The following is a 57671-nucleotide window of genomic DNA, read 5'->3' as shown; positions in this document are numbered from 1 at the left end:
GATCTGGACGGCGCTGCGAAGAAGCTTCCTGAGCCGCATCGATGGCGGAACCTCGGCGAACTGGAATCGGGCCAGGTTGAAGCCCAGGATTCCGAGCAGCAGATGAGCTCCGCCCTGCATGTGGAAGAGGTTGGCGTGCGTCCCCGTGACCAGCACGATGGCGACAGCCCGGAGTACGACGGATGTCTCCATGCGCGCCAGCGTGCGTCGGGGTCGCCCCCCGACCGGTGCGGTTCCGTGGCTGGCGAGCTCCCGGGCCGAGGTCGCGGGCCAGTCCCTGGGGAGCGTGCCGAGCATCTGCTCGAGCCGCACCGAGACCTCGACGTAACTCAGTGAGTCGCCGTGCAGCGCAACGAAGCTGTCATCCTCGACCGCGTCCGGGCGGTCGAGGAGGGTTGCATAGAGAGCCCGGATATTTTCCGCCGTCACCGTTTCTGAGCGGTCCACCAGCAGGACTTTTCGCTCGAGGAGCGCCGCCTGCCGAAGCAGGCTCGCGGTGTCTGGCTTGCCGCTGGACGTCAGGGGGAACTCCTCGACCAGGTGCGCCCGGACGATGTGACCGGGCAGGCCGAGCGCCTTCGCTGCAATCGGCGCGACAAGCCCGAGAGCCCACCGTTGCCGCACGAACACCACCAGGCGTTCCTCGAGGTTGACCACCCGAACTTCGACGCCGTCGTCGGCGAGGATCCGCTCGACCCGGTCGAGGTCGATCCGCAGGCCGTATATCTTGACGAAGCGACTGCTCCGCCCGACGATCTCGAAGAGTCCGTCGTCGTGCCGGCGGGCTAGATCGCCGGTGCGCAGATCCCCCACTGTCGATCCAGCGGCGAGCTCCGCCGGGCTCTCCGCGTATCCCATCATGACGTTCGGGCCGGTGTACACGAGGTTTCCGACCGAGTCCTCATCGGCGTCGTCGATGCGGAACTGCCCGCCCGGTATTGGGATTCCAATGGATTCGGGCCGGGTCTCCGCCAGCTCAGGCGGCAGGTAGGCCATCCGTGCGGTCGCCTCTGTCTGGCCGTACATGACGACGAAATCGAAGCCGCGTTCCTGGCCCAGTCGGGCGTAACCGCGCACTCGGTCGGGGCCGAGTCGACCGCCGGCCTGGGTGACGTAGCGCAGGCTCGCATGCTCGCGCCCGGCGAAACCGGTCGAATCGAGAAGGTCGAAGGTGTAAGGAACGCCGGCGAAGGAGGTGGCCTCTGCCTCTTCGAACTCATTCCAGAATTCAGGGTCGACCACCGAACGCTCGGTGAGCAGCAGGCTCGCGCCGGAGATCAGGTGACTGTTCACGACTGAGAGCCCGTAGCAGTAATGCATCGGCAGCGTTGTGGCCGCCCGGTCCTGCGGGGTCAGGGCGAGGTAGTCGGCGATGCTCCTCGCGTTGCTGCACACATTCTCACGGGACAGCCGGACAAGCTTCGGTGATCCTGTCGAGCCCGAGGTGCTGAGGAGCAGTGCCAGCTCAGGGTGCAACGAATGCCGGCTTCCCTCGCGTCGCTCGTCCAGACGCCACTCGTTGCCAACGGGTGTCAAAACCACGTCGGGGTCGTAACGTTCGAGGAGCCCGTTTCTGTTTCGCTCCTGGCTCGGCTCGTCCCCATCGCCGGCGACCAGGAGGACCGGATGCCCCGCCGCGAGCGCGGCGAGATAGGTCACCAGGGGCTCCAGGGCGTTCGCGCACGACACCATGACAAGACGGCGCCCCGATCCCAGCATTTTCCGCCGGTCTCGGATCAGTTCGTCCAGTTCGGCATAGCTGATGCTTCCATTCGCGGTCACAAGGGCAGTCGCGGACGGATCTCCTGCGAGGAGCCGGAGGGCCTCGAACCCGGCCGCCGGGTCGCGTTGATTGCTCGTCACGGGGTCTACCGCGCACGGCTTTGCGGGAAAGGATGCGTCGTTCGTTTTTTCGGTGCGCACGGCTATCTCTGGTTCAGGGTCTCGCCCCCCGTAAATTTGAGGCAAGGCTTACCTTACTTCATGCGTGCCGCGTCCACCGCGAACACGCAACTCGACGTCGGAACGGTGCTCCCCTCGCCCTTCTGATGCCGACGCGTCAGAAAATCCCTCCATCGACCTTGAACAAGTGACCAAACCTCATTGCCGTCCGCTCCGAATCACCGACTATCAACGGGAACTCCTCGTTGACCACTGACCAAGGAGAAATCGTGAAACGACATTCCATCGGCATTCTCGGGGTTTCGACTGTTGCGCTACTCGCCGCAGGCGTACTCGGATCCGGCGCGGCTCACGCGCAGACCCCGCAATCCGAAGGCGCCTCCAAAACGGTGACGCTGACCGCAAACCTCACGGAACTCAACGGCTCCGGGGCATCCGGAACTGCAACCGCGGCAGTTCGCAACCAGAAGATCAAGCACATAGAAGTGCACGCCTCCGGACTGACGCCCAACGCTCCACACGCTCAACATATTCACTACGGCAACCAAGCGCAGAACGAGTGCCCCACCCTTGCGCTGGACAGCAACGATGACGGCCGCCTGAACACCGTGGAAGGAATTCCGGCCTACGGACCCGTTGTCGTCTCGCTGACTACGACGGGCGACACCTCACCGGCCAGCTTCCTGGACGTCACCCGGTTCCCGGTTTCCGCGGACGGCGGTTACCACTACAGCCGCGACAATCTCCACATCACCAAGGTGGCGGGAACCGGATACCCCGGCCCCGCCGGCACAGGTACGGCCAAAGAAATCGCAGAGTCCATCCGCGAGGGCGAAGGCGTCGTCGTGATCCATGGCGTCGACTACAACGGCAACGGCTCCTACGATTTCAGCGCGGGAGCGAGCGAACTCGACCCGAACCTGCCAGCAGAAGCGACCGACCCGGCCGCCTGCGGCGTCCTGCGATAGACAACACCCAAGGCCCTTCTTGGGGGTTGAACACACGATGGCCCATCCTCCTGGATGGGCCATCGGCGTGCTGGAATGACCGTCGCGACCAGAGGGTTCCACAATTCGTCTGTTCTCGCCTGCTCAGGGCTTTTCCTTGCCGCGGCACCCACCGGGCGCATACTCTGAATCATGCCTCACCTCACCGTTCCAGGCGCCTCGCTCTACTACGAGACGGCGGGCCACGTATCGTCACCGGCGCTCCTGCTGCTGCACGCCGGCATCGCCAATCTGCGGATGTGGGACCCGCAGGTCGACGCGCTGGCTGCCGACCACTTCGTCATCCGTTTCGATAGCCGCGGATGCGGCCAGACGACCAGCGATAACGTGGATTTCTCCGCGCGCGCGGACGCCCGCGCGGTTCTCGACCACCTCGGGGTGGCGTCGGCCACGCTGGTCGGGTGCTCCCGCGGCGGCGGGACCGCCATCGATCTGGCCGTGGAGAGCCCCGACCGCGTGAAGGGCCTGGTGACCGTGGGAGCCGGGCCCAGCGGGTTCCCCGAAATCGAACTGACCGATGTCGAGGACGCCCGGTTCGACGAGATGGATGACGCATTCGACGCCCAGGACTGGCACCGGCTGGCGCGCCTCGAGGTGGCGCTCTGGGCGTTCGGCCCTCTCCGCAACGAGGCCGACCTCGACCCCGAATTCGTGGCCACGGCCTACGCGCTGGGCCGCGTCAACGCCGCGCATGCGGAGGAGGACCCGACACCGATTCCGCTCGAGCCGCCCGCCGTCAACCAGGTCAGCGACATCGAGGTGCCCGCACTCGTCACGGTCGGCGAGTTCGACATCACCCCGCACCTCGCCGAATACGAGTACCTCCTGTCGACACTTCCTGACGTCAGCGGCTGCACGTTCCGCGACACCGCACACCTGCCGAACGTCGAACGGCCGGCGGATTTCCAGCGCGTACTCGTGGACTGGCTGGCGGAGCACCGGCTCTAGAAGCGGCTCGGCCGCGGGGACTGGAGGCACGCACCGGCCGGTTTTCCCCCGGTTTTCCGTGCGCGCGCCGCAGGGAACCGCCACCCAGTACCCTTGGGGTCGTTCACATCCAGCGAGGGGCCACGATGTCACGGACCGATTCAGACGACTCCTATACGGAGTTCGCCGGCACCGTCGTCTGGCCGCGAAGCGCCGCCGAGCTCACCGACACCACCCGGTGCCCGGCCTGCCGCACCCTGCTGCGTTCCCCCGTCTGCTCGACCTGCGGGCTCGACCTAGGTCACCCCGCATCGTCGCTGCTGTTGACCGCGTCAACGGATGCCGCCGCCGCCCTCGACCGCCGTCGCGAGCTGATCGGGCGCATCCGTTTCGATGTCGCCGAAGCGCAGCTGGCTGCGCGGTTCGCTGCCGACCACGCGCCGGTCGCCACCGCTCCCGCACCGGTCCCTCCCAGCGCTCCCGCAACAGCACCGCGACAAGCGTTCGCGCCCCCAGCGACCGCGAGCGCCCTACCCGCGGTGCCGCTCGCGCCGCCCCGTGCCACCGCGGCCACCGCCCCTCCCACACCTGCTTTCCTGCCTCCCCGCCCGCCGGACGCTGCCCGCCGGCCCACCCCCGCATTCGTACCGGACGTTCCCCGGCGTTCGAGCGTGCAGATCCTGCTGCTGCTCGTCGGTGTGACGCTGGTGGCGGTGGCTGCCATCTTCTTCCTCACGGTGGCCTGGATCTTCGCCGGGCTCGCGGTGCGGTCGGCGATCATCGCGCTGTTCACCATCGCCGCGCTCATCACGGCCGGCGTTCTGCGGCGCAGACGACTCGTCGCCACGGCCGAGGGAATCGGCGTGCTGGCCGTGGTGCTCGTTCTCCTCGACGCCTGGGCGCTGCGTGCGAACGACCTGTTCGGCCTCGCATCCGCGGACGGCCCGGCCTACTGGGGTGTCACCCTGTCGGCCTGCGCCGCGCTGTTCCTCGGCTGGCACGCTTTCTCCGGCCTCCGGATCGCCAGCGTGGCCGGATTCGCCGTCGCCGCGCCGGGAGTCGGCCTTCTCACCGCCGGTCTCGCCGCCGGCCAACCGGATGAAACCCGCCTCTACCTCGGGTTCCTCGGCGCCGCGGTGGGCGCGCTCCTCCATCGGTTCACCCTGCCGACCCCGCCGACCATGCCGGCGTCTCCGGCCGCCGTCCCCCGGGACGCCTCCGTCGCCAGCGCCGCGGGGACCGCCGGCGTGCGGCATCACCACTGGCCATCGGTCGACCGCGTTCCGGAGCGCCTGGCCCTACTCACCCTGGCGGCGCTCGCGCTGATCGGCGCCGGCACCACCGCCCCGTTCGTCGACGAGGCCACCGTCCTCGCCCCGCTCTGGACCCTGGGCGCCGTGGCGGTCGTCGCCCTGCTGCACCTGCTCGTTATCCTGCCCCGGGCGGATGCCGCGGTCGCCTACCGCCTGTTCGGCTACGGCTCGGCGGCCCTCGCCGCGCTGTCTGTCACCAGCATCGCCCCGATCGTGGCCAACCGCGCCGAGAGCCTGACGCTGGCACTGACCCTGCCGCTCCTGATCGCCGTGGCGCTCTCCCTCGCCGCCGAACTCTCCGCGGGGCGCCGCACCGCCGGGCCGGTCCGTACGGCCGTCATCGTGGCCGGCGCGACAGCGGCCGTGGTCGCGGTGAACGCCGCGATCCTCGTCATCGCCTCCGCGGCGTGGCCGCTCGGCGTCGCCCTGCTCAGCGGGCTGGCCGCCAGCGACGAGCCGATGGCGGACACCGTGGCGGACAACGCCTGGGCGCTCGGCACGCTGGCCGCCGTCGGCGTGCTCGTCGGCCTCGCCTGGGCGCTGGGCGGCATCCTGAAACCGCGCCGTCGTGTCGTCGCCTCGCTGTTCATGGGCGTCGCGGTGCTGCTGGTTCCCTTTACCGGCCCGCTCGCCGTGATGACCGTGCTCTACGTCGTCCTCGGCGCCCTTGCGCTGGCCGTGCTGCTGCTGGACCGACGGGGCCGGCTGCCGCTCGGCGCGTTCCTGCCCGTGACCGTGACCTTCCTGATCCTGGCCGAGACGTTCGGCTACATCATCGGCTGGCACAGCAGCACCACCTGGTGGATCGGCTCGGTCTCGGCGATCCTGGCGCTCTTCCTTGCCCGGCTGCTGCTCGATCGCACCGCCGCCGTCGGCCGGGGCATCCTCCTGGCCGGGGCCGTGGCGCTCACCGTCGTCGCGGCCGTCGTCACGCCGTGGGCCCTGACGCTGGCCGAATCGCCGTCTGACCCGGTCCTGCTCGTCGACGGACTGCGCGCCGTCGCCCTCGCGACCGCGCTGTTGCAGCTCGCGGTCGCGTTCCCCGCAGGCCGAATTCTCACCGACACCGAGCGCCGGTGGGCGTTCTGGACGCTGCTGGCCCCCACCGTGATGGCCGTCGCCCTGCCGGCCGCGGGGCTTGCGGAGAGCCTGCAGACCGGTGAGGCTGCCGCACTGCTCCTGGGCGCACCCGCCCTGTCGATCGTGCCCACGGCGCTCCTGCTCGCCGCCATCGGAGTGTGGCTGGGCCTGCGCGGCAACCCCGGCACCGCCCGGATCGAGCGTTTCGTGGCCCTGGGCGCCGCCGCACCCACGCTGCTCGCGCTGTTCTGGTCCGTGCGGGTGGCGGCGGATGTCCCGGCCACGGTCGACGGCATCGCCATGGCGACGTCGGCACTCCTGGTGTGCGCCCTCGGCCTCGCGCTCGGCACGTTGGCGGCCGGGGACACGGCCCGCGGCGCCCGCGCGCGAACGGACCGACTCGCCCTCGAGGCCGGCGCGGCCATCATCCTGATTCTCGGCACGCTGATCGTGCTCGCCGGCCGGAGCCCCTTCGCCTGGCTCGTGCTGCTCCTGGCCGGCGTGACCGCCCTCGTCACGGCGATCGCCCCGGACGGGCTCTTCGGTTCCCGTTCGCCGCGACGCCATCTCGGCTGGCCCGCCCTGCTGCTCGGCACGGCCGGCCTGTGGGTCGGGCTGAACCGCGGCGGAGCCGAGACCCTCGAGCCGTATGTGCTCCCGGTCGCCGGTGTGCTGCTGATCCTGGCCGTCCTGATCCGGCGGTTCGGCCGGGTCCCGCGCACCGAAGCGGCGAGTCCGGCGGCCGCGCTGCTCTCCCTGGCCGGCCTGTTCGTGGCGATCGTGCCCCTGGCGCTCGCCTCGGCCTCCGGCTCGCCCGTGCGTCCGATCGTCCTCGCCCTGGCCTCCGCGGTGCTGCTGCTCGGCGCCGGTGCCGGGCGCTGGGCCCCGCCCCGCTCGGCCTACCTGGCCGCCGCCTGGGTGAGCGGGGCGCTCGGACTCCTCGTGACGAGCATCGTGCAGCTGCTCCGCGTGCTTGGCGAACCCGGCGCGCCCGACGTGCGTCTCGAATACTGGTTCCTCCCCTTCGCCGCCGCCGCGGCGGGGGCGTTCCTGCTCGTCAGGCGTACGGACCCGTCGACCCGCCGACCGCGCAGCATCGCGGGCATCACCCTGCTCATTCTGGTGCTCGTGACCGTGACGATGGCCGAGATCGCCGCGTTCGCCTGGGTCGGAGCAGCCGATGACGCCATCGTGATCGCGGTGCGCGCATCCGTTCTCGTGCTCGCACTCGGGGTCGTGCACGTGCTCGCCGTCTGGCGGCCGCGCGCACCGCTGACCACGGCCACCGGTTGGGTCGCCGCGGGGCTGGCCGGGCTCGCCCTGGTGGCCGCCGTGTGGACGGATGCCACCGAACCGTTCGAACTCGTGACCGTGACCCTCGGCCTCGCGATCGTCGTCGGCCAGGTGCTCGCCGGGCGCACTCGACCGGTCGATGCCGAGGTGCCTGTCCCCGATTTGTCGGTCGCCGTTGCGCCGGTCGCCGTGGGGGCCGGCTGGATTGCGGCCGGATTGGCCCTGGCCCTGTTGCCGAGTGCCACCGTCGGCGGCACGGGCGGTCTCCTCCGTCCCGTGCTGACGCTGACCGTCGGCGGCGCGTTCGCCATCGTCGGGGCGCTCCTGCTGGCCCGGCCGCGCTGGGCCTTCCTCGCCTGGCCTGCCCTCGGCGTCGGCACGCTCACGGTCCTGCTCACGGCGGCCACGCGCATCCAACCGCTGCTCGGCCTCGCCCCGGACGGCCCCGACACCCGGCTCGAAGCGTGGCTGCTGCCCTCCGCGCTGATCCTCGCGGCCGTCGGCACGAGCCTCGTGGTCGTCCCCCGGCGCACTGCTGAGAGCGCCGGCCTGGGCGGCGGCGAGGCGACGGATGCCCCCGCGCTGCGCCTCGGTTACGGTCTGGTGGTTGTGGTGATCGTCGGGGTACTCACGGCCGAGGTTTTCGCCCTCGGCTACGCGCCACTGGCGACAATCCGGGTGATCCTCCTCGTCTGGGCCTTCTCCGCGCTGCACGTCGCGGCGTTCTGGTACGACGACAGCCGACTGGCGCGGATGGTCGCCTGGGTGGCCATCGGGGCCGGCAGCGTCGCGGTGGCCGCCGGTTATGCGCACTCCGCGCCGGACACGGTCGAGATCGTGAGCGTGCCTCTGGCCATCGCCCTGCTCGCGACCGGCTGGCTGCACCTCGACGTCACGCCCGCCGCGCGCAGCTGGCGCTGGCTCGCGCCCGGACTACTCGTGCTGTTGGTGCCGCCACTGCTGCTCGACCTCACCGAGAGTCCGCTCTGGCGGGTGGTGGGCCTCGGCCTCGTCGCCACCGTGGTGATCGTGCTCGGCCTGGTGCGCAGGCTGCAGGCACCATTCGTGATCGGCGCGGTCGTGCTGCTGGTGCACGCGGTCGCGCAACTCTGGCCCTGGATCTCGCTGGCCTACGGTGCGGTGCAGTGGTGGCTGTGGCTCGGCGTGGGCGGCCTCATCCTGATCGGGCTCGCGGCCCGCTACGAGCGGCGGATCGCGAGCTTCAAGGCGATCGCGTTGACGATCTCCGCCCTGCGCTGACGGCTCGGCTCAGGACTGCGCCGCGTGGCTGATCGCCAACTGCACGAAGTCCGAGTTGATCAGGGCCTTCGAGAGGTAGAACGGGCGCCCGTCGTGATCGAGCGTCTGGGTGAGGATCAGCACCGGGCTGCCGGCGGGCAGCCCGAGCAGCTTGCCGCGGGTGGCACCGGGAACGCCGAGCGTGATGTCGGTTTCGCCGGGTCCGAAGGTCGGGCCCAGCACCGAGATGAGGGCGGCAAGCGCACTGCGCCCCGCGTCCTGGGACACGGCTGCCACCGCCGCCTCACCGAGCTGGCCGAGGCGGTCTCCGGGCAGGTGCTCCTGGATCAGAGCGATGGGGGCGCCCTCCCGGGTGACGACGCTCTCGATGAACCAAGACGCCTCGTCGGTGCGAATCCCGATAGCATCGGCCGTGAACGCGGGCGACGCGGACTGCAGGGCAGCCTGAGTGCGGCGCACCTGTGCGGGCGGTCCGGTCTCGCTGAGCAGTTCCTCGATCGGGCGGATCTTCTGCAAGCCGAGGTGTGGCATCCGGTCGGCGACGAAGCGCCCGATGCCCCGGCGCGAGCGCACGAAGCGGTCTTCCTCCAGCAGCATGAGGGCTTCCCGAACGACCGTGCGGCTCACCCCCATCGCCGTGCCGAGCTCCGACTCCGACGGGAGCAGGGATGCGACCGGCAGGGATCCGTTCCGGATCGCCTCGGTGATCCGCGAGTACACCGCCACCCGCAACGGCAGGCTTCCATTGGTCTCGAGCGGACCCGCCAGGGCCGCCTCCGTGCGTCGATCCATTGATGCTCCCCAGGTCGGTGAGTCGAGCCTAGCGTGCGTTCCTTGGTACTTGTATAACAAGCATGTATGCTGAGCGTGTCGACCTCGTGGTTGCTCCAATGAAGGAGTCTTGTCATGCTCGTGCTTCCCCTCGCAACAGCTCCCGTCGTGGAGCGCGCGCGGACTCCCCGCGCCGGCGTGTTGATCGGCACGCTGGTCCTGGCGATCCTGACCTTTCAGCTGAACGCCACCCTCCTCTCCGCCGCCCTGCCGGCCGTGGGCGCTCAACTGGGCGAGAGCATGCAGGACGTCGCCCGGATTCAGTCGGTGTTCTTCCTCTCCGGCGCGGTCTTCGGCATGGTCTTCTCCCGCTGGAGCGATTTCCTCGGCCGCAAACGCAGCCTCGTGATCGTGCTGACGGTGCTGCTGATCGGCACCGTCATCTGCGCCCTCGCGCCGAGCCTCCCCCTGCTGCTGCTCGGCCGGGTGCTGCAGGGTGCCTCCAACGCCACCTTCACGATCTCCTTCCTCCTTCTGTCGGAGCGTCTGAACAACCGCCTGTTCGGCATCTCGGTCGGCATCATCACCTCGGTCAACGGCGGCCTGTTCGGCGTCGACGGCTTCCTCGGCGGTTACGTCACCGACACCATCGGCTGGCGCTTCCTGTTCGTGATCACCCTCTGCCTTGGTCTGGTCGCGATCAGTTGCGTCGCCCTCTTCGTGCCGAAGGACGAGCCGCCCACCCAGGACGGGTCGATGGACTGGTGGGGTGCCGGCATCCTGTCCCTGTTCCTGGTACTGCTCACGAGCCTGATCTCGCAGGCGTCCTCCGCAGGCTGGGCCGACCCGCTGACGATGGGCTACCTCGTCGGGGCGACCGTCAGCGCGGTGGCCTTCGTTTTGGTCGAGAGCCGCACCCGCCGGCCGCTCATCCCCATCCACGCGCTGCGTTCCCGGCAGGTGTGGCCGCTCTTGCTCTCCACCGTGCTCACCCTGGCCGGTGTGTTCTCCGCACTCAACTTCACCGTGGTGATGCTCAGCCAGAACGATCAGGTGGGCTACGGGCTCACCGCGTCGATGTCGGCGCTGCTCTACCTCACCCCGACCGCCCTCGTCGGCGTGACCGCGGCGATCTTCTCCGGCTGGATAGCCGTGCGGATCGGCTGGATCACGTCACTGCGGCTGAGCAGCGGCGTGATCGCCCTGATCACGGCAGGACTGGCCGTGTTCGCGATGGACCGCTGGATGGTCTTCGGCCTGCTCATCGTGATGGGTGTCTTCTACCTCGGCCTGTTCCAGAGTTCGGTCAACGGCGTCTCCGTGCTCAACTCGCCGCCCGAGGCCCGTGGGGCCCTGCCCGGCCTGAACGGCGCCTGCTTCGGCATCGGCATCGGCACCGGCATCGCCCTGGTCGCGCCGGTCGTGGCCGCAGGAACGGTCGCCGGTTTCCAGACGGCCCTGTGGATCTCGGTGGGCCTCACTCTGGCATCGTTCCTGGCCTCCCTGATTCTGCGCCCCGCCGCATGAACTCCCGCACCACTTCTGAACCCCTGAACCAGCACGATGAGAACGGATGGTCAACGATGACACTCAGGATGGCTCCCCACCCCCGCCCGATCTACCTCGACTGCGATACCGGGATCGACGATGCGATGGCGCTCGCGTTCTTGCTGGCGACGCCGGGCATCCGTCTGGTCGGCATCGGCACGGTGAGCGGATGCGTCAACCCGGCCGTCGCGGCGGCGAACACCCTGAGCCTGCTGGCGACCGCCGGTCGTGACGACATCCCGGTCGCGGTCGGCGCCTGGGAGCCCGTCAGCGGCACCTCCCGGCGCGGGGCCGCCCACATGCACGGCCGCAACGGGATCGGGGATGTGCTGCTGCCCCGCTCGCCCCGCCGCCCGGTCGACGACAGCGCCACAGAACTGCTGATCCGGCTGGCGCACGAGTACCCCGGCGAACTGGAGATCATCGCGGTCGGTCCTCTGACGAACCTGGCCGAAGCGCTCTGTACCGACCCGGAACTGCCCCGGCTCGTGCGCCGGGTCACCATCATGGGCGGCGCCGTCTTCGCGCCCGGCAACGCCGGCAAATTCGCCGAGGGCAACATCGCCGCCGACCCGACCGCCGCCGCGGACGTGTTCGCGGCCAGCTGGCCGGTGACCCTGGTCCCGCTCGACGCGACGGCGCCGCACACCTTCGACGAGACCCATCGGCGGGCACTCACCGCGGCCCCGGGGCTGACCCAGCATGCACTCGCCGCCATGCTCGGCACCTGCCTGACGCAGTGCGGCAAGCAGTTCAGCACCCGGCGCTTCGCCCTGCACAATTCCATCGCCGCGGCCTTCGCAACCGGAAGCCTCGAGGCCGAGCGGGCGCCCACCCTGCACGTCTGCGTGGACACGAGCGCCGGCCCGCGCCGCGGCCAGACCCATTTCACCAAGGTGGAGGGAGCTCCGGCCGGAGGACCAGGCACCGCGAGGCCGGGCGGGCTGCCTGCCGGCGGGCTGCCTGCCGGCGGGCTGCCTGCCACAGCGGGTCCTGCCGGGCAGAATCCGCACGAGGCCCGGGTGGTGCTGTCCCTGCGACGCAATGCCGCGGCACTGCTCCTGGAACGGATCCTCACTCTCGCGCCCGCCCCGGTTCACGTGCCCGCAGCGGAGCCGGCTAGCGCTCTGGCTACGGCCGGAGCCCGCGCACTCGCGCCCGCTCGGGCCCGGAGGCAGGCGGAACCGGTACCCGTCTGAGTCGACAACGGGCAGTCCGTCGCTCTCGCTGGCGGCCAGCACCACATCCAAAATCTTGTCCAGGATGTCGTCGGGATCGGCCACCGCGGGCGTCTCGATCAACGCGCCGAGGGTGATCGTCGCGCTGTCGTCGTCGTTGCCCAGTGAGTCAAAGACGGCAGCGACTGTCACGATTCCGATGAACTCACCCCCGCGATGACCGGCAGGGCGCGCCTGCCTGACCCGAGCAATATCCGGGCCCCTTCAGCCGGAGTGAGCCGGGAGCTCACCACGTCGGGTGCCTCGGTCATGACCTCCCGCACAAGCGTCGCCCAGGATCGACCGGCCGACGATGGAGGCGGTGACCGAGGACAGCACAAGGATGCCGAACGAACGAGCCGCGAAATCGCGCAATAGGAGCTCGAGGGCGAAGAAGACGGCGGCTATGGGAGCGTTGACGGTTGCGGCGATCGCCCCGGCAGCACCGCAGGCGACCGGTGCGAAGTTGACGAACGTACCGCCGATCCAGGGAAGCCACGAGGCTCCTTCATGTGTAGACTCAGCGTGCGCAATCGCAACTATTGCTTTTATGCAATAAAAGCTTTATCACTTGGACCGAACAAGGGAGCCCCGCATGGATGCGCTCACTACGGCTGCGGCCGACGCCACCCTCGCCGCCTCTCGCGCCTTACTCGGCGTGGTTGCCCGGTCTGTCACGGCGGCCCTGGACGTCGTGACGCTGCCACAGTTCCGTGTGCTGGTCGTGCTCAGCTCGGCCGGGCCCACGCGCATGAGCACCCTGGCGGAGCGGATGGGGGCCAACCCGTCCACCTTCAGCCGGTCGATTGACCGCATGATTGCCGGAGGCTGGGTTGAACGGGGGCCAAGCCCCGAGAGCCGCCGCGAAGTGCTGATCACGCTCACCTCGGGCGGCCGAGAACTCGTCGACGATGTCACGGAGCGTCGCCGGCAGGGCATCGCCGCGATCCTCTCGACCCTGACTGCGGAGCAGCAGAAGGCCGTCCGCGACGCATTGCAGCTCTTCGCCGACGCCGCCGGCGAAACCTCGGCGTCGGATCTTCTCACCCTGGGCACCTGACTGCCCCCGTACGGCACTACCCCTGGCCCTGGACTGCACGGCCACGAGTTCGACCCGGAGCGATCACATCTTCTCTACGACCACCATCTCTTCCCACCCCCGTACGTTTGGCGGGGTGCTTGGAGGGCTTCTCGGCTTTGTCGCAACCAGCGCCCTCGCCGGCATTCTCGCCGCGGCCGCCGTCACACCGGTGCTGGCCCTGTCCAGCGTGGCGGCCACGAACGCGATAACCGTTTTTGAGAATCTGCCCAGCTACCTCGCGATTGACCAGCTCTCGCAGAAGAGCAACATCTACGCCACTCAGACCGACGGCACCAACGTGCTGTTGGCCTCCTTTTACGACCAGAACCGGGTCGAGGTGGAGTGGGATGCGATCAGCCAATTCGTCAAGGACGCCGCCGTCGCCGGCGAGGACCCGCGCTTTTACGACCATGGCGGAGTCGACCTTCAGGGCACCGTCCGTGCCGTGCTGAGAACGGCCAGCGGCAGCGCCACCCAGGGCGGGTCGTCGATCACCCAGCAGTACGTCAAGAATGTACTCGTTCAGAAGTGCGAGGTCCTCCAGGACAAGACCGATCAGAGCGTCTGCTACCTGGCCGCAACCGAAACCACACCGGATCGCAAGCTCAAGGAAATGCGAATGGCGATCGGCCTGGAGAAGAAGTACACCAAGAACGACATTCTCCGCCAGTACCTCAATATCACCGGCTTCGGCGGCACGGTGTACGGCATCGAAGCGGCCGCGAACTACTACTACGCCACGACCGCCGCGACGCTGACCCTTCCGGAGTCGGCGAGCCTGGTGGCGATCGTGAACAACCCCGGCAAGTTCCAGCTCGACCACCCGGCCAGCGACACGAACGGAGGGGCGAATGGCTATGCCGCCAACAAGAGCCGGAGAGACTACATCCTCGGCGAGATGCTCACCCACGGCAAGATCAGCCAGGAACAGCACGACTCGGCCGTCGCCACTCCCATTGAGCCGACCATTACGCAGCCCAGCACCGGCTGCAAGACGGCCGGCTCCAACGCCTTCTTCTGTGACTACGTCACCAAACAGCTTCTGCACGACCCGGCCTTCGGGAAGAGCCAGGACAGCCGTCAGCTCAATTTCCGCCGCGGCGGCTACAGCGTCTACACCTCCCTCGACCTCGACCTGCAAAACGCGGCCGTGGCCACTCTGGCCGCGAACGTCCCCGCCACCTATCCCGGCTGGGACGTCGGCGGAGTGGTCACCAGTGTGGAGGTCGGCACCGGGCGGGTGCTCGCAATGGCCCAGAACAAGGACTACAGCCAGGATCCGGCCGTGCAATCGACCGGCGCCAACTACACCGCCATCAACTACAACACCGATTTCGGCCAGGGTGGGTCCAGCGGCTTCCAGCCGGGCTCAACCTACAAGGTGTTCACGCTGGGCGAGTGGCTGGCGGAGGGGCACTCGCTCAACGAGCGGGTCGACTCCCGGCGCAAATCCGACTGGGGCGTCTTCAAGGACAGCTGCAACGGCAACGCGAGCTACGTCTTCAACCCGAAGAACGATGACAACGAGTCCGGCAGCAACTACAGCGCCCTCCAGTCGACGATCGGCTCCATCAACACCGGTTACATCGGCATGGCAAAGAAACTCGACCTGTGCGGCATCCGTAAAACCGCCGAAGCCTTCGGGGTGCATCGCGCCACCCTCGACCCGCTGGCACAGGGACCGTCCTCCGTGCTCGGCACGAACGAGATCGCACCCCTCACGATGGCCGCCGCCTTCGCCGGAATCGCCAACGACGGCACGACCTGCACCCCCGTCGGCATCGACAGCGTTACCGGCCCGGGAGGCGCCGAGATCCCGATTTCCCAGTCCGATTGCACCCAATCGGTTTCGTCGGCGGTGGCCGCGGGGATGACACACGCGATGCACCGGGTCATGACCGAGGGCACCGCCAACCAGTCCTATCGGAACACCTCCCCGCGCGTTCCTATGATCGGCAAGACCGGAACCACCGACGGTAACAAGGACACCTGGATGAGCGGGGCCAGCTCCCGGGTCGCGACCGTCGCGGGCGTGGTCACCGTCACCGGGTCAGACAACCAACGCCGGATCTACTTCGACAGCGGGCAGGCCGCGACCGCCCGTCATCGGATGTGGCCTGACGTCATGTCGGTCGCCAACGCCAAATATGGGGGGGAAGCCTTCACCGAAGCATCAGCCAGGACGGTCCACGGTGAGCCGGTCGCCGTACCGGACGTGCGTGGCCAATCGCTCGCGAAGGCGCAGGCCGCCCTCGAGTCTGCCGGATTCACCGTCGTGGACGGCGGTGCCACAGCCTCCGAATTGCCCTCGGGCACGGTGGCCCGTTCGGCTCCGGCCGGCGGCACAACGGCCAGCCCCGATTCGACGGTCACCGTCTACACCAGCGACGCCACCCTGAAACTTCTGCCCGATGTCATCGGACTCAGTGAAAGCGTTGCTCGGGCCAGGCTCACCGGCTACTCCGTGGTCACGGTCGCCGAGATCGTGACCGACCCGGAACAGGTCGGGAGGGTCAACGCAATGACGCCCCGTTCGGGATCCCTCGCGCGGGCTGGGGACACCGTCACCCTTACCGTGGGCGCACTCGGCTGATGCCCCGACGCGGTTGCAACAATGAGAAAATAGACGGATGAGCGCAACACTCGTGGCCAAGGGCCTGGCCGGCGGGTACGCACACCGCACCCTCTTCGACTCGCTCGACCTCACCGTCGCGCCCGGCGACGTCGTGGGCGTCGTCGGCGTGAACGGATCGGGCAAGTCCACCCTGCTGAACCTGCTCGCCGGCCTCGCCGAACCCCAGTCCGGCACCGTCAGCCTCGCCCCGGCCGACGCCTTCGTCGGCTGGCTGCCGCAGGAGCACGAGCGCCTGTCCGGTGAGACCGTCGCCGGCTACATCGCCCGGCGCACCGGCTGCGCCCAGGCGACCCTCGAGATGGACGACGCGGCATCCGCTCTGGGCGATGCCTCACCGAGCCCGCGACCCGACGGCCTCGACCCGGCCGACGCGTACTCGGCCGCCCTCGAGCGCTGGCTGGCCAGCGGCGCCGCCGACCTCGATGAACGGATGCCCGCGGTGCTCGCCGACCTCGGCCTCAACCTCGGTACCGAGCGCGCCGAGCACACCCTGATGACGTCCCTTTCCGGCGGCCAGGCAGCCCGGGTCGGACTCGGCGCCCTGCTGCTGTCGCGCTTCGACATCGTGCTGCTCGACGAGCCCACCAACGACCTCGACCTCGACGGTCTGGAACGCCTGGAGGCCTTCGTCACGGGCCTCCGCGGCGGGGTCGTGCTCGTCAGCCACGACCGTGAGTTCCTGGCGCGCTGCGTGACGCGCGTGCTCGAACTGGACCTCGCCCAGGGCGCCAACCGGGTGTTCGGCGGCGGCTACGACTCCTATCTGGAGGAGCGCGAAACGTCCCGTCGGCAGAAGCGCGAGCACTACGACGAGTTCGCCGAGAAGAAGGCCGACCTCGTGGGACGGGCCCGCACCCAGCGCGAATGGTCGAGCCAGGGAGTGCGGAACGCCCTGAAGAAGGCTCCCGACAACGACAAGATCCGGCGCAAGGCATCCGCCGAGTCCAGCGAGAAGCAGGCGCAGAAGGTGCGGCAGATGGAGAGCCGCATCGCGCGCCTCGAGGAGGTCGACGAGCCGCGCAAGGAGTGGCAGCTCGACTTCACGATCGGTTCCGCGCCCCGGTCCAGCTCGGTGGTGTCCACGCTGAGCAACGCGGTTCTCCGCCAGGGCGATTTCACCCTCGGGCCGGTGTCGCTGCAGATCAACGCGGGCGAACGCATCGGCATCACCGGGCCCAACGGGGCCGGCAAGTCCACGCTGCTACGGGCGCTGCTGGGGAGACAGGTTCCGGATGCCGGCACGGCCAGCCTCGGCGCCCGCGTGAGCATCGGGGAGATCGACCAGGCCCGGGCCCAGCTCGATGGCACCCGGCCTCTCGCCACCAGCTTCGAGGCGCTGGCGCCCGACCTGTCCACGGCCGAGGTGCGCACCCTGCTCGCGAAATTCGGGCTCAAGGCCGACCACGTCAACCGTCCGGCCGCCGACCTCTCCCCCGGCGAGCGCACCCGCGCGGGCCTCGCGCTGTTGCAGGCGCGCGGGATCAACCTGCTCGTGCTGGACGAACCCACGAACCACCTCGACCTGGCCGCCATCGAGCAGCTCGAGCAGGCCCTCGAGTCCTACGAGGGCACGCTGCTGCTGGTCACCCACGACCGACGGATGTTGGCCAATGTGCACACGGACCGGCACTGGCAGGTGGACAACGGCCAGGTGACCGAGACCTGGGCAGATCAAAGCAGCTAGTAGCTAGTAGCTAGTTGCTAGTAACTACCAGCCGGTTCGGCCGAGGTGGCGCCCGAGAGCAGCGCGGCGCTACCGGAGACACCGAGACGGGTCGCGCCGGCATCGATCATGGCCAGGGCGTCGTCGAAGCTGCGCACCCCGCCGGAGGCCTTGATTTCGGCCCGGTCGCCCACGGTCTGCTTCATCAGGCGCACCGCGTGCACGGTCGCCCCACCGGCGGGGTGGAAACCGGTGGAGGTCTTGACGAAGTCGGCACCCGCGGCGACGGCGGCCTGGCACGCGCCGACGATCTCGGCATCGGTCAGCGCCGCGGATTCGATGATCACCTTGAGCACCCCCGGCGCGGGGATGACGGCCCGCACTGCGGCGACGTCGTCCTGCACCTCGGTGAATCGGCCGGCCTTAGCCGCACCGATGTCGATGACCATGTCGATCTCGTCGGCTCCCTGCTCGATGGAGAGGGCGGCTTCGGCGGCCTTGATGGCACTGTGGTGCTTTCCGCTGGGGAAACCGCAGACGACAGCGACCTTAAGATCGGCGCCGGCGGGGATGCGCAGCGGCAGCATCGACGGGGAGACACAGATCGAGTAGGCGCCGAGCTCGATGGCCTCGGTGACGAGCGCGGTCACGTCGTCGGCGGAGGCGCCGGGCAGAAGGAGGGTGTGGTCGATGTAGCGGGCGACGCTTGCGGCATCGAGGAAAGTGGTGGTGGTGGTGGTCATGGTGCTGGATGTCATGGTGGTGCGTCCTTAGTCGGTGATGAGTTTCGGGGAACCTCGGGCACACTGCCCGATTCGCCGAACTCCTCGAACGACACTACGCTTCCCTCACGCCACGAGCCCGCCAACCGATGACGGTCGGTGGGCTATAACACCGCGGCGCCCGGGCTCCACGAGCCTGGGCGCCGCGACAATGTTCAGAACCCCGCGCGGGCGTTACCGGCAGTCTTCGGCCGGCGGCGCGACGAGCGCACCTTCTGGATCATGGCCTTCCCCCGCGGGCTGCGCAGGTATTTCGTGAGCAAGGTCAGGATTACGGGGACGAACTTGAGCAAGCGAGCCATGAAGGTCTCTTTCCGTTTGACGTTTCTTGGGTGCAGGAGTTGGGAATCGGCTGGCCGGAACTGCGCCTGCCCAGCCGCCCCGTGCTGGTGTGTTGTGTTGGTGTGATGTGCTGGGAGTCAGCGGGCGAGTACTTCGCGGTCCACGCGACGGTGGAACCGCATCCCGGCGAGTCCGCCGACGATCGCGCCGGCGAGGCTGATGAAAACGATCACGATCGCGGTGATGATGCTGCCCGCCGTGAGGTCTCCCTGATCGAGCGGGATGCTGGGCATGCTGTTCACGTTTTCCAGAACGTTGAGCTGGCCGCCGGCAATGGCGCCGATGATCCCGGTGATCGCAGCGATCACGATCGCCCACACCCAGACCGCGATTCCCTGCTTGGCTCCGTTGAAACGGGCCATGCGACCGGCGACGTAACCGCCGCAGAAATAGGACACGAACACCACGACCGCGAGCACAATGGCGCCGATCAGGGCGATGGTGCCGGCGTTCTCGGCAGCCTGGTCGGCTGAATCGGCCCCGCCCATGCCCACTGCGGCTCCGGCGGCAGCGAACAATGCGGTGAGGATGACGGCGGTCCCGGTGGCGGTGAGCCAGCCGAAGAACGCCGATCCCCACTTGATCCCGCCCAGGCGGGTCTCGTCGCGGGCGATGACCTCGTCGCGGCCGATGACCTCGTCGCGGATGATCGGGGCATTGCCCGCGGGAACCGTTGCGGCATTGCCCGCGGGAACCGTTGCGGCATTGCCCGCGGGAACCGTTGCGGCGGAGTTGCGGTCGTCGATGTTTCGAGTGCTGTCGGGACCGGATGAGTCGTGTGTTGCCATGGCAGTTGCTCCTCTACTGATACAGGTATGAGCCTCGTCCTGCCGAGGCAGAACATGACCTCCGCGAGAATCTCTCAAAACGTAGTCGTATCTCGGAGGGCATTCGTCACACAAATATGGCGCGGAATTTCGCGTTTAGGGGAGATTCACGGCAAGGAGTGGGGCCCGCCGGCGAGCCTCACTCTCTGAGGTAGAGCTCGAGTGCCGGGACGCGCATCATCGCCAGGGCCCGTTTCTCAAGCTGGCGGATTCGTTCCCGGGTCACACCTTCACGGACGGCGATTTGGTCGAGCGTACGAGGTTGATCGCCGTTGAACCCGTACCGGGCCTCCAGAATCATTCGCTCCCGTGTGGGCAACGCATCGAGATGAAACGTGATGTCAGACCGGCGCAGGGCCAGCGCCGCATATTCCTCCGGCTGGGGCAGGTCGTCGTCCATGATCAGCTCGGAGATGTCGGCCAGGCCCTCGCCGAGCGGGGTTTGATACGAGATTGGTTCGACGTCCCAGTCGAGCAACGCCCGCACGTCGGCCTCCGGAGCCCGGCAGGCCTCTGCCAGCTCCGTAATGGTGGGGTCGCGGTGCAGTGTGCCGGTGAGGTCGCGGCGGACGCGCTTGACCTTGTTGAGCCTCTCCACGGTGTGCACCGGGATCCGAATGGTTCGTGCTGCGCCGACCATGCCCCGGTGGATGGACTGCCGGATCCACCACATGCCGTAGGTGGAGAATTTGTACCCGGTCGTGAAGTCGAATTTCTCCACCGCGCGCAGCAGACCGAGGTTTCCGTCCTGGACCAGATCCATGATCGGAATCCCGCGGCCGGAGTACTGTTTGGCGACGCTGACCACCAACCGCAGGTTGGCCTCGATGAACCGGGTCTTTGCCAGGTCACCGTACCGGGCAAGCCAGGTCAGCTCCCGGGTCAGAGCAGGATCGGCGTCCCCGCGGGCGAGCCGCTCCGCCGCGAACAGGCCCACCTCCATTCGCCGGGCCAGGTCGACCTCCTCCTCCGCGCTGAGCAGGTCCACCCTGCCGATCTTTCGCAGGTAGAAACCGAACGTATCCGTCGGCCCCCGGTCCAATCGCGCCGTTGTGGACCGAGGTACGGCAACCGGTGGGGCTGCGGTCAACACAGTTGAGCGTTGTTCGGGGTCCGACTCCTTCGTCGTGCCAACCCTGAAGTCGTGGTCCGGTGAGGTTGGAGAAACCTCAACGTCACTCACTGCAGCACGAGCGCGTGAGGATTCATCACTATTTAACATTTCAACCTGCCCGAATAAATTCAGGTTGAGAATACACACCTGGCCGAGCCTCCTCAAGAGGCAAAATCACGCCGGATCGGGCCGCATTCGCCCGCTCTGGCAACGTGCCCACACAGCAGATCCGGGGGCCGGCAGCGTGCCCGGAATTCGGGCGTCCGAATTCACCATCTGCTCACCACGGGCGGCAAAAAAATTTATGCTCTGGGCCGGAAATCAGGAGTGCGTCGGGGGGTCAGGAACTCTTGATGGCTGAGATTTGAGTTCCCGCAAGCCCTTCTTCCAAATCGTATCCAAGCGCTGCCGCGATACTGAGCAATTGCGCCTCGAGCAGCGCCTGCTCAGCGCACGACATCGTCCCTTGAACCTGGGCGATCAGGGCGCGAAAATCGTCGTAGAGGCTCTCCATGAGCGTCTCGCCCGTTGCCGTCAGCTCCAGGAACAGACTGCGCCGGTCATCCGGGTTGGCAACTCGACACACAACATTCCGAGCGACCAACCGGTCAGAGATCGCGGTCACCGCGCCCATCGAGAGGTCTGTGGAAACAGCCAACGTCTTCGGTGTCACCCGGCCCGCTTCCGAAATCCGGAAAAGTACCCGAATCTCCGAGCCCGTGAAGCCGGCCTCTGCCGCCATCCCGGCCCGGGTCTTGTCCAGCGCTCTCAGCAGGACGACCACCGCAGCCGCGACGCCGTCAAGAACCTGGCCGGAGCCGTTTTCCTTGAACATGATTTCTCCCGACGGCAACGAAGAATCCTCGGCTCGATCTTCGGCACTTTCGCATTCACCCTAGCGACGACTCTCATCATCTTCCAACACAAAATAGTTTGAAATACAAACTAATCGCTATATATTACTTCCCGACGCCAATTCATCAGGCATCGTTTGATCTCTGCTGAACCACCGTGTGGCGCTTCAGGGTCCGCTGAGAGACAGGGTCTGTATCCATGAACGAGTATCCATGAATGAGTACCGCCTGACCGTGAATGGTGACCGTTATTTTGTCGACACCGACGATGACCTGGCGGCCTGGAAAACATCCGTCGCCGATGCGGTGCAGCAAGGTGGCGGGTTCATCAATGTGACCAATTCGGCCGGGTTCCTGACCACCCTGCTGATCACCCCGAACTCCACCATCACCTTGCAGAGAGTCCGCTCCCCCCGACCGGAACCATGGACGCAGCTCCTCGCCGAAGAGGCCGTCACCTACGAGGATTTCTAGCACCGGATGTGATCACGGTCGACGCGGCTGCTCTTCCGCATCGGTCAGGTAGCGGTGGCGCACATGCCTCCGGCCGGGGTCGGCCTGCCAGAACTCGACCTCGACCGGACGCAGGGCGTACAGCTGCCAGCTGGGGTTCAGTGAACCGTCGGCGCCGGGCCGTTCGGCCCAGTCCGCGGCCGAGGCATCCGCCGACAGCTCCACGACCGTGCCGACCACGCGCACCTGGCGCCCCAGCGCCGACCAGAAGAAATTCATCGCGGCCAGCGGATGCTGCGTCAGCTCCCGGCCCTTGCGTGACGCCCGCGAGGTGGCGAAGTGCCAGCCCTCGGCGTCGAGGTTCTTGAGGATCAGCATGCGCGACGAGGGCATCCCCGCGGCGCCGACGGTGGCCAGGCTGAACGAGTGCGGTTGGGGGACCCCGGCCGCGAGTGCCTCGTCAAGCCAGGCACGGAACAGGTCGGCCGGGTCCGGAGGGGCCGACGCCGGATCGAAAACCGGCAGATCGGCGGGGAAGTCCGGCAGGGAACGCAGCATACTGCGGAATGATTCGCTCACGCCGCGAGCCTACTGCGCCGGCTGTCGGAGTTCAGAGAGGGCCGCTAGCGTTGGAGACAAACGGAGGAGCGGGATGACGGTACTCATAGCAGGGTGCGGCGACGTCGGCACGGAGGTCGGCCTGCGTTTTGCGGCGCTCGGGCACAAGGTGGTGGGCCTGCGCCGCAACGTGGCCGTGCTCCCTGCGGGCATCGAGGGCCAGTCCGTCGACCTCAGCGTGGCGAAACCGGTCGTGCCGACCGACACCGAGATCGTGATCGTTGCCCTCGCCGCGGGCAACCGCGGTCCCGCGGTCTACCGGGCGGCCTACGTCGACGGTCTGCGCAACCTCCTCGACGCCCTCGACGAGGCCCGCGTCATGCCCCGCCGCGTGCTGCTGGTCTCCTCGACCGCCGTCTACGATGTGGCCGATGGAAGCTGGGTCGACGAAGAGACGCCCGCGAACCCGCGGCCCGGCACCGATGCCATTCTGCTCGAAGCCGAACGGATGCTGCACGCCCGCATCCCCGCGGCCGTCGTCTTCCGCCTGGCGGGCATCTACGGCCCCGGCCGGGAGCGCCTGATCACCCAGGTGCGGGAAGGCCGCGCCATCGTGTCCGCCTCGGCTCGGCACACGAACCGCATCCACCGGGACGATGCCGCGGCCGCGATCGTGCATCTGATGCTGCGGGAGGACGAGCCGGCAGCCGTCTACATCGGCGTCGACAGCGCACCGGTGCGCAGTGACGAGGTGCTGGCTTTCCTGGCCGAGGAGCTCGGCCTGCCGGCACCGGCACCGGAAGCACGCGCCGCGCCCGCAAGCGCCGCCACGCCCGCAACGGCCGACAGCCGGCGCGGAGGCGACAAGCGCCTCCGCAACCGGCTGCTGCTGAGCACGGGTTTCACGTTCAGGTACCCGACCTACCGGGAGGGCTACCGGGCCGTGTTGGCGGGCGGAAGCATCCGTCACCCGTAGCTGGAACGAGACGTCTAGAACGAGACGCCGCAGACCAGCGCCGCGTTCGCATACGGCGTCGCCTCACCCGAGCGGATGAAGAGCTTGGCCGAGGCCGAGAGGTCCTTCAGCTCGGAGTGGCTGATGTACTCGATCCCGTCGAACCGGTCTGCCAGCCACGCTCCCGCGGGGGCGGTTTTCGCCTCCACTGCGGCAACGCAGTGCTGGAACACCATCTCCTCGAGCAGGGCGTCGAGCACCTGCTCGAAACGCGGCACACCGTGCACGAGCGCCAGGTCGATCACGGGAACACCGGCGGGAATCGGCATACCGCAATCGGCGAGAAGAACGACATCGGTGTGCCCGAGGCGGGCCAGGGCGCCGGCGAGGTCGGCGTTCAGGATGCCGCGGCGCTTCATGCGCGCACCCGCGGCAGTTCATCGTCCAGGGTGGGATAGGACGTCTGCGTTCCGCGCGACTGCACCGCGAAGGCGCCTACACGCACGGCCCGGCGCACGGACTCGGAGAGGCTCGCCCCGGCCGCCAGCTGCGCGCTGAGGGCGCCGACGAACGCGTCGCCGGCCCCCGAGCTGTCCACGGCGACGACGGTGGGCGAGGCCACGCTGTGGGTGCCGTCCCGGTCGGCGCAGATGGCTCCCTTCGCACCGCGGGTGAGCACAACCGAGGGAACGCCCGAATCGAGAAGTCGGGCGACGAGCTCGGCGTCCTCCGTGGGGATGACGGTATTCGGGGCGAGCTGCGCGAGCACGAGGGCAGCCTCGTGCTCGTTGACGACCAGCGGGTCGGCCCGGCGGATGCTCGCGGCATCCAGTTCGATCACGGGCGCCAGGTTCAGCACCACCCGGCCGGTGGCCAACCGCAGTGCCGCCATGATGCCCTCCGCGGGGATCTCACCCTGGAGCACGACCACGGCGGCCTCGGCGATGACGGTCGCGCCGGCCTCGACGGCCTCCGCACCCATCAGCGCGTTGGCGCCGGGGATGATCACGATGGTGTTCTCGCCGTCGGCGGCAACGGTGACGAGGGCCAGCCCGGTCGGGCCGTCCACCGCGCGCACATTCGACAGGTCCACTCCGGAGCGGGTCAGGATCGCGGTGGCGACCTCGGCCTGCGGGTCCCGGCCCACGAGGCCGACCATGCGCACCGTGGCGCCCAGTTGGGCGGCCGCGACGGCCTGGTTGGCCCCTTTCCCTCCGGGGAGGAACTCCATCGACGTTCCGATGAGGGTCTCACCGGGCAGCGGGTGGCGTTCGATGGTGATCAGCTGGTCGACGTTGATCGACCCGACGACGACGACCGTGCTGGCGGAGTCACTCACTTGCTGAAGTCGCCGACATTCGTCTTCGTGACGGAGACGACCTCAACCGGGACGGTCTTCTCGATCTTGTCGCCCGCGATGGCCTTGATGGCGAGTTCAACGGAGAGCTTGCCGAGTTCGGCCGGCTGCTGCGCGATGGTGGCGACCAGGGTGCCTGCCTCGATGGCGGCGAGTCCGTCGGACGTGCCGTCGAAACCGACGACCGAGACCTCGGTGCCGGCACGCGAGCCGAGCGCCTGGATGGCGCCGAGGGCCATTTCGTCGTTCTCGGCGAAGAGGCCGGTCACGCCGGGGTTGGACTGCAGCAGGTTCGTGGTCACGTCGAGCGCGGCGGCACGGTCGAAGTTGGCGGTCTGCTTGGCCACCACGGTGATGTCCGGGTAGGCCTTCATGCCCTCTTCGAAACCCTGGCCGCGGTCGCGGCTGGCCGAGGTGCCGGAGACACCCTGCAGCTGGATGACGCTGCCCTTTTCGCCCATGGCCTTGGCGAGTTCGTCGGCGGCCTGACGGCCTCCGGCCACATTGTCGCTCGCGACGAGCGAGTTCAGGTCGGCGCCGTTGACGGTGCGGTCGACCCCGATGACGGGGATGTCGGCGCTGAGCAGCTCGTTCACGGAGGAGGAGGCGGCGTCGGAGTCGACCGGGTTCACGATGACGGCCTTGGTGCCGCCCGAGGCGGCGGTGGCGAGCTGGTTGGCCTGCGTGGCCGAGTCGTTCTGCGCGTCGACGATGTTCAGCTGCACGCCGGCCTCGTCGGCGGCAGCCTGTGCGCCGTCGCGCAGCTCCACGAAGAACGGGTTGTTCAGCGTGGAGAGGGCCATCACGATCTTCGTGCCGGACGCCTCGTCCCCGCCGCCGCGGCCGCAGGCCGTGGTGCCCACCAGGATCAGTGCGGCGGTGGCGGTCAGTGCCGCGATTTTGCGAAATGAGGAGGACTTCATGGTGTATTCCTTTGTGGGTATGGATGGATGGATGGAGGGAACGGTTGTTGGGTAACGGATGCCGGGCGTCGGCCAGGTCAGCTGCTACGGGTCTTGCGGCGCAGCACGTCGATGCCCACTGCGAGGGCGATCACGAGGCCGATCACGACCTGCTGCCAGAACGACGTCACGTTCAGCAGGTTGAGCCCGTTGCGGATGACGACGAGCACGAGGGCGCCGACGAAGGTGCCCGAGATCTTGCCGAGACCGCCGGCGAGGGAGGCGCCGCCGATCACGACGGCCGCGATGGCGTCGAGTTCGTAGCCGGCAGCGGCCTGAGGCTGCGCGGAGTCGAGGCGCCCGGCGAGCAACAGCCCGGCGAGGGCAGCGAACAGGCCGGCCAGGGCGAAGACGGTGACGAGGATGCGCTTGACCGGCAGGCCCGAAAGCCGGGCGGCTTCGGCGTTGCCACCGACCGCGTACATCGAGCGGCCGATCACCGTGCGGTTGAGCAGGAAGGAGGCGGCCAGGGCGGCGAGCACGAGGATGATGATGGGCATCGGGACCGGACCCAGGTTGCCACCGAGGAAGGAGACCTCGGCCGGCATCTTGATCGGGCGGCCGTCGGAGATGACCAGGGTCAGCCCACGGGCCACGCTGAGCATGGCGAGCGTGGCAATGAAGGAGGGCAGTTTGCCGTAAGCGTTGGCCAGACCGTTGATGGTGCCGGCCAGGGCCCCGATGAACAGGCCACCGAGGAGGGCGAGCCAGCCGGGGAGGCCGGCGCTGGCGAACATCCAGCCCGACGACATGGCCGACAGGGCCGCCACGGCACCCACCGAGAGGTCGATCCCGCCGGCCACGATGACGAAGGTCATCCCGAAGGCCAGCACGGCCACCGTGGACACCTGGATGCCGATGTTGAGCAGATTCTGTGCGGTCAGGAAGTCGGGAGTCGCAATGAACAGGGCGAGGCAGAGCACGACGAGTCCGACGAGGGCACCGTTGTTGGCGAGGAATTTCTTGTAGTCGAGGCCGCGGCGCTTCGCCGGCAGGGTTGTGGTGGACATGGTGTGGTTCCCTATCTCTGTTCGTGATTCTCGTCGACATCGCGGGCGGCGAGTGTCATAACTGCGTCTTGGGTGGCCTCGGCCGCGGTGAGTTCGCCGGCGAGCCGGCCGTCGCGCATCACGAGGATGCGATCGCTCATACCGAGAATCTCGGGCAGCTCGCTGGAGACCATGAGAATGGATCCCCCGGCCTCCGTGATCGCGTTCATCAGCTCGTAGATCTCGACTTTGGCGCCCACGTCGACACCGCGGGTGGGCTCGTCGAGCAGCAGTACCGTGGAGGCGGCGATGATCCAGCGGCCGAACACGGCCTTCTGCTGGTTGCCTCCGGAGAGTGCGCCGATCGGCTGGTCGATGGTGTGCATCCGGATGCGCAGTTTTTTCGCCACCTCGCCGGCCCGGCGTCGCTGGCCCGCGAAGTCGACCAGGCCCAGTTTGGCCGTGGAGGAGAGGGTGGCGTAGCCGAGGTTGTCGTTGACGGATGCCTCGAGCACCAACCCCTGTCCCTTGCGGTCTTCGGGCACGTGCCCGATGCCCGCGGCGATTGCCGCCTGGATGCTGCCGTTCGGCAGGTTCTGGCCGCGCACGGCGACCGTGCCGGAAGTGTACCGGTCGACCCCGGCGATGGCGCGGATCAGTTCGGTGCGTCCGGCGCCGACCAGCCCGGCGATGCCGAGCACCTCGCCGGCCTTGACGCTGAAGGTGATGTCATCGAACGAGCCGGTGGAGGTGAGGTGGTCCACCGTGAGGATCTCGGCCGTCTGGCTCACTGCGCCGGTCGCCCGCGGGTACTGGTCCTCGATGCTGCGGCCGACCATGAGCTTCACGAGCTCGTCTTCGGGGGTGGAGGCGGGAACCTCGGCGATGAACTCGCCGTCGCGCAGCACGGTGACGGTGTCGCCGACTTCGGCGATCTCGTCGAGGTGGTGGCTGATGAACAGCATGCCCACTCCGCGGCGGCGCAGGTCGGCCATCACGGCGAACAGGCTCTCGGTCTCGTGACGGGTCAGCGCCGCGGTGGGCTCGTCCAGGATCAGGATGCGGGCGTTGATGCTCAACGCCTTGGCGATCTCGACCAGCTGCTGCTGGGCGATGCCGAGGTCCCCGACCAGGGTGTCGACGCCGACGTCGAGGCCGATCAGGGCGAGGGCCGCGCGTGCCCGGTTGCGCAGGGCGCCACGGTCGACCAGGCCGTGCTTGGTGGGCATCCGCCCGAGCATGACGTTCTCAGCGATGCTCATGGTGGAAACGAGGTTCAGTTCCTGATGGATCGTGGCGATGCCGAGTTCCTCGGCCGCGCGGGTGGTCGGCAGGGTGACCGTCTGACCGTCCACCACGATGTGGCCCGCATCCGGCTGGTAAACCCCCGCCATCATCTTGATCAGGGTGGACTTGCCGGCGCCGTTCTCGCCCAGCAGAACCTGCACCTGACCGGCGTAGACGCTGACGGTGACGTCCTTGATGACCGTCACCGGTCCGAAGGTCTTGCCCACGTTCTGCAGGGTGACCAGTGGTTGTTGACTCATATCAGTTCTTCCTCGGGCTCGGCCCGGCTGAGGGTTAGACGAATTCTGGGGAGATGGGTGCGCCTGGGGCGGGCGCCGACGACGACTCCCGGATGAGCAGTTCGCTGGGAAGCACCACCGATTCGGGGCTGCCGCCGCCGATGACTTCGAGCAGCATCTTCACCGCGATCCGGCCCATGTCCTCGACGCTGTGCGAGATGACGCTCAACGCCGGGTCGAGCAGTGCGAACCACTCGATGTCGTCGAACGCGATCAATGCGATGTCGCGGCCGATGCGCAGCCCGCGCTTGTGCAGGATGGCGATCGCGCCCACGGCCATCGGGCTGTCGGCGGCGAGCAGGGCCGTGGGTGGCCGGCGCAGTTCGAGCAGTGCGTGAACGCCCAGGGAACCGCTGGCCGCCTGGAAGTCCCCGAAGTAGACCAGCTCGGGGTCCTGGCTGAGGCCGAGGTCGGCCACGGCGCGGGTGAAGGCGGCGAACCGGTCCCGTCCGGTCGAGGTGGCCTGCGGGCCCGAGATGTAGCCGATGCGGGTGTGACCGACGGCGGCGAGGTGGGCCACGGCCTGGCGGATGCCGGTTTCGCTGTCGGTGGTCACGCTCGGCACGTCGAGGCCGTCCACGGTGCGGTCCACGAAGACCGTGGGGATCCTGCGCTTGATCAGCGAACGGATGCTGCCGCTCCCGTCCCCGAGCGGGGCCACGACGATGCCGTCCACCCGCCTGGAGATCAGGGTTTCCAGGTACCGGTCCTGCTGTTCCTTGCGCTCGTTCGCGTTGCCGAGCAGGGTGACGTAACCGGCCGCCAGGGCGGCCTGTTCCACCGTGTGGGCGAGGTCGGCGAAGAAGGGGTTGCGCACATCCGACACCAGCAGGCCGATGGATTCGGTGTGGGTGCGGCGCAGGGCCCGCGCCTGGGCGTTGGGCCGGTAGTCGAGCTGGGCGGCCGCGGTTACGACGCTGGCCCGAGCCTCGGGCGAGGTGGCCGGGCTGCCGGAGAGGACCCGGGAGGCGGTGGCCACGGAGACGCCGGCGAGTGCGGCGACATCCTTGATCGTGATGGCAACCATCTCTCACCTCTTCGTGTTCGTGCGGGCACCTGTTGTTGTGGTCGTGGAATCGTTTCCATGGAAACGATTCCATACTAGTTCTCTTCGAACGGGGCTGTCAATGTGTCCACGCAAAAAAAGATTGCGCCGGTCGGGTGCCCGCCCTCGGGCTCTGCGACTCACAGAAGTAGCATGCCGGTACAGCGCGGGAGGCGACCATGACGATTCAGCGGGACACGTATCAAGACGGGACACTCATGGGCGAGGGACCCATCGTCGCCGGCAGGAAGCATGGACCGTGGCGTAATTGGTACCGCAACGGCCAGCTCAAGGCCGAGGGCACCTTCGTTCACGGCGAGTTCGACGGTCGCTGGACCTGGTGGCGGGAGAACGGCGAGCTGCTCCAGAGGGGCGACTTCGTCGAGGGCAAGCAGGATGGCCCCTGGCAACGCTGGCACGAGAACGGATCCCTCCTGGACGAGGGGGCGTGGCGTGCCGGCAGGCGCACCGGCGACTGGGCTTTCTACAATCCCGACGGGTCCCTCCGGAAGTCCCACACCTTCCGCTAGCCCGCCGCCACCCCGCCCGGTGGTCGAGCGTGTCCGGTTGTCGAAAGTCCATCCGCGCGGGTCTCGGGCAGATTGATGCCGCCGTCACCGCCGATAAACTCAGCACCGTCCTCGAGCCCCTCCTCGGCGAGGCCTCGTCGCTGAACGCAGACCACGTCTTCAACCTCGCGAGGCGACTGCGCGACCGGCTCGACGAGGCGGGCATTTCCGCGCGGGAGAAGCGGGCCTACTTCCCGCGCACCACCGACCAGATCGCCGCAGACGGCCAGATCGTCAACGTCGGCCGCGACGAACGACTTTTCACAGAGGCATCGGACGGGCGGGAATGGGTCAGGGGCGGCCGGTGAACTTGTCCATGGAGCCGTAGACACCGAAGACACGTCCGGCGACCAGGTCCCAGAGAGGCAGCGGCAGCAGCCCGCGGGCCACCTTCGACAGCTGGACCGTCCAGGGCATGGTGAGCAGGGGCGTTCCGGCGAGCATCGCGTGCCAGACCCGGTCGACCACGTACTCCGGGGTCATCACCGGCGTCAGCAGCGGGCCGCGGGCGCCCTCGAACATGCCTGTCGAAATATAGCTGGGGCTGACTGTCGTGACTTTCACCTGCCCGAACCGCTGCTGCCGCAGTTCCAGTCGCAGCGAGTCGCTCCACCCGATCAGGGCGGCCTTCGACGCCGCATAGACGCTCATTCGGGGGTTCGAGAGCATCCCGGCCGCCGATGCGATGTTCACGATCCGCGACTCCCGACCACGGTTGGCCATCATCGCCGGCAGGAACTCGCGGGTGATGTACATCGGCGCGAGGGCGTTGATCTGCATGGTCGGCCGGGTGTCGGCACCGTTGTCATGCTCCCAGAAGAAGGCCCCGCGCACGATGCCGGCGTTGTTGATCACGATGTCCGGGTCGCCGACCTCCGTGCGCACCCGCTGGGCGGACTGCGCGATCGCGCCGAGGTCGGCGATGTCCACGACATACGGGGCCACGAGAGTGCCCTCGCCGGCCCGATCACCGAGGATGCCGGCGACGCGGGTCAGCGCCCCGGCGTCACGGTCCCAGAGGATCACGGCCTTCGCTCCTTCGGCGACGGCCCGCTCGGCATAGAGGCGGCCCATGCCGCTGGCGGCACCGGTAATCAGCACAAGGGCTCCGGAAACGGTTCGAGTCATGGCCCCATCATCCCAAGAAGATCCGCCGCGCGTTGGGCGGGAGGGCAGCCGGGCCGGCAGCAGATTCCAGCACCTACCCAGCGACGGGTGGAATCGTAGAGGACAACGCCCCAGACCCACCCAACCGAGGAGCACACCATGGGATTCTTCGACCGCCTTTTCGGCACCGAGCCCCAGCGGCCCGAGCAGCAACAGCGCGCCGCCGCACCGCAGCGCACCGACGACGAGATCGCCGTCGAGCGTTATCAGTACCTGCTGCGCACGGCCCCGCCCGAGACGATCGAGCAGGTGCACTCGGAGGCCTTCAGCAAGCTGACCGATGAGCAGCGCGACCTCCTGTTCCGCCAGCTCAGCGAGAACGCCGATGCGAGCGAACGCCCGGCGAACGCCGAACCGGCGACACTGGCCCAGGCCGCCACCCGGGCGGAACTGCGCCAGCCCGGCACCCTCACCCGCGCGTTCGGCAACCAGGGCCAGGGCGGTCAGGGGCAGGGCGGGCCGAGCTTCGGCAGCATGGTCGGCAGCTCCCTGCTCGGCACCGTGGCCGGCTATGTGATCGGGTCGGCGCTCGTGAGCGCTTTCCTGCCCATGGACCCCGGCGGGGCGGAAGCCTCAGGCGCCGACTCCGGTTCCGGCGACTCCGGCGGCGACGCGGCTTCGGACTCCGGCGGAGGAGACTCCGGCGGGGGCGGCGACTTCGGCGGCGGCGGAGACTTCGGCGGCGACTTCGGCTTCTGAGCCTGCCCTCCCCACGCCAGGCCCGCCCGCACGTCCGAACCACCCCCTCCCACGACTTGACCCACTCCCACGAGAGCGCACAATCGGCCCTCATGGCACCGCCCAAGGCAGATTGTGCGCTCTCGCGGCCGGGTGAGGCCGGCGGCGGGGCTGTAGCCTGAGGATTCGCGGCGGAATGCCGACGCGACGGCGTGGCATCCGTTGCCGGGCGGTTGAGACGCGAACAGGGCTGGTTACCGTGCGCGAAGCGGGGTTGTTGATCGTGCTGCGGCACGGCGAGAGCACCGCGAATGCCGCCGGGCTGTTCACGGGCGTGCTGGATGCGCCTTTGTCCGAGCAAGGGATCCGCGAGGCCCACACGGCCACCGCTCTGCTGAACCTCGCACTGCCGGGCGACCTGGGCCCGGGTTCCGGCGGCGGCACCGGCTCCGTCACCCTCTTCACCTCCACGCTGGCGCGCGCCCGGCAGACCGCCGCGATCGTCGCCGCCGGGCTGGCTCGCCCGCTGGCCGGCTGCGACGCCGACTGGCGCATGAACGAACGCAACTACGGCGCGCTGACCGGTCGCTCCAAAGACGATGTGCGCGCGGAGTTCGGCGAGGACCAGTTCCTGGCCTGGCGCCGCTCGGTCGCCGAGGCCCCGCCCGCCATGGGCGACCGGCTCTTCGACGAGTTCGCCGGCACCGCCCTGTTCCGCGCGCTGCCGCCGGCCGCGCTGACCCGCACGGAGGCGCTCGGCGACGTCATCACCCGAGTGGATGCGTTCCTCACCGAGCGGGTCGACCCGCTTCTCGCCCGCGGCCAGACCGTGCTCGTCGTCGCGCACGGCAACTCCCTGCGGGCCCTGTGCGCGGTGATCGACGGCCTGTCGGATGGGCAGATCCGTGACCTGAACCTGCCCACCGGACAGCCGCTGGCCTATCGGTTCGACGCCCGGGGACAACCCGCGCCGTTCGGCGGCCTCTACCTCGACTCCGTCACCGCGCTGGCTGCGGCCATCACGCTCGGGAACGAGGGCGGCACCTGACGGTACTCTGGCGTGCGCGACGCTCAGGCGCCCGTCGCCCAGCCCGCCTGCGCGCCGCGCGCCGCCCCGGCCGACAATCCCAGAGCGAGGATGCGGCACACCGTGGCGGCAGCCCGTTCGAGGTTCGCCGGGCCATCCGCGAGCGCATGCGGGAGGTCGCTGAGCTCATGAACGATCGGCACCAGCGCGGTGAAACCCTGGTCGTAGAGCACCTCGGCACCCGGTCCGACTCGACCCGCGAATGCGATCACGGGTACACCGCCCCGCGCGGCAGCCTCGGCCACGCCGAGCGGCGTCTTGCCCTGCAGGGTCTGCCCGTCGATGCTGCCCTCGCCGGTGAAAACGAAGTCGGCCCCGCTCAGCCGCTGCTCGAGGAGGGCGGCCTCCATCACCACCTCCACGCCGCGGCGCATGCGGGCGTCGAAGCAGGCGAGGAAGGCCGCGCCCAGTCCCCCGGCCGCGCCTGCTCCGGGCAGATCCGCCACGGAGCGCCCGGAGTCCGCGGCGAGCACCCGCGCAAAGACCGTGAGGGCCTCCTCGAGCTCCTGCACAGCCTGCGGGTCGGCGCCCTTCTGCGGGCCGAAGACGGTGGTGGCGCCGCCCGGACCGAGCAGCGGGTTGGCGACGTCGCTCGCGATCTCGAACGCCGCGGACCGCGCCCGCGGATCGAATCCCTCGAGGTCGATCGTGCTCAGCCGCGCCAGAGCAGCGCCGCCGTCGGCCAGGTCATGGCCGTCGGAGTCGTACAGCCGGGCGCCGAGGGCGTGGAGCATGCCGGCCCCGCCGTCATTGGTCATCGAGCCACCCAGCCCCACCACGAACCGGCGCGCACCTCGGTCCAGCGCGTCGGTGATGAGCTGCCCGACGCCGAATGTGCTCGCGGTGCGCGGGTCCCGGTCGGCCGCGGCGACGAGGTGAATGCCGGCCGCCGCCGCGACCTCGATGATCGCCAGCTCCTCGGCGGCCACGTAGCCGTAGGACGCCCGCACCGGGCGACCGCGGGCATCCCGCACCGCGGCCACCACGAGTTCGCCGCCGCGGGCGGTAACCATGGCCTCCACCGTGCCCTCGCCGCCGTCGGCCATCGGCACCCGCACGCACTCGGCGGTGGGGAACACCGAACGGATGCCTCGCTCCAGGGCCGCGGCGGCCTCGGCAGCCGACATGGATTCCTTGAACGAGTCGGGAGCCAGAACGAACTTCATGTTGTTGATCTTCCCGGTCTCGGGCACCCGCTGCAACTGCGGGGCGCCCGGCGTCACATCCGTTTCCCCCGCGTAGGATCGCAACCATGCGATTCGGACTCTTCATACCTCAAGGCTGGCGTCACGACCTGGTCGACATCGATCCCGCCGAGCAGTGGGCGACCATGAGTGGCCTCGCCGCTCACGCCGACGCCGGCGAGTGGGAGTCGATCTGGGTGTACGACCACTTCCACACCGTGCCGGTCCCGAGCCACGAGGCCACCCACGAAGCCTGGACGCTGATGAGCGCCTTCGCCGCCACCACGAACCGCGTCCGCCTCGGCCAGATGTGCACCTGCATGAGCTACCGCAACCCGGCCTACCTCGCGAAGGTCGCCGCAACAATCGACATCATCTCCGGCGGACGCGTCGAAATGGGCATCGGCGCCGGCTGGTACGAGCACGAGTGGCGCGCGTACGGTTACGGCTTCCCGCGCGCCGGCGAGCGCCTCGCCCGCCTCGACGAGGGCGTGCAGATCATGCGCCAGGCCTGGACCACCGGCACGGCCACCCTCGACGGAGAGCATTACCAGGTGGACGGTGCCATCGTGCGGCCGCTCCCCCTGCAGGAGGGCGGCATCCCGATCTGGATCGCCGGCGGCGGCGAGAAGGTCACCCTGAAGATCGCGGCGAAATACGCGAACTACACCAACTTCGACGGTTCGCCCGAGGGCTTCTCGCACAAGAGCGAGCTGCTCGAGGCACATTGCACGGCGGAAGGCACCGACTTCGGTGCCATCACCCGCTCGGCGAACTACAACACGGTGATCGGGGCGACGGATGCCGAGGTCGCCGACCGTCTCGACGCCATCGAGGCCCGGGTCACCCCCTACCTCGGGTCGGAGGGCGCGACCGCGTTCATGGCCGAGTACCGCAGCGGCGAGGCGCAGGGCGTCGGCACGCCCGAACAGGTCGTCGAACGCCTGAACCGCATGAAGGAACGCGGCCTCGGCTACGCCATCCACTACTTCCCGGAGGCCGCCTACGACCGGTCGGGCCTGGAACTCTTCGAACGCGAGGTCATGCCCGCGCTGCTCTAGCGATCGCGGTCTCGCCCAACTCGACACGTCCGGTCGGTTCGGCCGGCACACCGGTCGAGTTCGACCGCAACGGTCGAACTCGGCTCACCTGAGCGCGAGGATGGAACCCATGAGCACCACCAGCACCGACGCCGGAGCCGCGTCCCCGGCCGAGCCCACCCGCATCACCTGGGAGGAGGCCGGGCAGACCCGGTCGGCCCTCTGGCACTCGGAGAGCGGCTGGGCACCGCCGACACGCGTCGTGATCGCCGACGACACCCTGACCGCGGATGCCGCCTACCGCCTCGCGCAGAACGGAACCGGCATGCTCTGGCGCGGCGACTTCCTGGGCGCCCGCCAGCTGCTCAGCGCCCTCTCCCGCCGCGTCGACCGCGGTCGGCACACGCCCACGACCGACCTGGCCGCGGGCTTCCGGCACTACCGGTCCGAGGCGCTGCGCCGCGCCCGGCTGCTCGGCCTGGTGCTCGTGCCGCTCGACGCCGACTACACCGTTCCGCTCCGCCGCGCGCCCGACGTGCGGCGCGCCTGCACCGAAACCTACGGCCGGGCGACGGATGCCTCGGTCACCGCCCTGCGCGAGCTCGTCGGCCTCATCGGAGCGCACGAATGGCGCACGACCGGCGTCGACGTGCCCGCGCTCGGCGCCCGCATCCACCCGCACTACGGGGTGTTCTCGCCCGTGCGCGGCGAATACCTCGACCTGGTCAACACGGCCCCGCTGCCGGCTGCCTGGGCCGGCTCGAGCGCCCAGACCGCCTCCGCGTTCGACATCGGCACGGGCACCGGGGTGCTCGCTGCGGTGCTGGCGCGGCGCGGCATCCGTCACGTGGTCGGCACCGACCAGGCCCCGCGGGCGCTGGCCTGCGCGCGCGAGAACATCGAGCGGCTCGGGCTGGCCGGTGCCGTCGACATCACCCGGGCCGACCTGTTCCCCGCCGGACGCGCCGACCTGGTGGTCTGCAACCCGCCGTGGATCCCCGCGACCGCCGTCACCGCAACGGACTTCGCCGTCTACGACCCGGACAGCCGGATGCTGCGGGGCTTCCTCTCGGGGCTGGCCGACCACCTCGAGCCGGTCGGGGAGGGCTGGCTCGTGCTCTCCGACATCGCCGAGCACCTCGGGCTGCGCTCCCGCGGCGAACTCCTCGACCTGATCGAGGACGCGGGCCTCGAGGTCATCGCCCGCCTCGACACCAAACCCGTGCACAACCGCGCCGCCGACACGTCCGACCCTCTGCACGCCGCCCGCTCAAAAGAAGTGACATCCCTCTGGCGGTTGCGGGCAGCCTCCGCATCCACCTCCTCGCCCACCTCCTCGCCCACCTCCTCGCCCGTCGCCGGGTGAACCGTCACGTTTGAGGGGTGGGCCGCACCGCCCGCCCCCAACCGAGTCGTTCGGGGCGCTATTTGGGTTTCTGCGTGCCGTTCCCGGCTGCGGCGAGGCGCCAGCGGGACCAGGGCCAGATGCCGTCCATCTCCACCTCGAGCGAGAAGCTGAGCAGCACCCGGATCACCACGATGGCGCCGAGCACCAGCACGCTCTGCGGGGTCGGATCCACCAGGATCGTGCGGATGATATCGGCGATGATCAGCACTTCTAGTCCGAGGAGGATGGCCCGGCCCAGATTGCGCCGCAACTCCTCGTAGGCCCGCTGCCGGCTGTCTGCCCGCAGCATGGCCGGCACGGCGGCGAGGAAGGCGGCCGCACCGCCCAGCACCATGATGGCCGCGCCCGCCGCCTCGACGATCCGCACGACCGCCGAGATCACCTCGTCAAAGTTCATCGGCGGCGCTCCTCGTTCTGCGGTTGGTCCGACGATAGCGCGTGCCACCCCGCCGGTCGAGCCACCCCGCCGGTCGCGCCACCCCGGCGGTCAAGTCTCCGTTGCCGCGCCAGCGCACGACCGTGGCCGTACCGGTCGCGAGTGACCGGCTGAACAGGAATTACGACCGGAACGGGGATTTTCGGCGATCTGAGGAGGGGAACACGGCGATTCGTTGCGAGGTATGGCAAGAAACCGCCCGCCCCCTCCCGCTACTCTGGACCGTGGCGCCGCATGGCACCGCACGCACCATCCCGCACAGCTCCACCCCGCCGCGACCGCGGCACTCACGAAGAACGGAGGTTCCCATGTCGAATTACGTTGCGCAAGATGCACTGGTCGGTGAGCCCGAGGTTCTCGAGGATGCCGCCTTCTCCGCCAGCGACCCGACCACCCACCCGGCCTGGCTCCGCCTCAAATCCGCGGCCACCGCGCTGCAGGCCAGCCAGGCGCAGGACGGTTCGATCCCCGTCGCCGCCGCGCACGCGGATGCCGCCGCGCACGTCGACGTGATCACCGCAGCCATCGACGCACTCGCCCCGTTGTTCCCGCACGACGACGCCTACCTGACCGCCGTGAACCGGGACTTCACCCGCTGGTGCACCGAGGGCTTCGGCGTGCCGGACTTCTACGACTCCCTGATGGCGTTCCAGCCGCAGCAGCGGCGGGCCGACGGCATCCGTCACCTGGTCGTTTTTCCGATGTACACGCAGAACGGCAGCACGAACCGTTTCGTCGAGGCCGTGCTGATCGAGGTCATCTGGCCGGAGTTCATCGACGAGCTCGAGCAGGAGTACACGAACAAGCTGTTCATGCCGATCCGGTTCCTCGATTTCACGCCCGGCTACGACACCAACTCGGCCGTGCTGTTCCCCGAGACCGTCGCGATGCGCGAGATCCCCACCTTCACCTGGGGTGCGATCTTCGCCGACCGCGAGGCCGCCCGGTTCCGCCGGGTCGTGCGCGCGGCCGCCGAGATCACCCGTCTCGAACTGTCCGCCGACGCGGCGGCGCTGCTCGACGACCAGCACCTGACCGAGGAAACCTTCGTCATGTGGGACCTCATCCACGACCGCACGCATATGCGCGGGGACCTGCCGTTCGACCCGTTCATGATCAAGCAGCGGATGCCGTTCTTCCTGTACTCCCTCGAGGAACTGCGCTGCGACCTGACCGCCTTCCGCGAATCGGTCACGATCGAGCGCGACGAGAACGCCGGCCCGGAGGCGCGCCGGCACGCGAAACTCGTGCAGTACGCCGTGATCTTCGACCGGATCTTCCGGTTCGCGATCAGCGGCTCCCGGGTGCGCAACTACGACGGCCTGGGCGGGCAGCTGCTGTTCGCGTGGATGCACCAGCACCACGTGCTGCACTGGACCGACACCCGGCTCACCTTCGATTGGGAGGCCGTGCCCGATGTGGTCATCGCGCTCGGCAAGCAGATCGACGATCTCTACTGGGCGTCGATCGACCGGCCGAAGAAGGCCCACTGGCTGGCCGCCTACGACATGATCGCGGAAACGCTCACGCCGAACCCGGCGTCGCAGTGGGCTCTCGGGCTGCCGCTGGACGTGCTGGCCGGCGCCCCCAAGGGCTACACCGATCTGGTCCTCGACGACGAATTCCCGCTGTCGATGTTCTTCGAAGCGCTCGACAAGAAGATGAAGCCCGTGATCGAGTCGACCGCCGGACTCACCGGGCGTGACTGACACCACTGGAAGCACCACAGCCCGCCGCGGCGTCGCTGGTCTCACCGTGCTCATCGCCGGTGCGACCAGCGCGGCCGGCCGTGCCGTGGCCGCCGCGCTGACGGATGCCGGCGCGCACGTGATCGCGATCGGCTCCAACGCCGAGCGCCTGCAGGGCCTTGCCGCCGAGGTCCCCGGTGCCGTGACGTACGTCTCCGACCTCGGTGACTTCGCGGAGGTCACGGCGGTGGCCGACGCCGTGCATGCCGAGCACGGCCCCATCGACGGCCTGATCCACCTCGTCGGGGGCTGGCGCGGCGGTGGCGGTCTGGCCGGCCAGTCCGACCCGGACTGGGACTTCCTGCACACGCACGTCGTCACCACGCTCCGCAACACCACCCGCGCGTTCAACGACGACCTGCTGGCCTCGCCGGCCGGTCGCCTGGCGATCGTGTCCTCGGTGTCGGTCGACAAGCCGGCCCCCGGCGGTGCGAACTACGCCGCCGCGAAGGCCGCCGCCGAAACCTGGACCCGCGCGGTCGGCCAGGGCTTCGCCAAGGCGGGCACGGATGCCGCGGCGGTCGTCTTCGTCGTGCGGGCCCTCGCCGGGCTGGAAACCGAGCTCGCGACGGCGGTCGTCGAACTGTGGGACGCGCCGGCGGCATCCGTCAACAACACCCGCGTTCTTCTGGCCCCGCCGGCATCGTGAGTCACTGACTGTTGCCCGAGCGGACAACTGTTACCGTCACACCGGCGACAGTTGTCCGCTCGGGCAACAGTCGGACGCGGGACGGACGCCGGGGCGAGCCGCTAACGTCGTGGGGAGAGGCTACGGAGGGGTGGACATGCTCGAGATCCGGAACGTGAACAAGCGCTACGGCACCCGGAAGGTGCTGACCGACGTGAGTTTCGGCGTCGACAGTGGACGACTGACCGGCTTCGTCGGTGCGAACGGCGCCGGCAAGACCACCACCATGCGGATCATCCTGGGAGTGCTGTCGGCCGACTCCGGCACGGTGCTGCAGGACGGCGTGCCCCTGACCGGCGACGACCGCCGCCGCTTCGGCTACATGCCGGAGGAGCGCGGCCTGTACCCGAAGATGAGGGTCGGCGAGCACCTCGTCTACCTGGCCCGCCTGCACGGGCTGAGCTCGGCATCCGCCCGCCGCAACACCACCGAGCTGCTCGACCGGCTCGGCCTCGGCGAGCGGGCCGGCGACCTGGTGCAGTCGCTCTCACTCGGCAACCAGCAGCGCGCCCAGATCGCCGCCGCGCTGGTGCACGACCCGGAGTTCCTCGTGCTCGACGAACCCTTCTCCGGCCTCGACCCGCTCGCGGTGGAGGTGGTCATGGGCGTGCTCTCCGGCTACGCCGCCCAGGGCGCACCGGTGCTGTTCTCCTCACACCAGCTCGACATCGTCGAACGCCTCTGCGACGACGTCGTGATCATCGCCGACGGAGAGATCCGGGCGAACGGCCCCCGCGAGCAGCTGCGCGAGCAGCACAGCAGCCCCCGGTTCGAACTCCGCACCATTGCCGACGCGAAGTGGATCCGCGCCGTACCCGGCATCACTGTGCTCGACCTCTCCGACGGGGTCGCCGTGTTCGAGGCCGCGACGGATGCCGCCAGCCAGGCCGTGCTGCGCGAGGCCCTCGACCGCGCCCCGGTGACGTCGTTCAGCCAGCAGCGGCCCAGCCTCGCCACCATCTTCAAGGAGGTCGTGCGATGAGCGCCCCCCGGAACGACCGCACCGGCACCGACCACGCCGGCACCGACCGCGTGCAGGCCCGCCCCCGGTATCCGGCCCCGACCTTCGCCCGGAGCGTGTGGCTCGTCGCCACCCGCGAGATCATGGCGCGGCTGCGCAGCAAGGCCTTCCTGATCTCGACCGGCCTGCTGCTGCTGATCTCGATCGGTTCCGTCGTCGCCGGCAGCATCGCGAGTCAGAACCAGACCCTGCCGAAGGTGGCCGTCGTCGGTGCCGCCGCCCAGATCGTCGAGCAGACCCAGGCCTTCACGACGGTGCAGGCCGACGATGTGGACGACGCCGAGGCCCTGGTGCGCGCCGGCACGGTGTCCGCGGCCGTCGTCCCGGACACGGCGACGGATGCCTCGGTCGGCGTACGCGTGATCGCCCTCGATTCCGCACCGGTGGACGTGCTCGCGACTCTGAGCGTGACCCCCACGTTGGACCTGCTCGATCCGTCCACGCAGCAGAGCGGCGGCCTGATCTACCTTGTTTCCCTGGGCTTCGGGCTGGTCTTCTTCATGTCCGCGATCACGTTCGGATCGACCATCGCGCAAAGCGTCGTCGAGGAGAAGCAGACCCGGGTCGTCGAAATCCTGATGACCACCATCCCGGTGCGCGCCCTGCTCGGCGGCAAGGTGGTGGGCAACAGCATCATGGCTTTCGGGCAGATCGTGGCGATCGGCCTGCTGGTGGCGATCGGCATGGCCACGACCGGCCAGACCGGGCTGCTGGGCACCGTGGGGCCGTCGATCGTCTGGTTCGGCGTGTTCTTCGCGTTCGGTTTCGTCATGCTCGCATCGCTGTTCGCCGCGACCGCGTCGATGGTCTCCCGCCAGGAAGACGTGGGCTCGGCCACCTCTCCGGTGCTGTTCCTCGTGATGATTCCCTATTTTCTGGTGATCTTCTTCAACGACAACCCCACGGTGCTCGCGATCATGTCCTACATTCCGTTCTCGGCCCCGGTCGGCATGCCGATGCGCATCTTCCTCGGCACCGCCGCCTGGTGGGAGCCGCTGCTCTCGCTGGGGATCCTGCTCGCCTCGACGGCCGTGGTCATCCTGCTGGGCTCGCGTATGTACTCGAATTCCCTGCTCCGGATGGGCGCCCGCGTCACGTTCCGCCAGGCCCTGCGCGGCTGACCCACACCGAGCGCACAGAAGCGAGGCAGACGGATGCGCAAAGATGGAGTGGTGACTCAACTCCATGACCTTTCCTTGCGCGCGTTCGCCTCCGACAACTACTCCGGGGTGCACCCTGAGATTCTCGAGGCGATCGTCTCCGCCAACGGCGCGCACCAGGTCGCCTACGGCGAAGACGTCTACACGGCGAGGCTGCAGGAGGTCTTCGCTGAGCACTTCGGCGCGGGCGTCGTGGCCTTCCCCGTCTTCAACGGCACCGGCGCCAATGTGATCGGCCTGCAGTCGATGCTGCCGCGCTGGGGCGCCGTGATCTGCGCCTCCACCGCTCACATCAACACGGATGAGGCGGGCGCCCCCGAAAAGGTGGCCGGCATCAAGCTCCTCACCGTCGACACCCCCGACGGCAAGCTCACCCCCGCTTTGATCGACCAGCAGGCCTGGGGCTGGGGCGACGAGCACCGGGCCCAGCCGCTGGTCGTGTCGATCACCCAGACCACCGAGCTCGGCACCGCGTACACGGTCGACGAGGTGCGGGCCATCGCCGACCATGCGCACGCCAACGGCATGAAGCTGCACATGGACGGTGCCCGACTGTCCAACGCCGCCGCCTCCCTGGGCCTGCCGTTCCGCGCCTTCACCCGGGACGCCGGCGTCGACGTGCTCAGCTTCGGCGGCACCAAGAACGGCATGATGTACGGCGAGTGTGTCGTGGTACTGAACCCGGAGGCATCCGCGGGCCTGATCTACCTGCGCAAACTGAACATGCAGCTGGCCTCGAAGATGCGCTTCATCTCGGCCCAGCTGATCGCGCTGCTGGGCGGCGACCTCTGGCTTCGGAACGCGAGCCACGCCAACGCCATGGCCAGGCGTCTGCGCACCGCCCTCGAGGCAGGCATCGCCGCCGGTGAGATCGAGGGGCTGTCCTTCACCCAGAACACCCAGGCCAATGCGATCTTCGCCATCCTGCCGCCCGGCGTGTCCGATCGCCTGCGCGGACACTTCCGGTTCTACGATTGGGACCCCGCGACCAACGAGGTGCGCTGGATGTGCGGCTTCGACACCGATGAGGCCGACATCGACGCTTTCGTCGCGGCCCTGATCCGAGAGCTGGCAGCCCGATGAACGTCTTCGAAAACAAACCCTGGCTCGGCTCCTACGCCCCCGGGGTTCCGAACACCATCCAGGAGCCGACCGACACGCTCTCGGACATGATCGAGACCTCCGCGCGCCGGTTCGGCCCCAGCGTGGCCCTCGACTTCTTCGGCGCCACCACCACCTACGCCGAACTCGGCGAGCAGATCTCCCGCGCCGCGAACGGCCTGCTCCGCCTCGGCGTCAAGCCCGGTGACCGGGTGGCGCTCGTGCTGCCGAACTGCCCGCAGCACGTGGTGGCCTTCTACGCGGTGCTGCGCCTGGGCGCGATCGTCGTCGAGCACAATCCGCTCTACACCGAGCGCGAGCTCCGGCACCAGTTCGAGGACCACGGCGCCCGCGTGGCCATCGTCTGGGACAAGGTCTACAAGACCGTCACCGATTTCCCCGCCGACCTCGGCCTGCGCACCGTGATCGCCGTGAACCTGACGGAGGCGATGCCTCTCGCCAAGCGGCTCCTGCTCAAGCTGCCGATCACCAAGGCCCGCGAGTCGCGCGAGGCGTTGACCGCTGGCCCGCTGGGCAAGGATGTCTTCACCTGGGCCGGGATCGTCGACTCGCGCAAGCTGCGCCCGAACCACCCGCGCCCGCAGGTCACCGACACGGCCGCGCTCCAGTACACCAGCGGCACCACCGGCACCCCGAAGGGCGCCATCCTCAGCCACTTCAACCTGCGCTCGAACGCCCTCCAGGGTGAGGCCTGGGTGCAGGGACTGCGCCCCGGCGAGGAGGTCTTCTACGCGGTCCTGCCCATGTTCCACGCTTACGGCCTGACCCTGTGCCTGACGTTCGCGATGGCCACCGGCGCCCGGCTCGTGCTGTTCCCCAAGTTCGACGAGGGGCTGCTGCTCGATGCGGCCCGGCGCACCCCGCCCACGTTCATGCCGGCCGTCCCGCCGATCTACGACCGGCTCGTGAAGGCCGCGGCGGCGAAGGATGTGAGCCTGCGCAGCGTCCGTTTCGCCATCTCGGGGGCGATGAGCCTGCCGGTGTCGATTGTGGAACGGTGGGAGGCCGCCACCGGCGGGCTCCTCGTCGAGGGCTACGGCATGACCGAGGCCTCGCCGATCGCCGTCGGCAACCCGATGGGTCCGAGCCGGCGCCCCGGCACGGTGGGCGTGCCGTTCCCGAGCACCGAGATCCGGGTGGTCGACCCGGACGACCCCACCGTGAACCGCGGAATCGAAGAAGAGGGTGAGCTGCTCATCCGCGGCCCCCAGGTCTTCTCCGGATACTGGGACCAGCCGACCGAGACCGCCAAGACGCTGCTTGACGGCGGCTGGCTGCGCACCGGCGACATCGTGCGGGTCTCCGCAGACGGCTTCGTCACGGTCGTCGACCGCATCAAGGAGCTCATCATCACCGGCGGCTTCAACGTGGCCCCCTCCGAGGTCGAGGCGGCCCTTCTGTCGCATCCGGATGTCGCCGACGCCGCCGTCGTCGGGCTGCCGAGCGCGAACGGTGGCGAGGACGTCGCCGCCGCGGTCGTGCTGGCACCGGGAACCACCCTCGACGTGGACGCCATCCGCACCTACTGTCGCACCCGGCTTTCCGCCTACAAGGTGCCCCGCACCGTCGTAGAGGTCGATGAGCTGCCCCGCTCGTTGATCGGCAAGGTGCTGCGCCGCGAGGTGCGAGCGGGCCTCCTCAAGGAGTAGCCCCGGGTCCACCCCGACACAGTGACTCCACAGCCCCGTCCGGTAGAAATGTCATCCAACTAATGTTTCCCGGCACAGCGTTCGGGCCTTACCAGGAGTGACCACCGGTGGAGAACACGATGACCCAAAACGCCCCCGATCACTTCGATGTCGTCGTCATCGGCGCGGGGCCGGCCGGAACGGCCGCGGCGCTCCGGGCCGCCGAACTGGGAGCCCGGGTCGCCGTGGCGGAAGCGGACCGGCTCGGCGGAACCTGCGTGAACACGGGGTGCGTGCCGACGAGGGTGCTTGCCAAGGCCGCGCGCCTGATGCGCGAGGTGCGCACGGCGGATACCTATGGAATCGTGGTCAATGACCCGCGCATCGACTGGGCCACAATGGTCGAGCGGGTGCAGTCGCGAGTGAACAAGGTGCGCTCGATCAAGAGCGAGGCCGAGCGGTTCGAGGCTTCGGGAATCGAGCTGGTTCTGGAAGGCCGGGCGCGTTTCATCGATCCGCACTCCGTGATCCTGGACACCGGCCGCCTCCTCACCGCCGATACGTTCCTGATCTGCGTCGGCGGGCACTCTCGGCGACTGCCCGTGCCGGGGGCGCACCTGGCAACCGTCCCGGAAGACATCCTGAAACTGACAGAACTGCCCCGACGGGTTGCCGTGATCGGCGCCGGCAACACCGGCGCGCAACTGGTCACGGTTTTCAGCTCGTTCGGCTCGGCCGTGACCGTGCTCGACGTCGCCCCGCGCATCCTGACGGCTTCGGATTCCAACATCTCCGCCACGGTGTCGGCGGCGTTCCGCCAGCAGGGTGTGGCCGTGCACACGGGCATTGAAACGGTGGCGGCGATCGAGCAGGAAGCCGACGGAACTCTCACCCTGTCCTGGCGCGAGAACGGAACGGAGCAGTCCTCCGGTTTCGACGCCGTCGTCATGTCCACGGGCTGGCCGGCGGATGTCGACGACCTGGGGCTCGACAAGGCCGGCATCACCACCGCGCGGTCGGCGATTCCGGTGGACCTGTATTTCCGGAGCGTCGTGCCCCACATCTTTGCGGTCGGCGACGCGAACGGACGGGACATGCTCGTGCAGGCCGCCCAGTTCGAGGGTGAAGCCGCGGCCGAGAACGCGGTGCTGGGCGCCAATCGCAGAACACCGCATCACCTGCTTCCGGCCGGCGGCTTCACCGACCCCGACTACGCGGGCGTGGGGTTCACCGAGGAGGAGGCCCGGTCTCGCGACCCGCACTGCGTCGTCGCGACAGTGCCTTACACCGAACTCGACCGTGCTGTGATCGACGGCCGGGAACCCGGGTTCCTCAAGCTGATCGCCGACCGACGCCGGGAACTGATCCTCGGCGCCCATGCCACCGGGGAGAACGCGGTCGAGGTGATCCAATCCGTGACGACGGCGATGGCCGCCGGCGTCGACGTCGCCACCCTGGCCGGGGTGCGCTTCGCCTACCCCACCTACAGCGCGGTCATCGGCCTGACCGCGCGCCGACTCCTTCTGGAGCAACCGAAGCCCCTCCCGGAGGGCTGACCGGTCGCGGTGATCGAGCCTGTCGAGATCCCGACAGGCCCGATCTCCGGGGCTACGGGCGCAGCAGCACCTTGATGGCGCGGCGCTCGTCCATGGCGGCGTAGGCCTCGACGACCTCGGTCAGCGGCAGCTGCAGGTCGAACACGCGGCCGGGGTTGATTGCGCCGGAGAGGACTTCGGGCAGCAGCTCTTCGACATAACCGCGAACGGATGCGACGCCGCCGTTCAGGCCCACGTTCCGCCCGAACAGCGGGCGAACGTCGATCGGGCCGCCGGTGGGCACGCCCACGTAGCCGACCATTCCGCCGGGACGGGCCGACGCGATGGCCTGCTCCATCGACTCCTTGGTGCCAACGCACTCGAGCACACAGTCCGCGCCGATGCCGTCGAAGAGCTCACGGATGCGGGCCACGCCGGCCTCGCCGCGCTCCTCGACGATGTCGGTCGCGCCGAACTCGCGGGCCACGATCTGTCGTTCGGGGTGACGCGACATGGCGACGATCCGGGATGCCCCGAGCCGCTTGGCCGCGATGACGGCGCAGAGGCCGACCGCACCGTCGCCGACGACGACGACGGTGCTGCCCGCCGTCACACCGGCGGAGACCGCAGCGTGGTGGCCGGTGCCCATGACGTCGGCGAGGGTCAGAAGACCGGGAACCTGGGCGTCCGTGGGCACCGTCGGCGTCGCCACGAGCGACCCGTCCGCGTGCGGCACGCGCACCTTCTCGCCCTGGGCGCCGTCGGCGAAACCGCCGAGCTGATCGTCAGAGCCCCACCATCCACCGTGCAGGCACGAGGTGCTGGTGCCGTTCTGGCAGTTGACGCAGGTGTTGTCGCAGTCGTAGAACGGCGCGATGACGAAGTCGCCGACCTTGACCCGGCTGACGTCGGCGCCGATTTCCTCGACGATTCCGACGAACTCGTGGCCGATTCGTTTCGGCTCCTCGGTGGGCTGGATGCCGCGGTAGGGCCAGAGATCTGAGCCGCAGACGCAGGCCGCAACGACGCGCACGATGGCGTCACCGCCGGTGGAAAGAATCGGATCGGGTACTTCTTCGAGGCGGATGTCCCGTTCCCCGTGAATCACTGTTGCACGCATGGTTCGAGCCTAAGCCAGCGCGCTGACCGCTTCCGGGGCCGAGCGGCGCGTTCACCCGGTATTCCCGCCGAATTCCGCTGGGCGCGAAAAACGGCGGGAACCCTCTACAGCAGCGCGTCGTCGTCGAGGTCGGCCGGGTCCACCACCGCCAACGGTCCGGATGCGACGCTGAGCGAATCCCCGTCCGGCGCCAGGTCCACGCGCACCGCGTCACCGTCCCGCACGGCGCCCGACAGGATCGCGGTCGCCAGCTTGTCGTCGATCTCGGTCTGCATCAGCCGCCGCAGGGGGCGCGCGCCGTAGATCGGGTCATAGCCCCGCTCGGCCAGCCAGGTGCGGGCATCCGGGGTCACCCCCAGCTCGAGCCGGCGCTCGCCCAGCCGCTTCTCCAGCCGGTCCACGAGCAGCCCGACGATCTGGCCGAGGTCCTCCATCGACAGCGACTCGAACACGACGATGTCGTCGAGACGGTTGACGAACTCGGGCTTGAACGTCTGGCGCACAAGCGCCTGCACGGCCGCCTCCTTCTCGTCGCGGCTGAGCACCGGGTCGATCAGGAATGCCGACCCGAGATTGGAGGTCAGCACCAGGATCGTGTTGCGGAAGTCGACGGTGCGCCCCTGGCCATCCGTGAGCCGGCCGTCGTCGAGCACCTGCAGCAAGACGTCGAAGACCTCCGGATGCGCCTTCTCCACCTCGTCGAACAGGATCACCGAATACGGGCGGCGGCGCACGGCCTCGGTCAGCTGCCCGCCCTGTTCGTAGCCGACGTAGCCGGGAGGGGCCCCCACCAGGCGGGACACGGAGAACTTCTCCCCGTACTCGCTCATGTCGATGCGCACCATCGCTTTTTCATCGTCGAAGAGGAACTCGGCGAGCGCCTTCGCGAGCTCCGTCTTGCCCACGCCGGTCGGCCCGAGGAAGAGGAACGAACCGGTCGGCCGGTCCGGGTCGGAGATGCCGGCCCGGCTGCGGCGCACGGCGTCGGCGACCGCCCGCACGGCCTGCTTCTGCCCGACCAGGCGGTGCCCGAGCTCACCCTCGAGGTTCAGCAGCTTCTCCGTCTCGCCCTGCAGCAGCCGGCCCACCGGGATGCCGGTCCACATCGCGACCACGGCGGCGATGTCCTCCGCGGTGACCTGGTCGTTGACCATCCGCGGCCCGTCGGACTCGGCCTGCTCGGCCGCGGCGAGCTCCTTCTCCATCTTGGGGATGTCGCCGTAGAGCAGCCGGGACGCCTTCTCCAGGTTTCCCTCGCGTTCGGCCCGGTCGGCCGCACTGCGGGCCGTATCGAGCCGCTCTTTGAGTTCGCCGATCCGGTTCAGCGAGGCGCGCTCCTTGTCCCAGCGCGCCTGCAGCTCGGCCAGTTTCAGCTGGCGCTCCATGAGGTCGCCGCGCAGCTTCTCCAGCCGCGCCTTCGAGGCGTCGTCCTTCTCTTTCTTCAGCGCCAGCTCCTCCAGCTTGAGCCGGTCGACGCTGCGTCGCAGCTCGTCGATCTCCACCGGGGCGGAGTCGATCTCCATCCGCAGCCGGCTGGCGGCCTCGTCGATCAGGTCGATGGCCTTGTCGGGCAGCTGCCGGGCCGTGATGTACCGGTTGGAGAGGGCTGCCGCGGCCACCAGGGCCGCGTCCGCGATCGACACCTTATGGTGGGCCTCGTAGCGCTCCTTGAGCCCGCGCAGGATGGCCACGGTGTCTTCCACGCTCGGCTCGTCGACCAGCACCGGCTGGAACCGGCGCTCGAGGGCGGCGTCCTTCTCGATGAATTCGCGGTACTCGTTGAGCGTGGTCGCCCCGATCAGGCGCAGCTCGCCGCGGGCGAGCATCGGCTTGAGCATGTTCGAGGCAGCCACGGAGCCCTCGCCGCCGCCGGCACCCATCAGGGTGTGCAGTTCATCGACGAAGGTGATGATCTGCCCTTCGGCGTCGTTGATCTCCTTGAGCACGGCCTTGAGCCGCTCCTCGAACTCGCCGCGATACTTGGCCCCGGCAACGAGGGCCGCCAGGTCGAGCGAGACCAGCTGTTTGCCCTTGAGCGAATCGGCCACGTCGCCGGCCACGATGCGCTGGGCGAGCCCCTCCACCACCGCGGTCTTGCCCACCCCGGGCTCCCCGATCAGCACCGGGTTGTTCTTGGTGCGACGGGTGAGCACCTGGCTGACCCGGCGGATCTCGGCGTCTCGCCCGATCACCGGGTCGAGCTTGCCGCTCTTGGCGATCTCGGTGAGATTGACCCCGTACTGCTCGAGAGCGGATTTCGCTTCTTCCTGGGGCGGTTGCTGACCTGCTTGCATCAGAAGATCCTCTCTCGGGCGGCCGCTCTCGCTGCTCGCACAGCAAAACCTGAGCCTGTTGGACTCAAGTTTAGAGGAAAATGGGAAAACGCGCCAGCGGTCCGGACACGACCCGACGGCGTGGCCGCAGCAGCCGCGGCACGGGTCAATTCCGTTCGGGGTATGCGGATTCCGCTGTCAGATGCCATACTTACCGAACAAAAGACCGGTTTCTACACTCAGCGCAGAGGATCAGGCCCGTGGCCACCCCCACCCTTAAAAACTTCGTCAATGGCCGGTTCGTTGATCCCGCCGGCACCGATCTGCTCGATATCGTCGATCCGACAACGGGGCGCCTGGTGGCCCGGGCCCCGGTCTCCACCGCGGCCGACGTCGACGACGCGATGACCGCCGCGAAGAGCGCCTTCCGCACCTGGGGTCGCACCACCCCTTCCGAACGGCAGCGCGCGCTTCTCCGCCTCGCCGACGCGATCGACGCCGAGAGCGACGCCATCGTGGAGGCCCAGCACCGCAACACGGGCCAGCCCCGCGCCACGATCGCCGCCGACGAGGTCGCGGCCGGCACCGACCAGCTGCGCTTCTTCGCGGGTGCCGCCCGCCTGCTCGAGGGCAAGTCCGCCGGTGAATACCTGCCCGGCATGACCTCCTGGGTGCGCCGCGAGCCGATCGGCGTGGTCGGCCAGGTCACCCCGTGGAACTTCCCGTTCCTGATGGCCATCTGGAAGATCGGCCCGGCGCTGGCCGCCGGCAACACCCTCGTACTCAAGCCCAGCGACACCACCCCCGAGTCGACCCTCGAACTCGCCCGGATCAGCCAGGGCATCCTGCCCGACGGCGTGATGAACATCGTGCTCGGCAACGGCGGCACCGGGGCCGCGATCGTCGAGCATCCGGTGCCCGGCCTGGTCTCGATCACCGGCAGCGTGCGGGCCGGCATGGCCGTCGCCGCCGGCGCCGCGAAGACGCTCAAGCGAGCGCACCTCGAGCTCGGCGGCAAGGCGCCGGCCCTGGTCTTCGCCGACGTGGACGTCGCCAAGACCGCGGCCGCCATCGCCGACTTCTCCTTCTACAACGCCGGACAGGACTGCACGGCCATCACGCGGGTGCTGGTGCACGAGTCCATCCACGACGAATTCGTCGCCGCCCTCGTCGCCGAGGCCCGCGGCCGCACCACCGGGTCGGCCGACGACGCCGACAACTACTTCGGGCCACTGAACAACGTCAACCACTTCGGCGACGTCGTGAAAAAGGTCGCGGCTCTGCCCGACCACGCCGTCATCGCCACCGGCGGCCACCAGGTCGGCACCGAGGGCTTCTACTTCGAACCCACCGTCGTCACGCAGGTGCGCCAGACGGATGCGATCGTGCAGGAGGAAACGTTCGGCCCGGTGATCACGGTGCAGCCCTTCACTTCGGAGGAGCACGCGGTCACGCTCGCGAACGATGTCAGCTACGCCCTCGCCTCCAGCGTGTGGACCCTCGACCACGCCACGGCCATGCGGGTCTCCCGCGACCTCGACTTCGGCGCGGTGTGGATCAACACGCACATCCTGCTGACCGCGGAGATGCCCCACGGCGGCTTCAAGCAGTCCGGTTACGGCAAAGACCTGTCGATGTACGGCGTCGAGGACTACACCCGCATCAAGCACGTCATGAGCGCCCTGGAGTAACCGGATCTGGACAAGCTCGACCACCGACCAGAACAGAGGACCCTCGATGACATTCCATCCGCTCGACCCGCTGTCCGCCGCCGAGTTCACCGCGGCCGTGGCCGTCCTCGCCCGCGAGCGCGGCGTCGCCGACGGCTGGCGGTTCGCCTCGATCGAGCTGGTCGAACCGTCCCGGGGCGCCGTCGCAGAGTTCGCGGCGACCGGTACGGTTCCCGACCGCCGCGCGCGCCTGGTTGTGCTCAATCGCGCCGAGAACACCACCTGGGTGGGCGTCGTGTCACTCACCGCCGACACCCTGCTCGACTGGGACGCCGTGCCGGGAATGCAGGCGAATTTCACCGTCGACGAGTGGGACGAAGCCGACGCCGCCCTCCGCGCCCACCCCGATGTGATCGCCGCCCTCGCCCGGCGGGGAATCACCGACCTCGACCTGGTCTTCATCGACACCTGGACCTACGGAGATGCGGTCATCCCCGACCGGTACCGCGGCCGACGCCTGGGGTGGTCGGATGTCTGGGTGCGGGCCTCCGATGGCGCCAACCCGTACGCGGGCCCGGTCAGCGGACTGCACTTCGTGCTCGACGTCAACACCATGGAGCTGCTCGACGTCGAGGACTCGTTCACGGTCGAACCGCCCGCTGGAATGGGCGAATACGTGCCGCATCTGGTGCCCCGGCGCATCCGGGATCGCAGTGAGCGCCCGACGCTCACCCCGCTCGACATCGTTCAGCCCGACGGCCCCAGCTTCACGCAGGGCGGCAACCTGGTCGAGTGGCAGAACTGGTCGCTGCGGGTGGGCTTCAACTACCGCGAGGGCATGACCCTGCACAACGTGGGCTACCGGGACGGCGGCCGGGTGCGCCCCATCGCCAACCGGTTGTCGTTCGCGGAGATGGTCGTGCCCTACCGCGACCCCAGCGTGGACCATTTCCGCCGCACCGCCTTCGACATCGGCGAGTGGGGTCTGGGGTTCATGACCACCTCGCTCGAGCTCGGCTGCGACTGCCTCGGCGAAATCCGCTACCTCGACGCCGTGCTGCACAACAGCAAGGGTGAGCCGTACAGCATCCCGAACGCGTTCTGCATTCACGAGGAAGACAACGCGGTGCTCTGGAAGCACGTCGACCACAACGGCAGTGCCGAGGTGCGACGGATGCGCCGGCTCGTCGTGTCCTTCCACGTCACCGTCGCGAACTATGAGTATCTCGTCTACTGGCGCTTCTACCAGGACGGCAACATGGAGTGCGAGGTGCGCGCCACCGGGATCATGGTGGTGACCCACCTCGACGAGGGCCAGCCGCACCCTAACGGCACCCTGGTCGACACGCGCACCTACGCACCGTTCCACCAGCACTTCATCGTGGCCCGGATGGACCTCGACGTGGACGGCCCGGAGAACACAGTGTTCCGCACCGAGACCCGGGCCGAGCCGATCAGCGCCGTGAATCCGCTCGGCCTCGCGATCACCCAGCAGAACACCCCGATCGAGACCGAGGGGTTCGACGACTACAACTGGGACACCCAGCGGGCCTGGAAGGTCGTGAACGAGAACTCGCTCAACGGCCTCGGCACACCCGTGTCCTACAAGCTGTTTCCCGGCGGAGCCATCCCCTCTTTCTTCGACCAGGCGGCGCCCGCGCTGCAACGCGCCCAGGTGATCGGGCACACGGTCTGGGTCACCCCAAACGACGAGACCGAGCGCTGGCCGTGCGGCGAGTTCGTCAACCAGAGCGCGGTCGACCACGGTCTGCCCGAATGGATCCAGGCGCGCCGACCGGTGCGCAACGCCGACGTCGTGCTCTGGTACGTTTTCGGAATCCACCACATCACCCGACCGGAAGAGTGGCCGATCATGCCGGTCGATACCGTGTCGTTCTGGCTCAAGCCGGTCGGCTTCTTCGACCGCAATCCGTCGCTCGACGTGGAACCGAGTCCGGCGCACTGTGCGCCGGGCGAGCACGCCGGGCACTCGCATGACCACTGACCACTGCGACACCCGTCGCGAACCGAGGGAGAAACCAGCGTGACCCGAGTAGCCAACTACGTCGTCGCCTACGAAGCGACCGAGCGGGGCAATGACACCGTCGAGCTGGGTGTCGCGCTGGCGCGCCTGACCCACTCCGAACTGCGTCTATGTCTCGTGCTTCCGCATCATTCGCCCACCGTCCCGGGCCGGGTCGGTGCCGTCTCCTCCCCCGACTACCAGGCACTGCTCGAAGAGCAGTCCCTCGAATGGCTCGAACAGGGCCGGGCCCTGGTTCCCGATGACGTGGTCGCCACCACTCACCTCCTCTACGCCGACTCCACCACGGAGGGGCTGCTCCAGGCCGCCCGCACGTTCGGCTCGGACCGCATCGTCGTCGGGGCGTCCCGTCGCGGCCTGATGAACCGTTTCACGATCGGCAGTGTGGCCAACGCACTCCTGCACGCCTCTCCGGTACCCGTCGCGCTCGCACCCCGCGGCTACAAGGCCCCCGCGCAGCTCACCCGGATCACCTGCGCCATCGGCACCCGGCCGGGCTGGAAGACGCTGCTCGATTCCCTGGTGGCCTTCTCGGAGGACCTCACGGTCGACCTGCGTTTCGTCACGCTCGTCGAGGTCGACGCCGGCCGTCGGCACCCGGTCGAGGAGACCGAGAGCCAGACCCACCTCGCCGGCGTGCTGGAGTACTTCCAGAGCCGGTCCACGGCGCACGGCACCATCACCACCGAGGTCGCGTCCGGGCACAGCGTCGAGTCCGCCGTCGAGGCGCTCGACTGGCAGCCGTCCGAAGTCGCCTTCGTCGGGTCCAGCCGGCTCGCCCAGCCCACCACGATCTTCCTCGGCATCACCGCGCACCGCATGCTCCACGCGCTCCCCGTTCCCCTCATCGTGGTACCCACCGGCACTGACGCCCGTAAGCCGCACTAACCCTAAGGACAGTTCTATGACCAGCCAAACTCCCTACTCGGGCGGGGCGCCCGACACCTCCACCCGCACCGGCGGCCTGTCCGAAAAGGGCCTCAGCGCCGGCTCGATCGGGCTGCTCGGCGCCACGGTCATCGGCATCTCGTGCATCGCGCCGGCCTACACCCTGACGGCCTCCCTCGGCCCGACGGTCGCGGCCGTCGGCACCCAGCTGCCGGCCATCTTCCTGGTCGGGTTCATCCCCATGTTGCTGGTGGCGCTCGGCTACCGCGAGCTCAACAACGCCATGCCGGATGCCGGCACCTCCTTCACCTGGGCCACCCGCGCCTTCGGGCCGTGGCTCGGCTGGATGGGCGGCTGGGGCCTGATCGTCGCCACCGTGGTCGTACTCTCCAACCTCGCCGGAGTCGCCGTCGACTTCTTCTATCTGATGCTCGCCCAGCTGTTCGGCAATCCGGATCTCGCCGACCTGACCAACAACGTGGTGATCAACGTGGTCACCTGTCTGGTGTTCATGGTCGCGGCCGCGTACGTCTCGTACCGCGGCATGGAGACCACGAAGGCCGTGCAGTACGTGCTCGTCGCCTTCCAGCTGATCGTGCTGGTCTGGTTCAGCGTCGCCGCCCTGCTGCAGGTCTCCGACGGCACCGCCTTCGATTCCCTCGCGTTCAGCGCCGACTGGTTCAACCCGTTCGTCATCCCCTCGTTCTCCGCCTTCGCGGCCGGGGTCTCGCTCTCCATCTTCATCTTCTGGGGCTGGGACGTCACCCTGACCATGAACGAGGAGACCAAGAACCCGAAGACCACCCCCGGGCGTGCGGCGACGCTGACCGTGGGCGTCATCTTCGCGCTCTACCTCCTCGTCGCGGTCGCCACCCTGATGTTCTCCGGCATCGGCGCCGGCGAATTCGGACTCGGCAACGAAGAGATCCAGGGCAACGTGTTCGCCGCCCTCGCCGGACCGGTGATGGGTCCCTTCGCCATCCTGATGTCCCTGGCCGTGCTGTCCAGCTCGGCAGCCTCGCTGCAGTCGACCTTCGTCGGGCCGGCGCGCACCATGCTCTCAATGGGCCACTACAAGGCGTTCCCGAAGCGGTTCGCCTCGATCAGTCCGCGCTACAAGTCCCCGGCCTACGCCACCGTGATGGCGGGCATCGTGGCCTGGGGCTTCTACGCGATCATGCGCGTGCTCAGCACCGATGTGCTCACCGACACGATCCTCACCCTGGGCATGATGATCTGCTTCTACTACGGGGTCACCGCGTTCGCCTGCGTCTGGTACTTCCGTGACGCGCTGCACGGCCCCCGGGCCATCCTGCTCAAGTTCCTGGCGCCGCTGATCGGTGGGGTCATCCTGCTGGTCATCTTCGCGACCACGCTCTTCGACAGCATGAACCCCGACTACGGCAGCGGATCGAACATCGGCGGGGTCGGGCTCGTCTTCATCCTCGCGATGGTGCTCTTCATCGGCGGCATCGTGCTGATGCTGATCCAGCGCAGCGTCAACCCGGCCTTCTTCCAGGGGAAGACGCTGACGCAGGGCTCCTCGAAGGAACACGGACACATGGAGTAGCCCTCTGCTGCGCCCGGCCGGGCGCTACGCCTACCTCAACGGCAAGATGCGCAACCGCAACCGCTCCCGCTGACCCGCCGGCACGAGCGACTCGCGCCGGGTACGCGAGTAGGCTTTCACCTGCCGGTCACGAGGCCGCTGTCCCAGCAAGAGGTGGCCCATGCCGCAGCACCGCCCGTCTGTTCCCCCGGCCGAATCCACTCTGATCGGCGCCGACGGCTGGCCGGCCGATCTGGTCACCGCCGTGCGCGCGTCGACCGAGGCGGCGGCCCGCGCCACGCTGCCCTGGGTGGGTCGCGGCGACAAGACTGCCGCCGACCGGGCGGCCGTCGCGGCGATGCGCGCCGTGCTCCTGACCGCGCCGTTCCGCGGAACCGTCGTGATCGGCGAGGGTGAGAAGGACCAGGCCCCCATGCTCGCCAACGGGGAGCGACTCGGCACCGGGAACGGACCCGACTGCGACATCGCGGTCGACCCACTCGACGGCACGACCCTCGCCGCCCGAGACCTGCCCGGTGCGGTGTGCGTGATCGCCCTCTCTCCCCGAGGCACGATGTTCGACCCGGCCGGAGTCTTCTACATGGAGAAGCTCATCTCCGGCCCGGCCGGCCACGGCGTGCTGGACCTGCGCGCCTCCGCGACCCACAACCTCCGCGCCTTCTCGGCCGCCAGCGGCATCCCCGAGACCTCGCTCACCGTCGCCGTACTCGACAAGCCGCGGCACGTCTCCCTGATCCGCGAACTCGGATTCGCCGGGGCGCGGGTGCTCCGCGTCGCCGAGGGCGATGTGTCCACGGCCATCGCCGCCGCATCGACGGATGCCGCGGTCGACCTCTCAATGGGAATCGGCGGCACTCCGGAGGGCGTCATCGCCGCCTGTGCCGTGCGCGCCCTCGGTGGTGTGATGCTCGGGCGGATGGCGCCGCAGGGCGATGGCGAGCGGAGCGCCGTCCGAGCCGCGGGCCTCGACCTCACCCGCATCTACACCGTCGACGACCTGGTAGCCAGCGACCGTGTGCTCTTCGCGTCGGCCCCGGTCACCTGACCGTCCAGCCGGCCGAGACCCGATGCACCCCCAGGCGCCTGCCCGAGGGACAATGGAGCGGTGAGTTCCACAACGACCTTCGCCCTTATCCGCCACGGCCAGACCGATTGGAATGCCGCTCTGCGCATCCAGGGTCTCTCCGACATCCCGCTCAATGAGACGGGGCGTGGTCAAGCGGAGGATGCCGTCGGCCACCTGGCCGATTATGAGTGGGACTTCGTCGTGTCCTCGCCGCTCAGCCGTGCGGCGGAGACGGCGGACCTGATCGCTGACGGCCTCGGCCTCACCGTCTCCCGGCGCATCCCCGAGATCGTCGAGCGCGACTACGGTCCGGCGGAGGGCATGAGTGCGGGCCCCGAGCTGGACGCGCTCCGGGAACCGGGCGGCCCCACCGGCATCGGCGGCTTCCGCGGTGCCGAGCCGGAGGCCGTCGTCGCCGACCGCGGCCTCACCGCCCTGCAGCTGCTCGCGCGCGACCACCCGGGTGCCCGCATCATCGTTGTCAGCCACGGCACGCTGATCCGCTTGACTCTGATGCAGGTGCTCGACCAGCCCGTCGACACGATCAGGAATGCCTCCCTCAACGTGCTCGCGCACACCCCGTCAGGTTGGACCCTGGACATCCTGAACGGCAGGCCTGTCGCCATCGCCGCCGACCTCCTCCCCTCTGCCATCTAGCCTTCTCGCGGGATGAGTGTTCCCGTTTCGGACGAGTGTCGCCGGTGTGCGGCGCGCTTGTGTCCGGTCCACCCCCGCGCCGGCTCCCCNCCGCGCCGGCTCCCCGGGGAGGGTGGTGGCGGCGCAGGGTGTGGAGGCGGGCGCATGTTCTACCGTGCGCCGGCCCAGGCAGGGTGCGCCGCGAGACGTGTTGCGGGCTGGGTGGCTGGCGGGTTAACGCAGGAAAGCCACCGGGGTGGGGTGGCCTTTCTGGCGTTAACGCAAAATGGCCACCCGTGAGGGTGGCCATTTCGTGTGTTTCAAGTTAAGTCCGGCGGTGTCCTACTCTCCCACAGGGTCCCCCCTGCAGTACCATCGGCGCAGAGAGTCTTAGCTTCCGGGTTCGGAATGT

General features: G+C 68.8%; 49 protein-coding genes and 1 rRNA gene (1 of these 50 running past the window's edge). 29 read left to right on the top strand and 21 right to left on the bottom strand.

Annotated features, from left to right (window positions below; translation table 11 throughout):
* Positions 1-1863, bottom strand: the 5' portion of a protein-coding gene (locus E3T23_RS03205; RefSeq protein ID WP_166806180.1) for an AMP-binding protein. The gene continues 765 nt to the left of window position 1, outside the view; 1863 of the gene's 2628 nt are visible here — the first part of the coding sequence; its start codon is at positions 1861-1863; its stop codon lies beyond the left edge, outside the window.
* Positions 1864-2147: 284 nt separating this feature from the next.
* On the opposite strand from E3T23_RS03205, the gene E3T23_RS03200 reads away from it, so the two are divergent.
* The 3 genes from E3T23_RS03200 (at position 2148) to E3T23_RS03190 (ending at position 8782) form a co-directional block, all read left to right on the top strand.
* Positions 2148-2870 carry a CHRD domain-containing protein gene (locus E3T23_RS03200; protein ID WP_134368966.1) on the top strand — a complete coding sequence of 241 codons (723 nt, stop codon included), beginning with the start codon at positions 2148-2150 and terminating at the stop codon, positions 2868-2870.
* A gap of 171 nt (positions 2871-3041) precedes the next feature.
* Positions 3042-3857 carry an alpha/beta fold hydrolase gene (locus E3T23_RS03195; protein WP_134368965.1) on the top strand — a complete coding sequence of 272 codons (816 nt, stop codon included), beginning with the start codon at positions 3042-3044 and terminating at the stop codon, positions 3855-3857.
* A 125-nt stretch (positions 3858-3982) separates the two neighbouring features.
* A complete protein-coding gene (locus tag E3T23_RS03190) occupies positions 3983-8782 on the top strand; it encodes an SCO7613 C-terminal domain-containing membrane protein (protein WP_134368964.1) in 4800 nt (1599 codons plus the stop codon).
* Positions 8783-8791: 9 nt separating this feature from the next.
* Here E3T23_RS03190 and E3T23_RS03185 read toward each other — a convergent pair whose 3' ends face one another.
* Entirely contained in the window at positions 8792-9574 is a 783-nt protein-coding gene (locus tag E3T23_RS03185) for a GntR family transcriptional regulator (RefSeq protein WP_134368963.1), read from the bottom strand.
* Between the two features lie 114 nt (positions 9575-9688).
* Here E3T23_RS03185 and E3T23_RS03180 point away from each other — a divergent pair, with 114 nt between their 5' ends.
* Together E3T23_RS03180 and E3T23_RS03175 are read left to right on the top strand one after the other, a co-directional pair.
* Complete coding sequence (locus E3T23_RS03180) at positions 9689-11080, top strand: MFS transporter (protein ID WP_134368962.1); 1392 nt, start codon at positions 9689-9691, stop codon at positions 11078-11080.
* Between the two features lie 68 nt (positions 11081-11148).
* A complete protein-coding gene (locus E3T23_RS03175; RefSeq protein ID WP_166806179.1) occupies positions 11149-12300 on the top strand; it encodes a nucleoside hydrolase in 1152 nt (383 codons plus the stop codon).
* A 243-nt stretch (positions 12301-12543) separates the two neighbouring features.
* On the opposite strand, the gene E3T23_RS15895 is transcribed toward E3T23_RS03175, so the two are convergent.
* Positions 12544-12804, bottom strand: coding sequence for a chloride channel protein (locus E3T23_RS15895; protein ID WP_338145442.1), 261 nt, complete (start codon positions 12802-12804; stop codon positions 12544-12546).
* 109 nt (positions 12805-12913) lie between these two features.
* On the opposite strand from E3T23_RS15895, the gene E3T23_RS03165 reads away from it, so the two are divergent.
* From E3T23_RS03165 to E3T23_RS03155, 3 genes are all read left to right on the top strand, one after another.
* On the top strand, positions 12914-13378 hold the full coding sequence (locus tag E3T23_RS03165) for a MarR family winged helix-turn-helix transcriptional regulator (protein ID WP_134368960.1): 465 nt from the start codon (positions 12914-12916) through the stop codon (positions 13376-13378).
* Between the two features lie 115 nt (positions 13379-13493).
* Positions 13494-15992 (top strand): transglycosylase domain-containing protein, encoded by a 2499-nt coding sequence (locus E3T23_RS03160; RefSeq protein WP_134368959.1) that lies wholly within the window; start codon positions 13494-13496, stop codon positions 15990-15992.
* A gap of 37 nt (positions 15993-16029) precedes the next feature.
* On the top strand, positions 16030-17718 hold the full coding sequence (locus E3T23_RS03155; protein WP_134368958.1) for an ABC-F family ATP-binding cassette domain-containing protein: 1689 nt from the start codon (positions 16030-16032) through the stop codon (positions 17716-17718).
* A 17-nt stretch (positions 17719-17735) separates the two neighbouring features.
* Here E3T23_RS03155 and deoC read toward each other — a convergent pair whose 3' ends face one another.
* From deoC to E3T23_RS03135, 5 genes are all read right to left on the bottom strand, one after another.
* A complete protein-coding gene (deoC, locus tag E3T23_RS03150; protein ID WP_241977561.1) occupies positions 17736-18455 on the bottom strand; it encodes a deoxyribose-phosphate aldolase in 720 nt (239 codons plus the stop codon).
* 179 nt (positions 18456-18634) lie between these two features.
* Complete coding sequence (locus tag E3T23_RS15115) at positions 18635-18781, bottom strand: hypothetical protein (protein WP_166806178.1); 147 nt, start codon at positions 18779-18781, stop codon at positions 18635-18637.
* Between the two features lie 117 nt (positions 18782-18898).
* A complete protein-coding gene (locus E3T23_RS03145) occupies positions 18899-19609 on the bottom strand; it encodes a hypothetical protein (RefSeq protein ID WP_134368957.1) in 711 nt (236 codons plus the stop codon).
* 178 nt (positions 19610-19787) lie between these two features.
* On the bottom strand, positions 19788-20870 hold the full coding sequence (locus E3T23_RS03140; RefSeq protein ID WP_134368990.1) for a sigma-70 family RNA polymerase sigma factor: 1083 nt from the start codon (positions 20868-20870) through the stop codon (positions 19788-19790).
* 232 nt (positions 20871-21102) lie between these two features.
* Complete coding sequence (locus tag E3T23_RS03135; RefSeq protein ID WP_134368956.1) at positions 21103-21597, bottom strand: MarR family winged helix-turn-helix transcriptional regulator; 495 nt, start codon at positions 21595-21597, stop codon at positions 21103-21105.
* A gap of 232 nt (positions 21598-21829) precedes the next feature.
* Between E3T23_RS03135 and E3T23_RS03130 the strand changes: the two genes are divergently transcribed.
* Positions 21830-22090: a hypothetical protein gene (locus E3T23_RS03130; protein WP_134368955.1), complete on the top strand. Its 261-nt coding sequence runs from the start codon at positions 21830-21832 to the stop codon at positions 22088-22090.
* A gap of 12 nt (positions 22091-22102) precedes the next feature.
* Here E3T23_RS03130 and E3T23_RS03125 read toward each other — a convergent pair whose 3' ends face one another.
* Complete coding sequence (locus E3T23_RS03125; protein ID WP_134368954.1) at positions 22103-22648, bottom strand: pyridoxine/pyridoxamine 5'-phosphate oxidase; 546 nt, start codon at positions 22646-22648, stop codon at positions 22103-22105.
* Between the two features lie 73 nt (positions 22649-22721).
* On the opposite strand from E3T23_RS03125, the gene E3T23_RS03120 reads away from it, so the two are divergent.
* Entirely contained in the window at positions 22722-23603 is an 882-nt protein-coding gene (locus E3T23_RS03120) for an NAD-dependent epimerase/dehydratase family protein (protein WP_134368953.1), read from the top strand.
* 14 nt (positions 23604-23617) lie between these two features.
* On the opposite strand, the gene rbsD is transcribed toward E3T23_RS03120, so the two are convergent.
* The 6 genes from rbsD to E3T23_RS03090 form a co-directional block, all read right to left on the bottom strand.
* Entirely contained in the window at positions 23618-24001 is a 384-nt protein-coding gene (rbsD, locus tag E3T23_RS03115) for a D-ribose pyranase (protein WP_134368952.1), read from the bottom strand.
* Positions 23998-24921: a ribokinase gene (locus E3T23_RS03110; RefSeq protein WP_134368951.1), complete on the bottom strand. Its 924-nt coding sequence runs from the start codon at positions 24919-24921 to the stop codon at positions 23998-24000. Before E3T23_RS03110 ends, rbsD begins: the two co-directional genes overlap by 4 nt.
* Positions 24918-25862, bottom strand: coding sequence for a D-ribose ABC transporter substrate-binding protein (locus tag E3T23_RS03105; RefSeq protein ID WP_134368950.1), 945 nt, complete (start codon positions 25860-25862; stop codon positions 24918-24920). The genes E3T23_RS03110 and E3T23_RS03105 overlap by 4 nt, the downstream gene beginning before the upstream one ends.
* 77 nt (positions 25863-25939) lie before the next feature.
* Positions 25940-26911 (bottom strand): ABC transporter permease, encoded by a 972-nt coding sequence (locus tag E3T23_RS03100; RefSeq protein ID WP_134368949.1) that lies wholly within the window; start codon positions 26909-26911, stop codon positions 25940-25942.
* A gap of 11 nt (positions 26912-26922) precedes the next feature.
* On the bottom strand, positions 26923-28437 hold the full coding sequence (locus tag E3T23_RS03095) for a sugar ABC transporter ATP-binding protein (protein WP_134368948.1): 1515 nt from the start codon (positions 28435-28437) through the stop codon (positions 26923-26925).
* Positions 28438-28471: 34 nt separating this feature from the next.
* Positions 28472-29503 (bottom strand): LacI family DNA-binding transcriptional regulator, encoded by a 1032-nt coding sequence (locus E3T23_RS03090; protein WP_134368947.1) that lies wholly within the window; start codon positions 29501-29503, stop codon positions 28472-28474.
* A 197-nt stretch (positions 29504-29700) separates the two neighbouring features.
* On the opposite strand from E3T23_RS03090, the gene E3T23_RS03085 reads away from it, so the two are divergent.
* Positions 29701-30051, top strand: coding sequence for a toxin-antitoxin system YwqK family antitoxin (locus tag E3T23_RS03085; RefSeq protein WP_134368946.1), 351 nt, complete (start codon positions 29701-29703; stop codon positions 30049-30051).
* A 29-nt stretch (positions 30052-30080) separates the two neighbouring features.
* Positions 30081-30398 carry a hypothetical protein gene (locus E3T23_RS03080; protein ID WP_134368945.1) on the top strand — a complete coding sequence of 106 codons (318 nt, stop codon included), beginning with the start codon at positions 30081-30083 and terminating at the stop codon, positions 30396-30398.
* On the opposite strand, the gene E3T23_RS03075 is transcribed toward E3T23_RS03080, so the two are convergent.
* Complete coding sequence (locus tag E3T23_RS03075) at positions 30382-31218, bottom strand: SDR family NAD(P)-dependent oxidoreductase (protein WP_134368944.1); 837 nt, start codon at positions 31216-31218, stop codon at positions 30382-30384. The genes E3T23_RS03080 and E3T23_RS03075 overlap by 17 nt on opposite strands.
* A 138-nt stretch (positions 31219-31356) precedes the next feature.
* Here E3T23_RS03075 and E3T23_RS03070 point away from each other — a divergent pair, with 138 nt between their 5' ends.
* Both E3T23_RS03070 and E3T23_RS03065 read left to right on the top strand, forming a co-directional pair.
* On the top strand, positions 31357-31956 hold the full coding sequence (locus E3T23_RS03070) for a hypothetical protein (protein WP_134368943.1): 600 nt from the start codon (positions 31357-31359) through the stop codon (positions 31954-31956).
* A 238-nt stretch (positions 31957-32194) separates the two neighbouring features.
* On the top strand, positions 32195-32983 hold the full coding sequence (locus E3T23_RS03065; RefSeq protein ID WP_241977557.1) for a 2,3-bisphosphoglycerate-dependent phosphoglycerate mutase: 789 nt from the start codon (positions 32195-32197) through the stop codon (positions 32981-32983).
* Positions 32984-33006: 23 nt separating this feature from the next.
* Here the strand turns inward: E3T23_RS03065 and E3T23_RS03060 are convergent, their stop codons facing one another.
* A complete protein-coding gene (locus tag E3T23_RS03060; protein ID WP_241977555.1) occupies positions 33007-34272 on the bottom strand; it encodes a glycerate kinase in 1266 nt (421 codons plus the stop codon).
* 2 nt (positions 34273-34274) lie between these two features.
* Between E3T23_RS03060 and E3T23_RS03055 the strand changes: the two genes are divergently transcribed.
* Positions 34275-35267, top strand: a complete 993-nt coding sequence (locus tag E3T23_RS03055; RefSeq protein ID WP_134368941.1) for an LLM class F420-dependent oxidoreductase — start codon at positions 34275-34277, stop codon at positions 35265-35267.
* Positions 35268-35376: 109 nt separating this feature from the next.
* Positions 35377-36612, top strand: coding sequence for a methyltransferase (locus E3T23_RS03050; protein WP_134368940.1), 1236 nt, complete (start codon positions 35377-35379; stop codon positions 36610-36612).
* A gap of 58 nt (positions 36613-36670) precedes the next feature.
* Here E3T23_RS03050 and E3T23_RS03045 read toward each other — a convergent pair whose 3' ends face one another.
* Positions 36671-37051 (bottom strand): DUF1622 domain-containing protein, encoded by a 381-nt coding sequence (locus E3T23_RS03045; RefSeq protein WP_134368939.1) that lies wholly within the window; start codon positions 37049-37051, stop codon positions 36671-36673.
* Positions 37052-37398: 347 nt separating this feature from the next.
* Here E3T23_RS03045 and E3T23_RS03040 point away from each other — a divergent pair, with 347 nt between their 5' ends.
* The 7 genes from E3T23_RS03040 to E3T23_RS03010 all read left to right on the top strand — a co-directional run bounded on the left by E3T23_RS03040 (position 37399) and on the right by E3T23_RS03010 (position 46013).
* The gene (locus E3T23_RS03040) at positions 37399-38799 is read left to right on the top strand and encodes a DUF6421 family protein (protein WP_134368938.1); all 1401 of its coding nucleotides are present in this window, start codon (positions 37399-37401) and stop codon (positions 38797-38799) included.
* The gene (locus E3T23_RS03035) at positions 38792-39487 is read left to right on the top strand and encodes an SDR family NAD(P)-dependent oxidoreductase (protein WP_241977553.1); all 696 of its coding nucleotides are present in this window, start codon (positions 38792-38794) and stop codon (positions 39485-39487) included. Before E3T23_RS03040 ends, E3T23_RS03035 begins: the two co-directional genes overlap by 8 nt.
* Before the next feature lie 136 nt (positions 39488-39623).
* Positions 39624-40508: an ABC transporter ATP-binding protein gene (locus E3T23_RS03030; protein WP_134368937.1), complete on the top strand. Its 885-nt coding sequence runs from the start codon at positions 39624-39626 to the stop codon at positions 40506-40508.
* Positions 40505-41668, top strand: coding sequence for an ABC transporter permease (locus E3T23_RS03025; protein WP_134368936.1), 1164 nt, complete (start codon positions 40505-40507; stop codon positions 41666-41668). Before E3T23_RS03030 ends, E3T23_RS03025 begins: the two co-directional genes overlap by 4 nt.
* 51 nt (positions 41669-41719) lie before the next feature.
* Positions 41720-42790: a threonine aldolase family protein gene (locus E3T23_RS03020; protein ID WP_174843832.1), complete on the top strand. Its 1071-nt coding sequence runs from the start codon at positions 41720-41722 to the stop codon at positions 42788-42790.
* Positions 42787-44478 carry a long-chain-fatty-acid--CoA ligase gene (locus E3T23_RS03015; RefSeq protein ID WP_134368935.1) on the top strand — a complete coding sequence of 564 codons (1692 nt, stop codon included), beginning with the start codon at positions 42787-42789 and terminating at the stop codon, positions 44476-44478. The genes E3T23_RS03020 and E3T23_RS03015 overlap by 4 nt, the downstream gene beginning before the upstream one ends.
* 119 nt (positions 44479-44597) lie before the next feature.
* On the top strand, positions 44598-46013 hold the full coding sequence (locus E3T23_RS03010; protein ID WP_134368934.1) for a dihydrolipoyl dehydrogenase family protein: 1416 nt from the start codon (positions 44598-44600) through the stop codon (positions 46011-46013).
* A gap of 52 nt (positions 46014-46065) precedes the next feature.
* Here E3T23_RS03010 and E3T23_RS03005 read toward each other — a convergent pair whose 3' ends face one another.
* Together E3T23_RS03005 and E3T23_RS03000 are read right to left on the bottom strand one after the other, a co-directional pair.
* Complete coding sequence (locus E3T23_RS03005) at positions 46066-47112, bottom strand: zinc-dependent alcohol dehydrogenase family protein (RefSeq protein WP_134368933.1); 1047 nt, start codon at positions 47110-47112, stop codon at positions 46066-46068.
* 104 nt (positions 47113-47216) lie between these two features.
* Positions 47217-49406 carry an ATP-dependent Clp protease ATP-binding subunit gene (locus E3T23_RS03000; protein ID WP_134368932.1) on the bottom strand — a complete coding sequence of 730 codons (2190 nt, stop codon included), beginning with the start codon at positions 49404-49406 and terminating at the stop codon, positions 47217-47219.
* A gap of 239 nt (positions 49407-49645) precedes the next feature.
* Between E3T23_RS03000 and E3T23_RS02995 the strand changes: the two genes are divergently transcribed.
* From E3T23_RS02995 to E3T23_RS02970, 6 genes are all read left to right on the top strand, one after another.
* Positions 49646-51076, top strand: a complete 1431-nt coding sequence (locus E3T23_RS02995) for an aminobutyraldehyde dehydrogenase (RefSeq protein ID WP_420898297.1) — start codon at positions 49646-49648, stop codon at positions 51074-51076.
* 46 nt (positions 51077-51122) lie between these two features.
* Positions 51123-53060: a primary-amine oxidase gene (locus tag E3T23_RS02990; protein WP_134368930.1), complete on the top strand. Its 1938-nt coding sequence runs from the start codon at positions 51123-51125 to the stop codon at positions 53058-53060.
* Between the two features lie 39 nt (positions 53061-53099).
* Positions 53100-53987 carry a universal stress protein gene (locus E3T23_RS02985; protein ID WP_134368929.1) on the top strand — a complete coding sequence of 296 codons (888 nt, stop codon included), beginning with the start codon at positions 53100-53102 and terminating at the stop codon, positions 53985-53987.
* Between the two features lie 16 nt (positions 53988-54003).
* Positions 54004-55557 carry an APC family permease gene (locus tag E3T23_RS02980; protein WP_134368928.1) on the top strand — a complete coding sequence of 518 codons (1554 nt, stop codon included), beginning with the start codon at positions 54004-54006 and terminating at the stop codon, positions 55555-55557.
* 160 nt (positions 55558-55717) lie between these two features.
* On the top strand, positions 55718-56602 hold the full coding sequence (locus E3T23_RS02975; protein ID WP_134368927.1) for a fructose-bisphosphatase class II family protein: 885 nt from the start codon (positions 55718-55720) through the stop codon (positions 56600-56602).
* 60 nt (positions 56603-56662) lie between these two features.
* A complete protein-coding gene (locus E3T23_RS02970; RefSeq protein ID WP_134368926.1) occupies positions 56663-57280 on the top strand; it encodes a histidine phosphatase family protein in 618 nt (205 codons plus the stop codon).
* A 308-nt stretch (positions 57281-57588) separates the two neighbouring features.
* Here the strand turns inward: E3T23_RS02970 and rrf are convergent.
* Positions 57589-57671 (bottom strand): 5S ribosomal RNA (rrf, locus tag E3T23_RS02965); the annotation flags it as partial.

Source organism: Cryobacterium cheniae (assembly GCF_004403395.1).
Classification (GTDB): domain Bacteria; phylum Actinomycetota; class Actinomycetes; order Actinomycetales; family Microbacteriaceae; genus Cryobacterium; species Cryobacterium cheniae.
Note: the sequence above shows the minus strand (reverse complement) of the source record. Positions and strands in the feature narration are given on the sequence as shown.

Excerpts from the sequence above, each read along its gene's own strand:
- E3T23_RS03000 (WP_134368932.1), bottom strand. The coding sequence starts at position 49,406 with ATGCAAGCAGGTCAGCAACCGCCCCAGGAAGAAGCGAAATCCGCTCTC.
- E3T23_RS03130 (WP_134368955.1), top strand. The coding sequence starts at position 21,830 with ATGAATGAGTACCGCCTGACCGTGAATGGTGACCGTTATTTTGTCGAC.
- E3T23_RS03055 (WP_134368941.1), top strand. The coding sequence starts at position 34,275 with ATGCGATTCGGACTCTTCATACCTCAAGGCTGGCGTCACGACCTGGTC.
- E3T23_RS03095 (WP_134368948.1), bottom strand. The coding sequence starts at position 28,437 with ATGAGTCAACAACCACTGGTCACCCTGCAGAACGTGGGCAAGACCTTC.
- E3T23_RS03195 (WP_134368965.1), top strand. The coding sequence starts at position 3,042 with ATGCCTCACCTCACCGTTCCAGGCGCCTCGCTCTACTACGAGACGGCG.
- E3T23_RS03185 (WP_134368963.1), bottom strand. The coding sequence starts at position 9,574 with ATGGATCGACGCACGGAGGCGGCCCTGGCGGGTCCGCTCGAGACCAAT.
- E3T23_RS03090 (WP_134368947.1), bottom strand. The coding sequence starts at position 29,503 with ATGGTTGCCATCACGATCAAGGATGTCGCCGCACTCGCCGGCGTCTCC.
- E3T23_RS03180 (WP_134368962.1), top strand. The coding sequence starts at position 9,689 with ATGCTCGTGCTTCCCCTCGCAACAGCTCCCGTCGTGGAGCGCGCGCGG.
- E3T23_RS03015 (WP_134368935.1), top strand. The coding sequence starts at position 42,787 with ATGAACGTCTTCGAAAACAAACCCTGGCTCGGCTCCTACGCCCCCGGG.
- E3T23_RS03070 (WP_134368943.1), top strand. The coding sequence starts at position 31,357 with ATGGGATTCTTCGACCGCCTTTTCGGCACCGAGCCCCAGCGGCCCGAG.
- E3T23_RS02980 (WP_134368928.1), top strand. The coding sequence starts at position 54,004 with ATGACCAGCCAAACTCCCTACTCGGGCGGGGCGCCCGACACCTCCACC.
- E3T23_RS03145 (WP_134368957.1), bottom strand. The coding sequence starts at position 19,609 with ATGGCAACACACGACTCATCCGGTCCCGACAGCACTCGAAACATCGAC.
- deoC (WP_241977561.1), bottom strand. The coding sequence starts at position 18,455 with ATGACATCCAGCACCATGACCACCACCACCACCACTTTCCTCGATGCC.
- E3T23_RS03030 (WP_134368937.1), top strand. The coding sequence starts at position 39,624 with ATGCTCGAGATCCGGAACGTGAACAAGCGCTACGGCACCCGGAAGGTG.
- E3T23_RS03120 (WP_134368953.1), top strand. The coding sequence starts at position 22,722 with ATGACGGTACTCATAGCAGGGTGCGGCGACGTCGGCACGGAGGTCGGC.
- E3T23_RS03105 (WP_134368950.1), bottom strand. The coding sequence starts at position 25,862 with ATGAAGTCCTCCTCATTTCGCAAAATCGCGGCACTGACCGCCACCGCC.
- E3T23_RS03010 (WP_134368934.1), top strand. The coding sequence starts at position 44,598 with ATGACCCAAAACGCCCCCGATCACTTCGATGTCGTCGTCATCGGCGCG.
- E3T23_RS02990 (WP_134368930.1), top strand. The coding sequence starts at position 51,123 with ATGACATTCCATCCGCTCGACCCGCTGTCCGCCGCCGAGTTCACCGCG.
- E3T23_RS03165 (WP_134368960.1), top strand. The coding sequence starts at position 12,914 with ATGGATGCGCTCACTACGGCTGCGGCCGACGCCACCCTCGCCGCCTCT.
- E3T23_RS03175 (WP_166806179.1), top strand. The coding sequence starts at position 11,149 with ATGGCTCCCCACCCCCGCCCGATCTACCTCGACTGCGATACCGGGATC.
- E3T23_RS03005 (WP_134368933.1), bottom strand. The coding sequence starts at position 47,112 with ATGCGTGCAACAGTGATTCACGGGGAACGGGACATCCGCCTCGAAGAA.
- E3T23_RS03100 (WP_134368949.1), bottom strand. The coding sequence starts at position 26,911 with ATGTCCACCACAACCCTGCCGGCGAAGCGCCGCGGCCTCGACTACAAG.
- E3T23_RS03025 (WP_134368936.1), top strand. The coding sequence starts at position 40,505 with ATGAGCGCCCCCCGGAACGACCGCACCGGCACCGACCACGCCGGCACC.
- E3T23_RS03085 (WP_134368946.1), top strand. The coding sequence starts at position 29,701 with ATGACGATTCAGCGGGACACGTATCAAGACGGGACACTCATGGGCGAG.
- E3T23_RS03040 (WP_134368938.1), top strand. The coding sequence starts at position 37,399 with ATGTCGAATTACGTTGCGCAAGATGCACTGGTCGGTGAGCCCGAGGTT.
- rbsD (WP_134368952.1), bottom strand. The coding sequence starts at position 24,001 with ATGAAGCGCCGCGGCATCCTGAACGCCGACCTCGCCGGCGCCCTGGCC.
- E3T23_RS02975 (WP_134368927.1), top strand. The coding sequence starts at position 55,718 with ATGCCGCAGCACCGCCCGTCTGTTCCCCCGGCCGAATCCACTCTGATC.
- E3T23_RS03155 (WP_134368958.1), top strand. The coding sequence starts at position 16,030 with ATGAGCGCAACACTCGTGGCCAAGGGCCTGGCCGGCGGGTACGCACAC.
- E3T23_RS03050 (WP_134368940.1), top strand. The coding sequence starts at position 35,377 with ATGAGCACCACCAGCACCGACGCCGGAGCCGCGTCCCCGGCCGAGCCC.
- E3T23_RS03140 (WP_134368990.1), bottom strand. The coding sequence starts at position 20,870 with ATGTTAAATAGTGATGAATCCTCACGCGCTCGTGCTGCAGTGAGTGAC.
- E3T23_RS03045 (WP_134368939.1), bottom strand. The coding sequence starts at position 37,051 with ATGAACTTTGACGAGGTGATCTCGGCGGTCGTGCGGATCGTCGAGGCG.
- E3T23_RS15115 (WP_166806178.1), bottom strand. The coding sequence starts at position 18,781 with ATGGCTCGCTTGCTCAAGTTCGTCCCCGTAATCCTGACCTTGCTCACG.
- E3T23_RS03075 (WP_134368944.1), bottom strand. The coding sequence starts at position 31,218 with ATGACTCGAACCGTTTCCGGAGCCCTTGTGCTGATTACCGGTGCCGCC.
- E3T23_RS03190 (WP_134368964.1), top strand. The coding sequence starts at position 3,983 with ATGTCACGGACCGATTCAGACGACTCCTATACGGAGTTCGCCGGCACC.
- E3T23_RS03135 (WP_134368956.1), bottom strand. The coding sequence starts at position 21,597 with ATGTTCAAGGAAAACGGCTCCGGCCAGGTTCTTGACGGCGTCGCGGCT.